Source organism: Microbulbifer sp. ABF4_143, assembly GCF_056160225.1.
Map to the genome: position 1 here is coordinate 1 of NZ_JBSWWT010000001.1, position 56,563 is coordinate 56,563.

At 61.2% G+C, this 56,563-nt stretch carries 54 protein-coding genes, 1 tRNA gene and 1 other RNA gene (1 of these 56 cut by a window edge); 19 read left to right on the forward strand and 37 right to left on the reverse strand.

Annotated features, from left to right (window positions below; translation table 11 throughout):
• Positions 1 to 259 precede the first annotated feature (259 nt).
• The 16 genes from ACXAF3_RS00005 to ACXAF3_RS00080 all read right to left on the reverse strand — a co-directional run bounded on the left by ACXAF3_RS00005 (position 260) and on the right by ACXAF3_RS00080 (position 16,611).
• Positions 260 to 736, reverse strand: coding sequence for a hypothetical protein (locus ACXAF3_RS00005; protein ID WP_475110248.1), 477 nt, complete (start codon positions 734 to 736; stop codon positions 260 to 262).
• Positions 737 to 980: 244 nt separating this feature from the next.
• Entirely contained in the window at positions 981 to 2,537 is a 1,557-nt protein-coding gene (locus ACXAF3_RS00010; RefSeq protein WP_475110249.1) for a transposase, read from the reverse strand.
• A 180-nt stretch (positions 2,538 to 2,717) separates the two neighbouring features.
• The gene (locus ACXAF3_RS00015; RefSeq protein ID WP_475110250.1) at positions 2,718 to 3,488 is read right to left on the reverse strand and encodes a hypothetical protein; all 771 of its coding nucleotides are present in this window, start codon (positions 3,486 to 3,488) and stop codon (positions 2,718 to 2,720) included.
• 115 nt (positions 3,489 to 3,603) lie between these two features.
• Positions 3,604 to 4,041, reverse strand: coding sequence for a hypothetical protein (locus tag ACXAF3_RS00020; protein WP_475110251.1), 438 nt, complete (start codon positions 4,039 to 4,041; stop codon positions 3,604 to 3,606).
• Positions 4,042 to 4,111: 70 nt separating this feature from the next.
• Positions 4,112 to 5,314 carry an IS91 family transposase gene (locus ACXAF3_RS00025; RefSeq protein ID WP_475110252.1) on the reverse strand — a complete coding sequence of 401 codons (1,203 nt, stop codon included), beginning with the start codon at positions 5,312 to 5,314 and terminating at the stop codon, positions 4,112 to 4,114.
• A gap of 160 nt (positions 5,315 to 5,474) precedes the next feature.
• On the reverse strand, positions 5,475 to 5,876 hold the full coding sequence (locus ACXAF3_RS00030; RefSeq protein ID WP_475110253.1) for a hypothetical protein: 402 nt from the start codon (positions 5,874 to 5,876) through the stop codon (positions 5,475 to 5,477).
• Between the two features lie 43 nt (positions 5,877 to 5,919).
• Positions 5,920 to 7,383: a 4-hydroxy-3-polyprenylbenzoate decarboxylase gene (gene ubiD / locus ACXAF3_RS00035; RefSeq protein WP_475110254.1), complete on the reverse strand. Its 1,464-nt coding sequence runs from the start codon at positions 7,381 to 7,383 to the stop codon at positions 5,920 to 5,922.
• 155 nt (positions 7,384 to 7,538) lie between these two features.
• A complete protein-coding gene (locus tag ACXAF3_RS00040; RefSeq protein ID WP_475110255.1) occupies positions 7,539 to 7,808 on the reverse strand; it encodes an RNA recognition motif domain-containing protein in 270 nt (89 codons plus the stop codon).
• 271 nt (positions 7,809 to 8,079) lie between these two features.
• Entirely contained in the window at positions 8,080 to 9,339 is a 1,260-nt protein-coding gene (gene rho, locus ACXAF3_RS00045; RefSeq protein WP_475110256.1) for a transcription termination factor Rho, read from the reverse strand.
• 375 nt (positions 9,340 to 9,714) lie between these two features.
• Positions 9,715 to 10,038 carry a thioredoxin TrxA gene (gene trxA, locus ACXAF3_RS00050; protein ID WP_475110257.1) on the reverse strand — a complete coding sequence of 108 codons (324 nt, stop codon included), beginning with the start codon at positions 10,036 to 10,038 and terminating at the stop codon, positions 9,715 to 9,717.
• A gap of 159 nt (positions 10,039 to 10,197) precedes the next feature.
• Positions 10,198 to 11,454: a radical SAM family heme chaperone HemW gene (gene hemW / locus ACXAF3_RS00055; protein ID WP_475110258.1), complete on the reverse strand. Its 1,257-nt coding sequence runs from the start codon at positions 11,452 to 11,454 to the stop codon at positions 10,198 to 10,200.
• Entirely contained in the window at positions 11,447 to 12,067 is a 621-nt protein-coding gene (gene rdgB / locus ACXAF3_RS00060) for an RdgB/HAM1 family non-canonical purine NTP pyrophosphatase (RefSeq protein WP_475110259.1), read from the reverse strand. Before rdgB ends, hemW begins: the two co-directional genes overlap by 8 nt.
• Positions 12,068 to 12,195: 128 nt before the next feature.
• Positions 12,196 to 12,648, reverse strand: a complete 453-nt coding sequence (locus ACXAF3_RS00065; protein ID WP_475110260.1) for a DUF4426 domain-containing protein — start codon at positions 12,646 to 12,648, stop codon at positions 12,196 to 12,198.
• An 84-nt stretch (positions 12,649 to 12,732) separates the two neighbouring features.
• Positions 12,733 to 13,323: a methionine biosynthesis protein MetW gene (gene metW, locus ACXAF3_RS00070; protein ID WP_475110261.1), complete on the reverse strand. Its 591-nt coding sequence runs from the start codon at positions 13,321 to 13,323 to the stop codon at positions 12,733 to 12,735.
• Complete coding sequence (metX, locus tag ACXAF3_RS00075) at positions 13,324 to 14,472, reverse strand: homoserine O-succinyltransferase MetX (protein ID WP_475110569.1); 1,149 nt, start codon at positions 14,470 to 14,472, stop codon at positions 13,324 to 13,326.
• Positions 14,473 to 14,646: 174 nt separating this feature from the next.
• A complete protein-coding gene (locus ACXAF3_RS00080) occupies positions 14,647 to 16,611 on the reverse strand; it encodes a dynamin family protein (RefSeq protein ID WP_475110262.1) in 1,965 nt (654 codons plus the stop codon).
• 174 nt (positions 16,612 to 16,785) lie between these two features.
• Between ACXAF3_RS00080 and ACXAF3_RS00085 the strand changes: the two genes are divergently transcribed.
• Positions 16,786 to 16,863: non-coding RNA, sX9 sRNA (locus tag ACXAF3_RS00085), on the forward strand.
• Positions 16,864 to 16,877: 14 nt separating this feature from the next.
• Here ACXAF3_RS00085 and ACXAF3_RS00090 read toward each other — a convergent pair.
• The 3 genes from ACXAF3_RS00090 to ACXAF3_RS00100 form a co-directional block, all read right to left on the reverse strand.
• Positions 16,878 to 17,486, reverse strand: coding sequence for a YggT family protein (locus tag ACXAF3_RS00090; protein WP_475110263.1), 609 nt, complete (start codon positions 17,484 to 17,486; stop codon positions 16,878 to 16,880).
• Positions 17,487 to 17,548: 62 nt separating this feature from the next.
• Positions 17,549 to 18,376: a pyrroline-5-carboxylate reductase gene (gene proC, locus ACXAF3_RS00095; protein WP_475110264.1), complete on the reverse strand. Its 828-nt coding sequence runs from the start codon at positions 18,374 to 18,376 to the stop codon at positions 17,549 to 17,551.
• Positions 18,373 to 19,071 carry a YggS family pyridoxal phosphate-dependent enzyme gene (locus ACXAF3_RS00100; protein ID WP_475110265.1) on the reverse strand — a complete coding sequence of 233 codons (699 nt, stop codon included), beginning with the start codon at positions 19,069 to 19,071 and terminating at the stop codon, positions 18,373 to 18,375. The genes proC and ACXAF3_RS00100 overlap by 4 nt, the downstream gene beginning before the upstream one ends.
• Positions 19,072 to 19,137: 66 nt before the next feature.
• Between ACXAF3_RS00100 and ACXAF3_RS00105 the strand changes: the two genes are divergently transcribed.
• Positions 19,138 to 20,172: a type IV pilus twitching motility protein PilT gene (locus ACXAF3_RS00105; protein ID WP_475110266.1), complete on the forward strand. Its 1,035-nt coding sequence runs from the start codon at positions 19,138 to 19,140 to the stop codon at positions 20,170 to 20,172.
• A 448-nt stretch (positions 20,173 to 20,620) separates the two neighbouring features.
• The gene (locus tag ACXAF3_RS00110; protein WP_475110267.1) at positions 20,621 to 21,772 is read left to right on the forward strand and encodes a PilT/PilU family type 4a pilus ATPase; all 1,152 of its coding nucleotides are present in this window, start codon (positions 20,621 to 20,623) and stop codon (positions 21,770 to 21,772) included.
• A gap of 124 nt (positions 21,773 to 21,896) precedes the next feature.
• On the opposite strand, the gene ACXAF3_RS00115 is transcribed toward ACXAF3_RS00110, so the two are convergent.
• Both ACXAF3_RS00115 and ACXAF3_RS00120 read right to left on the reverse strand, forming a co-directional pair.
• Positions 21,897 to 22,637 carry a LytR/AlgR family response regulator transcription factor gene (locus ACXAF3_RS00115; RefSeq protein ID WP_475110268.1) on the reverse strand — a complete coding sequence of 247 codons (741 nt, stop codon included), beginning with the start codon at positions 22,635 to 22,637 and terminating at the stop codon, positions 21,897 to 21,899.
• Positions 22,634 to 23,644 (reverse strand): sensor histidine kinase, encoded by a 1,011-nt coding sequence (locus ACXAF3_RS00120; protein ID WP_475110269.1) that lies wholly within the window; start codon positions 23,642 to 23,644, stop codon positions 22,634 to 22,636. Before ACXAF3_RS00120 ends, ACXAF3_RS00115 begins: the two co-directional genes overlap by 4 nt.
• Before the next feature lie 204 nt (positions 23,645 to 23,848).
• Here ACXAF3_RS00120 and argH point away from each other — a divergent pair, with 204 nt between their 5' ends.
• Positions 23,849 to 25,258: an argininosuccinate lyase gene (argH, locus tag ACXAF3_RS00125; protein ID WP_475110270.1), complete on the forward strand. Its 1,410-nt coding sequence runs from the start codon at positions 23,849 to 23,851 to the stop codon at positions 25,256 to 25,258.
• 130 nt (positions 25,259 to 25,388) lie between these two features.
• Here the strand turns inward: argH and cyaY are convergent, their stop codons facing one another.
• Positions 25,389 to 25,715, reverse strand: coding sequence for an iron donor protein CyaY (cyaY, locus tag ACXAF3_RS00130; RefSeq protein WP_475110271.1), 327 nt, complete (start codon positions 25,713 to 25,715; stop codon positions 25,389 to 25,391).
• 103 nt (positions 25,716 to 25,818) lie between these two features.
• On the opposite strand from cyaY, the gene lptM reads away from it, so the two are divergent.
• The 4 genes from lptM to ACXAF3_RS00150 all read left to right on the forward strand — a co-directional run bounded on the left by lptM (position 25,819) and on the right by ACXAF3_RS00150 (position 29,058).
• On the forward strand, positions 25,819 to 26,037 hold the full coding sequence (gene lptM / locus ACXAF3_RS00135; RefSeq protein WP_475110272.1) for an LPS translocon maturation chaperone LptM: 219 nt from the start codon (positions 25,819 to 25,821) through the stop codon (positions 26,035 to 26,037).
• Positions 26,034 to 27,311, forward strand: coding sequence for a diaminopimelate decarboxylase (gene lysA, locus ACXAF3_RS00140; RefSeq protein ID WP_475110273.1), 1,278 nt, complete (start codon positions 26,034 to 26,036; stop codon positions 27,309 to 27,311). Before lptM ends, lysA begins: the two co-directional genes overlap by 4 nt.
• Before the next feature lie 70 nt (positions 27,312 to 27,381).
• A complete protein-coding gene (gene dapF, locus ACXAF3_RS00145) occupies positions 27,382 to 28,212 on the forward strand; it encodes a diaminopimelate epimerase (RefSeq protein ID WP_475110274.1) in 831 nt (276 codons plus the stop codon).
• 93 nt (positions 28,213 to 28,305) lie between these two features.
• Positions 28,306 to 29,058 carry a DUF484 family protein gene (locus tag ACXAF3_RS00150; protein WP_475110275.1) on the forward strand — a complete coding sequence of 251 codons (753 nt, stop codon included), beginning with the start codon at positions 28,306 to 28,308 and terminating at the stop codon, positions 29,056 to 29,058.
• Positions 29,059 to 29,149: 91 nt separating this feature from the next.
• Here ACXAF3_RS00150 and ACXAF3_RS00155 read toward each other — a convergent pair whose 3' ends face one another.
• From ACXAF3_RS00155 to ACXAF3_RS00175, 5 genes are all read right to left on the reverse strand, one after another.
• Entirely contained in the window at positions 29,150 to 29,374 is a 225-nt protein-coding gene (locus ACXAF3_RS00155; protein WP_475110276.1) for a hypothetical protein, read from the reverse strand.
• Between the two features lie 405 nt (positions 29,375 to 29,779).
• Entirely contained in the window at positions 29,780 to 30,118 is a 339-nt protein-coding gene (locus tag ACXAF3_RS00160) for a P-II family nitrogen regulator (RefSeq protein WP_043319767.1), read from the reverse strand.
• Between the two features lie 87 nt (positions 30,119 to 30,205).
• Positions 30,206 to 31,465 (reverse strand): ammonium transporter, encoded by a 1,260-nt coding sequence (locus tag ACXAF3_RS00165; protein ID WP_475110277.1) that lies wholly within the window; start codon positions 31,463 to 31,465, stop codon positions 30,206 to 30,208.
• Between the two features lie 48 nt (positions 31,466 to 31,513).
• Positions 31,514 to 31,852, reverse strand: coding sequence for a P-II family nitrogen regulator (locus ACXAF3_RS00170; RefSeq protein WP_475110278.1), 339 nt, complete (start codon positions 31,850 to 31,852; stop codon positions 31,514 to 31,516).
• A gap of 49 nt (positions 31,853 to 31,901) precedes the next feature.
• Complete coding sequence (locus ACXAF3_RS00175) at positions 31,902 to 32,624, reverse strand: TorF family putative porin (RefSeq protein WP_475110279.1); 723 nt, start codon at positions 32,622 to 32,624, stop codon at positions 31,902 to 31,904.
• A 451-nt stretch (positions 32,625 to 33,075) separates the two neighbouring features.
• On the opposite strand from ACXAF3_RS00175, the gene ACXAF3_RS00180 reads away from it, so the two are divergent.
• Together ACXAF3_RS00180 and ACXAF3_RS00185 are read left to right on the forward strand one after the other, a co-directional pair.
• Positions 33,076 to 33,324: an accessory factor UbiK family protein gene (locus ACXAF3_RS00180; RefSeq protein WP_475110280.1), complete on the forward strand. Its 249-nt coding sequence runs from the start codon at positions 33,076 to 33,078 to the stop codon at positions 33,322 to 33,324.
• Positions 33,325 to 33,353: 29 nt separating this feature from the next.
• Positions 33,354 to 34,850, forward strand: a complete 1,497-nt coding sequence (locus tag ACXAF3_RS00185; protein WP_475110281.1) for a YifB family Mg chelatase-like AAA ATPase — start codon at positions 33,354 to 33,356, stop codon at positions 34,848 to 34,850.
• Between the two features lie 26 nt (positions 34,851 to 34,876).
• Here ACXAF3_RS00185 and ACXAF3_RS00190 read toward each other — a convergent pair whose 3' ends face one another.
• The 4 genes from ACXAF3_RS00190 to ACXAF3_RS00205 form a co-directional block, all read right to left on the reverse strand.
• Positions 34,877 to 36,112 carry an amidohydrolase family protein gene (locus ACXAF3_RS00190; protein ID WP_475110282.1) on the reverse strand — a complete coding sequence of 412 codons (1,236 nt, stop codon included), beginning with the start codon at positions 36,110 to 36,112 and terminating at the stop codon, positions 34,877 to 34,879.
• A gap of 219 nt (positions 36,113 to 36,331) precedes the next feature.
• Complete coding sequence (bla, locus tag ACXAF3_RS00195) at positions 36,332 to 37,207, reverse strand: subclass B3 metallo-beta-lactamase (RefSeq protein WP_475110283.1); 876 nt, start codon at positions 37,205 to 37,207, stop codon at positions 36,332 to 36,334.
• Between the two features lie 286 nt (positions 37,208 to 37,493).
• A complete protein-coding gene (locus tag ACXAF3_RS00200) occupies positions 37,494 to 37,952 on the reverse strand; it encodes a YaiI/YqxD family protein (protein ID WP_475110284.1) in 459 nt (152 codons plus the stop codon).
• Positions 37,949 to 38,188, reverse strand: a complete 240-nt coding sequence (locus ACXAF3_RS00205) for a DUF3565 domain-containing protein (protein WP_475110285.1) — start codon at positions 38,186 to 38,188, stop codon at positions 37,949 to 37,951. The genes ACXAF3_RS00200 and ACXAF3_RS00205 overlap by 4 nt, the downstream gene beginning before the upstream one ends.
• A gap of 117 nt (positions 38,189 to 38,305) precedes the next feature.
• Here ACXAF3_RS00205 and rep point away from each other — a divergent pair, with 117 nt between their 5' ends.
• Positions 38,306 to 40,339: a DNA helicase Rep gene (gene rep / locus ACXAF3_RS00210; RefSeq protein WP_475110286.1), complete on the forward strand. Its 2,034-nt coding sequence runs from the start codon at positions 38,306 to 38,308 to the stop codon at positions 40,337 to 40,339.
• A gap of 179 nt (positions 40,340 to 40,518) precedes the next feature.
• Here the strand turns inward: rep and ACXAF3_RS00215 are convergent, their stop codons facing one another.
• Positions 40,519 to 40,938, reverse strand: a complete 420-nt coding sequence (locus ACXAF3_RS00215; protein WP_475110287.1) for a c-type cytochrome — start codon at positions 40,936 to 40,938, stop codon at positions 40,519 to 40,521.
• A gap of 370 nt (positions 40,939 to 41,308) precedes the next feature.
• Here ACXAF3_RS00215 and ACXAF3_RS00220 point away from each other — a divergent pair.
• The 3 genes from ACXAF3_RS00220 (at position 41,309) to ACXAF3_RS00230 (ending at position 44,085) form a co-directional block, all read left to right on the forward strand.
• A tRNA-Arg gene (locus tag ACXAF3_RS00220) sits at positions 41,309 to 41,385 on the forward strand.
• Positions 41,386 to 41,903: 518 nt separating this feature from the next.
• Entirely contained in the window at positions 41,904 to 42,533 is a 630-nt protein-coding gene (locus ACXAF3_RS00225; protein WP_475110288.1) for a CAP domain-containing protein, read from the forward strand.
• 70 nt (positions 42,534 to 42,603) lie between these two features.
• Entirely contained in the window at positions 42,604 to 44,085 is a 1,482-nt protein-coding gene (locus tag ACXAF3_RS00230) for a C13 family peptidase (protein WP_475110289.1), read from the forward strand.
• A 53-nt stretch (positions 44,086 to 44,138) separates the two neighbouring features.
• Here the strand turns inward: ACXAF3_RS00230 and ACXAF3_RS00235 are convergent, their stop codons facing one another.
• Positions 44,139 to 46,631, reverse strand: coding sequence for a hypothetical protein (locus tag ACXAF3_RS00235; protein WP_475110290.1), 2,493 nt, complete (start codon positions 46,629 to 46,631; stop codon positions 44,139 to 44,141).
• A 533-nt stretch (positions 46,632 to 47,164) separates the two neighbouring features.
• Between ACXAF3_RS00235 and ACXAF3_RS00240 the strand changes: the two genes are divergently transcribed.
• Together ACXAF3_RS00240 and mtgA are read left to right on the forward strand one after the other, a co-directional pair.
• Complete coding sequence (locus tag ACXAF3_RS00240) at positions 47,165 to 49,618, forward strand: FG-GAP repeat domain-containing protein (protein ID WP_475110291.1); 2,454 nt, start codon at positions 47,165 to 47,167, stop codon at positions 49,616 to 49,618.
• 450 nt (positions 49,619 to 50,068) lie between these two features.
• Positions 50,069 to 50,752, forward strand: coding sequence for a monofunctional biosynthetic peptidoglycan transglycosylase (mtgA, locus tag ACXAF3_RS00245; protein WP_475110292.1), 684 nt, complete (start codon positions 50,069 to 50,071; stop codon positions 50,750 to 50,752).
• A 118-nt stretch (positions 50,753 to 50,870) separates the two neighbouring features.
• Here the strand turns inward: mtgA and ACXAF3_RS00250 are convergent, their stop codons facing one another.
• On the reverse strand, positions 50,871 to 53,120 hold the full coding sequence (locus ACXAF3_RS00250; RefSeq protein WP_475110293.1) for an OsmC domain/YcaO domain-containing protein: 2,250 nt from the start codon (positions 53,118 to 53,120) through the stop codon (positions 50,871 to 50,873).
• A gap of 173 nt (positions 53,121 to 53,293) precedes the next feature.
• Entirely contained in the window at positions 53,294 to 54,163 is an 870-nt protein-coding gene (locus ACXAF3_RS00255; RefSeq protein WP_475110294.1) for a LysR family transcriptional regulator, read from the reverse strand.
• Positions 54,164 to 54,257: 94 nt separating this feature from the next.
• Here ACXAF3_RS00255 and ACXAF3_RS00260 point away from each other — a divergent pair, with 94 nt between their 5' ends.
• Positions 54,258 to 54,758: a lactoylglutathione lyase family protein gene (locus ACXAF3_RS00260; RefSeq protein ID WP_475110295.1), complete on the forward strand. Its 501-nt coding sequence runs from the start codon at positions 54,258 to 54,260 to the stop codon at positions 54,756 to 54,758.
• Positions 54,759 to 54,870: 112 nt separating this feature from the next.
• Here the strand turns inward: ACXAF3_RS00260 and ACXAF3_RS00265 are convergent, their stop codons facing one another.
• Positions 54,871 to 55,449, reverse strand: coding sequence for a tRNA-uridine aminocarboxypropyltransferase (locus ACXAF3_RS00265; protein ID WP_475110296.1), 579 nt, complete (start codon positions 55,447 to 55,449; stop codon positions 54,871 to 54,873).
• 2 nt (positions 55,450 to 55,451) lie between these two features.
• On the opposite strand from ACXAF3_RS00265, the gene ACXAF3_RS00270 reads away from it, so the two are divergent.
• Positions 55,452 to 55,895 (forward strand): GNAT family N-acetyltransferase, encoded by a 444-nt coding sequence (locus tag ACXAF3_RS00270; RefSeq protein WP_475110297.1) that lies wholly within the window; start codon positions 55,452 to 55,454, stop codon positions 55,893 to 55,895.
• 4 nt (positions 55,896 to 55,899) lie between these two features.
• On the opposite strand, the gene ACXAF3_RS00275 is transcribed toward ACXAF3_RS00270, so the two are convergent.
• Positions 55,900 to 56,124: a restriction endonuclease gene (locus ACXAF3_RS00275; RefSeq protein ID WP_475110298.1), complete on the reverse strand. Its 225-nt coding sequence runs from the start codon at positions 56,122 to 56,124 to the stop codon at positions 55,900 to 55,902.
• 353 nt (positions 56,125 to 56,477) lie between these two features.
• On the opposite strand from ACXAF3_RS00275, the gene ACXAF3_RS00280 reads away from it, so the two are divergent.
• A protein-coding gene (locus tag ACXAF3_RS00280; protein ID WP_475110299.1) for a hypothetical protein crosses the window boundary here: on the forward strand, positions 56,478 to 56,563 show its 5' portion. 79 nt of this gene lie beyond the right edge of the window; the window shows 86 of its 165 coding nt (coding positions 1–86); its start codon is at positions 56,478 to 56,480; its stop codon lies off the right edge, out of view.

The window sequence follows — 56,563 nt, forward strand, 5'->3', positions numbered from 1 at the left end:
AACAGGCAGATCCCGATCAAATATCGCCATCCATTAGAAGGGAGGGAGTACAGCTTCAGCGACAAGTAGGGCCGCGCTTATTGGCTCGAAGAAAGCCAAGGCCGGCGCTCGCCCTTAAAAAAATGACCGCCACTCAGATACCAACACTTCCTTATTTTTGAAAAATATATTTTCTTATAAAGAGCAGGCCGGAAATACGGGCTTGTTCAACAACTGGATCAGATCACGGCTGCGCGCGATCTATCCTTATTCGTTATATTCAGCAGTTTAGCGGATGAATATCTATTGACTCAAACACCTCGAATGCAATGTATATGTTCTTGATTTCTTTGGATGATATTTTCAAATCTTCTAAAGCCAGATCGAATTTTTCATAATGGGGAAGATAAAAAACAAAGTTAAGCTCTTTAATTTCTCCAGTACTTCCTTTAATTTCATTTAGATATTCCAGATCGCTTGACTCCCAATATCCATCGACATGTTTTTTACTCAAGGAAATATCCATTTTTGTTAATTCAATTCCATTTGTAAAAAACTTAACCGATCTTTCTCCGAACTCTATTTCAAAGGAAATACTGGACTTCATTGTAACCCACACCCATGTCTTTAATCCGTTAAATTTAACGGGTGCTGAGAACACGGAAATATCAACTCCCTCGATATTATCGTTGAATGAAATCAATCTTGTACTGCAAGCATTTCTTTCACTTATCTTTCCCGTGTTAGAAGCCGGCATGTAGTGCTTTCCTTTAAGAGGAACGCAGGAAATTAAGAAAATCGCACTTAACAACAGAATATATTTTTGCATACTCTTCGAATATAACGAGCCTGTAGAAAAACGAATTTCGAAATAATCGTTTTATGGCTCTCATTTTTCTTCGGTTGAGTGAGCGCTATTTAACCATGATTGTTTTACATAATCACCCATTTTGCGTAGACCACAGCCATTTCACGTTGGCGAGTGTGGATAACCCCGTGAATTAGTGAATCGCCCCATATCGCATCAATTTCTCGATGTTATGCACTAAACAGAACATCCGCCATTGCCCCTGGACCTTCTCACGGCCACGGAGCGAGAAGCGATTTAACCGTTTATTGGTGCCGATATTGCCAAACACCGGCTCTACCACCGACATCCGGTGACTGTAGATGGTCTTGCCCGCAATACTGTCCACACGCTTTTTCATCCAGTCGGTCGCCGTGCGGCCGTTGGTCCAGGTGGTGGACACCTGCCGCCCGTGACCGTCTCGGGTGTCGGCGGAGCTGGGATTGCGCATGCACTGGTGTTTCAGGTGGCAGTGGCGACAGTCCGTCAGACGCCCCTCGAAGAACAGCTTGCGCTTGCCCTCGCTTACGCCTTCTTCTCTATAGAGGAGTAGCTCTTTGCCCGCTGGGCAGACACAGGTCTTGCGACGCTTGTCGAACTGGAACTCGCTAGCGGGGATCACCTGCTTCACGCCAATCATCGTATCGCGGTGCCGCTTGCCGTACTTCTCTTTTTGTCTGGCGAAGACTTTGTCGCGGGAGCGGAACTGATTGTCGGGGATAAAGGCATTGATGCCTTCGTCTCTTAGATACTCGTTATTGGCTTCATTGGAGAAGCCGGTATCGGCAGTGACGATCACCTGCTCAGCGAGGATGTTGTTGTGAATACCGGCTCTGCGGTAGCGAGCGGTGAGCCCGTCAAGTACAGGCTTTAAAGTGTGGTGTTCCTGACCCTCGCCGAACGCCTGGGCCTCGACAATAATCTGGTGTTTCTTGTCCACCGCTGCAACGCCGTTGTAGCCCTGGATGGTGCCCTTGCTAGTGGTCATCTTGGCCGACTCATTGTCGGTGATATTACTTTTGACTTCTTTTGGTTGTTTGCCTTGCCCCATCCTTGGGGATGCCGTCTTTAGGAACTGATCAATCTTGTCGAAGTGTTTCTGCAGTGTCTCGGTGGCCTGCGCTAGGCGCTGCTTGCGCTCTCGTTCGGCTGGCTTGCGTCCGTCGAGCTTCTTGTGCTCCTTCAGGCAGTGTCGGATCTTCTTGCGAATCTTGCTCCGCTTCTGTTCCAGCTCCTTGAATGTACCCGAGTGCGCCTTGCTAGCATTGGAGGACATTTTGCAGCCATCGATGGCAAATAGCTCATTGCCTAACAGCCCCTGCTGATCACAGACCATCAGCACCTGCTCAAAGATAGCCTCTATCGCATCGGGGTAGCTACTGACGAAGCTGGCAATACTGGTGAAATGCGGCACTGAGTCACAGGACAGCGCCTTGAAGATGATGTTGTGTTCACACTGCCACTGGATTTCACGGCTGGACGTTATGCCCTTGGAATAAGCAAACAGGATAATTTTCAGGAGAATGGCCGGGTCGTAGGCTGAGCGGCCACCGGCGTCATTCTGGTATTTGTTGTAGAACGCGGATAGATCGATATGATTGTCGATGAGATGGTGGAGGGTAAATTCGAAGGTTCCAGGCTGCAGCTGCTCCTCAAAATTGATTACAACCATCGCGTCCTGGTTGTAGTTATACCGCTTGAAATTTGGCATGGCGGGCATTCCTTTTATGATCCGCCAATTCTATCAAAAAACACTACTTCTACAGAGTTTTTCTACAACCAGAACGCCGCGCACAGGGGCGGCTTACTTTATGCGCGTTTTGCGCGAAAATAGGAGCGCAGCGACTGCGCAAGACGCGCATAAAGTAAGCCGTCCCTTTGCTGCGCATTGTTAGTCTTGATCCATGAGTAGCGCCGGCTTTGTTTCGTATATCGCGGCGCCTGTTTTTGTATCAATGAAAAGTCCAGGTGTGGTGGTGTAATCACCAGTTGTACCCGTAAACAGGGACCCTCTACCAAGTGAGGATGGGAGAACCTTCAGAGCCTCCAGCTCTTTCTCTCGAAGCTGTTTCTCTAAATTGGATTTTTGCGAACGGAGCCTGTCAAGCTCATCAGATTTTAAACCCGAATCGTTTTGAGCCTCATCCAGTTGTTCTTGAACATTGTCTAGAGCTTCTCTCAGTTCATCCTGCTCATTGCTTTTTGTTTTTAGTTCTTCGATTAACTCGAGAATATCCGCCTCAGGTAAAATATCTTTCCACTCTTCGATAGAGTTGACAGCTTGACGCTGTATCACAATGCTAAGTGTTTTTATGTATGAAAAATCTTTACCAAGATCATCATCAGCGTAAGCTCTAGCTCGCTCTAACTGTGCTTCTAGTGTACCCAGATTTGCCAAGATCAAGTTCAAACCACGCACGGCAGATTGTCCGCGTGTAAATATCTGCCCTTTCCTGGAGTTCTCCAACATGTTTTTGCTCAACATGGCACCAGCCAAACCTGCAAATAATGCCATTACTGTTGCCCCAACAGTTTTGGTTAGAGCATCCCCTGATACGATTGACCAATACCCGAAGGTGACTGCAACAAATATGGGAACAATTACATCTGGGCTGAAAATTTGCCCGAGATAAACACCCCATTTCGATAAAAATTTTTTCATACTACTTTTTCCGTAATAAGACTAACGCCCACAGCACGGGCGGCCGGAGCGCAGCGTAGGCCGTCCCGCGGAGGCCCGCAGGGCCGTAGCAAAGTGCCTGTGATTGTTAGCTGCATTATTGGCACCCCATATAGCAGTAACGCTCTTCTAATGCGTACACGCGAAATAGAATATGCTTAGTTTTACAGATATTGGTTTCGCTACCTACATAGTGAGTTTCTTTTGAGCAGTAAGAACTAGTATATTTCTCCCAATCATTTTGCAACTCAGCTTGATATTCTTCCTTTTGAGATAATAGTTTATGCAATTCATCAGATCTTTTTTGAGCCCACTCATAATATGATTGCCAGCACATACTCATATCTCTGTTACCAGATTTTCCAGCACAAAATCTTGAGATTTCTTCAAAGCACTCGATAGCCATATTTGTAGAATCATTGAAGCCACATTCTTTGAAGTTGTTGCCGTCTGAAATTGCACTGTTGTAGGCGCTGCTATCCGCAAATGCTCCGATTGAAAATGTGAATAGAATCATAAAAATTGATATTTTCATTATTTCTCCGTAGGCAGCTAACGCTGAGATAACAGTCCTCGCCGCACAAAAAAATAAACTCGCTCTGAGTTTAGGACGTATTGTATGAACTCTCCGCGAGGAACTGTTCATCGTCTTGTTGTACATGGGCGCCGGCACGATATTGCCGGCCCGCCTCTTTATTAATGGAATTTCCTTTCTGCCGCGAGGGCCACCATCGGTAAGATAGATGGGATGGGCCTCCGCAGGTCTTGCAGTAAAGTACCATAGATGGCCAGTCTGCACTATTGGGAACCGATGCTAATGTGCCGCATACCCTACGGCAACGTTGATAGTCTTCCTTTGCGGCCGCCGCATACAAGCCATAGTACCGAATGGTGTGGAGCCCCTGAGGGGGGACATGTTGAAGTACCCGGCGGATAAACTCCCGGGGCCTCAATTGCTGGAACTTTGTCCGCTTGTCTCGGTGGTCAAGGTAGCTCATCTCAACCACATCAGATTCAACGCGTTTTAGCTGTCGGGGGTCTACCGGCCCTCCTTTGCAGTAGCGTGCCAAATACAGCAACACTCCCTTACCGTGCTCATATCGTTCTTCGATCCGGACACTCCAGGATTTTTTGTACAGGCTGCGATACATCCGCCAAAAGACTTCACGCGTCATATCGGGTGGTAAACGCAGGTCGCCAGACTCAAATGCAGCTTTTACCAGCCCCTGGAGTATGCCTCGATATACCTGGCGAATCACTTTGCTCGGTAGAAGGAAATCGCCTAAATCCTTCCAGCTCCCCTGCTGATCAAGGCCGCCTGCCGTCACTAGGCAGTGCGTATGAGGATGTAAATTAAGTTGCCGGCCCCAGGTATGAAGCGCCATAAGGATGCCTGGCTTCACCCCTCCATGACGCTCTTCAGACAACAGCTGCAGCAGCGTTTTCTGGCTGGCCTGAAAAATGATCTTGGAAAACAGCGCTTCGTTGTAACGCCACAACGAAAGGTATTCATGCGGCAAGGTAAAGATCACATGAAAGTGGGGTATATCAAGTAGTCTTAGCTTTTGCTTTTCAATCCATTCCAGACGCTTTTTCTGCGCACATAAAAAGCAGCTGCGATGGCGGCAAGAGTGATTTATTTCTATCGCGGGATGATTCTTCTTGCACGTATAGTAACTGACGCCCATCTCGCTGGTCCGGCAACGAGTTAACGCATCGATGGCCTTCAGATTCTTTAAAGGCTGTTTTTCCGTTGCTAATTTATCGTGGTACGCAACAAACAAATTTTGTATGGTGCGATCGGACATATCCTTTTGTCCTTTGCTAATATATCTCTGACGCTACCTCTTTGCCGCGCAGCGGCTATGTACAACAGTTTTATTCAGAAGCATGTCTACATCTACACACAGTGTACAGATATAGGCATTTTTTCCTATATCTAGCCATAAATACCCATATATAGCCACCTTAAACTTCGATACTGGTGTCTATATCTACACATTTATCCACCAGCCCTTCTACAATACGGTGCCCCAGACCCAGACTGATGGCGGTGTCGCGGCGGATTACCCAGGCCTTGGCTCTGGCACTCCAACGGCCACCCGCCTGCTTGATCAGCCGGCGCAGTTCTGTTTCTTCGTATGTGATTCTGAGAGCGACCGGCTGGGCCCGCCGGTGCGCGTGCAGGGCATTGTAGGATGTGCGCGCCGGGGCTCGTTCGCGCTCGTCGACGACGATTTCAATTGTGGTCAGAACCTTGGTGCCGCAGTCGGACCGGCGGTAGCGCACGGCGCAGAGACGTTCGCCATAGCGCCGCTGGAATCGCTGAGCGCCCCGCTCGCCTGGGCGCATGGTTTTGATGACTCGCATCTTCCCCCTCCCTGGGATCATGGATTACGGATTTTTTGCTGTCTTACAGCCCGAGCTGGGGCCATATCTCGTCGATCTTTTTTACCACTTCTTCATCGCGCTCGATCGGCCGACCCCACTCCCGGCTGGTTTCACCCTGCCATTTATTCGTGGCATCGAAGCCGATCTTGGAGCCGAGACCGGAGACCGGCGAGGCGAAGTCCAGGTAGTCGATGGGTGTGTTTTCCACCATCACCGTATCGCGCGCCGGGTCCATGCGGGTGGTCATGGCCCAGATAACGTCCTTCCAGTCGCGGGCGTTGACGTCTTCGTCGGTGACTATAACGAATTTTGTGTACATAAACTGGCGCAGGAAAGACCAGACGCCCATCATCACGCGCTTGGCGTGGCCCGGGTACTGTTTTTTCATCGTGACCACGGCGAGGCGGTAGGAGCAGCCCTCCGGCGGCAGGTAGAAGTCGACGATTTCCGGGAACTGTTTCTGCAGTATCGGCACGAAGACCTCGTTCAGGGCTTCTCCCAAGACCGCGGGCTCGTCCGGCGGGCGGCCGGTGTAGGTGCTGTGGTAGATGGGATCCCTGCGGTGCGTGATCTTCTCGACGGTGAAGACCGGGAAGCGGTCCACCTCGTTGTAGTAGCCGGTGTGGTCGCCGTAGGGGCCCTCGTCGGCCATATCGTCCGGGTGGATAAAGCCCTCCAGCACGTATTCGGCGCTGGCGGGCACCTGCAGGTCGCTCAGCGTCGCCTGGACCACTTCGGTCTTGTCGCCCCTGAGCAGGCCGGCGAAGGCGTATTCGGACAAAGTGTCCGGCACCGGCGTCACGGCGCCGAGTATCGTGGCCGGATCGGCGCCGAGGGCGACGGCCACCGGGTAGGGCTGGCCCGGGTGCTTCCGGCACCAGTCGCGGAAATCCAGCGCGCCGCCGCGGTGGGACAGCCAGCGCATGATCAGGCGGTTTTTACCCAGCAATTGCATGCGGTAGATGCCCAGGTTCTGGCGCCTTTTCTCCGGGCCGCGGGTGATCACCAGCGGCCAGGTGACCAGCGGCGCCGCGTCGCCGGGCCAGCAGGTCTGGATCGGCAGCCTGGTCAGGTCCACCTGCTCGCCGCTCAGCTGCACCTGCTGGCACGGGGCCTTGCTCACCACCTTGGGGCCCATGTTCAGCACCTGCTTGAACACCGGCAGCTTCTCCCAGGCGTCACGCAGGTTTTCCGGCGGTTGGGGCTCCTTCAGGAAGGCGAGCAACTCGCCGACTTCGCGCAGCTCGCCGACACTTTCGCGGCCCATGCCGAGCGCCACCCGTTCGGGGGTGCCGAACAGGTTGGCCAGCACCGGGGTGTCGAAGCCGACCGGGTTCTCGAACAGCAGTGCCGGACCGCCGGCGCGCAGCACGCGGTCAGCGATCTCTGTCATTTCGAGTTTTGGATCTACGGGGTGTTGGATACGTTTGAGCAGGCCGCGCTTTTCCAGCAGCTTGATAAAGTCGCGCAGGTCTTTGTATTTCATGCGTTACCGGGCACAGAGAGTGAGTCAGTGCGCAGTGTAAAGCAGCGGAGACAAAATAGGGAATGGCACCCTGTTGTTCAGGGGGCGCTCGGCGGGGGTTGAAAACGGCCCGCAGCGGTTGCGGCGGGCCTTGGAATTTTTAAGCTGCGATGCGCTTAGAAGCGGGGGCGACGCGGACGATCTTCGCGCGGCTTGGCTTCGTTAACACGGATGTTACGGCCAGACAGCGGCTTGTCGTTCATCTCATCGATCGCTTTGCGCGCTTCGTCGTCGTTCGGCATTTCCACGAAACCGAAGCCTTTGGAGCGGCCAGTATCACGGTCGGTGATTACAGTAGCCCGAGAGATTTCTCCGAAAGCACCGAAAGCTTCGTGCAGTTCGTCGGAGGTAACGCCGTAGGCCAGATTTCCAATATAGATATTCACAAAAAAGTCTCACTAGATATGTGGGCTGTCGTGCAGTCACAAATGGATAACCAGCTCCACCAGATCATCCATCTGAGATTGGCCCCTCGATGTGGTGATTCGCATCACCCCGGGCCAATTCGGTCGGGCGTCGTACACTTCCAGCGCCACAATGTGGAACTTTATATGCCTAACGGCGCACCTTTTCAACTGAATTCGGCGCAAAAAAACGTCTTATTCAGAAATCTATACAAAACCGGCGCCCTTATTCGACACCGGTTATAAATGGTAATTATTTCCGTTTCATGGACAGGAAGAACTCGTCGTTGGTCTTGAAGTCCTTCAGCTTGTCGATCAGGAATTCAGTGGCCGCCAGGTCTTCCATATCGTGCAGCAGTTTGCGCAGTATCCAGACCCGCTGCAGCTCGCCTTCCGGCATCAGCAGCTCCTCGCGGCGGGTGCCGGAGCGGCGCACGTTGATGGCCGGGTAGACGCGCTTCTCGGCGATCTTGCGGTCCAGCTGCAGCTCCATATTGCCGGTGCCCTTGAACTCCTCGAAGATGACCTCGTCCATCTTGGAGCCGGTGTCGACCAGCGCGGTGGCGATGATGGACAGGCTGCCGCCCTCCTCGATGTTGCGCGCGGCGCCGAAGAAGCGCTTGGGGCGCTCCAGCGCGTGGGCGTCCACACCGCCGGTCAGCACCTTGCCGGAGCTGGGCACGGTGGTGTTGTAGGCGCGCGCCAAGCGGGTGATGGAGTCCAGCAGTATCACCACGTCCTTCTTGTGTTCCACCAGGCGCTTGGCCTTCTCGATCACCATCTCGGCCACCTGTACGTGGCGCGCCGGCGGCTCGTCGAAGGTGGACGCGACCACTTCACCGCGCACGGAGCGCTGCATCTCGGTCACCTCTTCCGGGCGCTCGTCGATCAGCAGCACGATCAGGTGGCACTCGGGGTTGTTGCGGGTGATGGCCTGGGCCATGTTCTGCAACATGATGGTCTTACCGGCCTTCGGCGGCGCGACGATCAGGCCGCGCTGGCCCTTGCCGATCGGCGCCACCAGGTCGATGATGCGGCCGATCAGGTCCTCGGAGGAACCGTTGCCACATTCGAGCGTCAGGCGGTCGTTGGGGAAGAGCGGGGTCAGGTTTTCGAACAGAATCTTGTTGCGGGCGTTTTCCGGCTTGTCGAAATTGATTTCGCTAACCTTCAGCAGCGCGAAGTAGCGCTCGCCCTCTTTCGGCGGGCGGATCTTGCCGGAGATGGAGTCACCGGTGCGCAGGTTGAAGCGGCGGATCTGACTCGGGGAAACGTAGATATCGTCCGGGCCCGCCAGGTAGGAGGAGTCGGCGGAGCGCAAAAAACCAAAACCGTCTTGAAGGATCTCCAGCACGCCGTCGCCGTATATGTCTTCACCGCTTTTGGCGTGGCGCTTGAGGATGTTGAAGATAATGTCCTGCTTGCGCGAGCGGGCGAGGTTCTCTAGGCCCATGCCCTTGGCGATTTCAATCAGCTCTTCAATGGGTTTGGTTTTTAATTCGGAAAGATTCATACCAATTGCTTTATTAAGGTTTCTGTTGCTACTGGCGCGGACGCGCCGGGAACTATAAGGAGGGGTTTGGAATTTAGGAGTTTGCTCGTGTTCGCCCACATTGCTGTGTCATTGCCTGCCGGCCGCGCAAAAGCCCAGAGGAACTCACTATCTGCTCTGTAAACAACAGGCGGAGCAGCGTTCTTGACGGATAAGTTCTACTCGAGGAGTTTTCGCGCCGAGGAAGGTCAGAGACCGTGCGGAAGGGCGTCTTTGTCAGCTCGTCGTCAGCTCTCTGTTACGACGCGTCTGCGTACTTTCAAGATTACACAGCAGTATAACGGCAGATTGCAAGACTGCAAAGGGAATTTGTTCCCCCTGCAGCCCTCCGCCGTGTTACAGCAGGCCGTCGATGAACTCGGTCAACTGGGCCCGGGACAGGGCGCCGACCTTGGTACCCTCCACATTGCCGCCCTTGAACAGCAGCAGGGTCGGGATGCCGCGCACATTGTACTTGGCCGGAGTCTCCTTGTTCGCGTCCACGTCCACCTTGACGATCTTCAGCTTGTCGCCGTACTGGCCCGCCAGGTCGTCCAGCACCGGAGCGATCATCTTGCAGGGGCCGCACCACTGCGCCCAGAAGTCCACCAGCACCGGGCCCTCGGCCTTGAGGACTTCGGCTTCGAATTCGGCGTCAGTTACGTTGACGATCTCGCTCATATTGCTTTCCTGTTCTCTAGTGTCTCTAAATTAACCGGTACGGTCTCGACCGCAGGCACGGCGCGCCATAATAAGGACTGCCGGTCTCCGCCCGCAAGGCGTTTTGCGCTAGATGGGGCCTGCGCCAGCGGCTTTCAAGGTCCGCGCCGGCCGCCGTCCCTATGGCTGCTCCAGAAATCGCTGCAGGATCTCATCAAGATAGTCGAACCCGAAGGCGCTGGCGGCGATGCGCCGCCGCAGCGGCTGCACCAGCGCCATCGCCTCGAGCGCCGGCCAGTGGCGCTCCAACGCCGCCAGCGGCAGGCCGGTGTAGCGGCCGAAGGTATCGATCGGCACCCCGTCCACCAGGCGCAGCGCATTCATCAGGAACTCCAGCGGCAGGTCGCCGCGCTCGATATCGTCGCAGCGGGGCGGCGCCAGCTCGCCGTGGATCAGTTCGGCACCGTCCGCGGCACCGGACAAATAGTGCCGCGGCGCGCGGGTGCGGCGGCTGCGCAGTATCCGCCCCTCTCCCTGCGCCGAGGACTCCTCGGGCAGCGTCACCTTGCCGTGGGCGCCGGCGCCTATGCCCAGATAGTCGCCGAAGGACCAGTAGTTCAGGTTGTGGCGCGACGCCAGCCCGGCGCGGCTGTAGGCGGACACCTCGTAGCGGGCGTAGCCCTCGGCGGCCAGATACTCGCGCCCGCTGGCCTGCATGCTCGCGATCAGCTTGGATCCGGGCGTGACCGGCGGCGCGCTGTAGAAGGCGGTGTTGGGCTCTATCGTGAGCTGGTACCAGGAGATGTGCTCCGGCGCCAGCGCCACCGCGCGCCGCAGGTCATTCAGCGCCTCGTCTTCCGTCTGCTGCGGCAGACCGTGCATCAGGTCCAGGTTGATATTGTCGAAGCCGGCGCGGCGCGCCATGCCCAGCGCCGCGGCGGCCTCCTCGCCGGAGTGGATGCGGCCCAGGTTCTCGAGCTGGCGCGGGTCGAAGCTCTGCACGCCGATGGACAGGCGGTTGACGCCGGCGGCGCGGTAGCCGGAAAACTTGGCCTGCTCGAAGGTGCCGGGATTGGCCTCCAGGGTGATCTCGATATCCGTCTCGAAGCCGATCAGCCGCTCCGCCGCCTCGAGAATCGCGCCTATGGCCGCCGGCGAGAAGAGGCTCGGCGTGCCGCCGCCGAAAAAGATGGAGCCCAGCCTGCGCCCCTGCACCCAGGGCAACTGGCTGCGCAGGTCGCGCCGCAGCTGCGCCACATACTCCACTTCCGGCAGGCCGTAGCCGGACGAGTGGGGGCCGGCGGCCCCGTGCGCACTCACCGCGCCAGCGGCCGCGTGGGAATTGAAGTCGCAGTAGGGGCACTTGCGCACACACCAGGGGATATGCACATAGAGGCTGAGCGGGGGCAGCTGCAACCGCGGGGCCGCGTCAGACAAGGGCGGCACCACCCTGCATCTGCTCGCGCCACAGGGCGGCGAACTGCCGCACCGCCTGGGCGCGGTGGCTGAGGCGGTTTTTTACTTCCCGCGGCAGCTGCGCGGAGGTCATGGCTTCCGCCTCGACGAAGAACAGCGGGTCGTAGCCGAAACCCTGCTCGCCGGCGGGCTGGCGCAGTATACGCCCGCGCCACTGCGCGCTGCACACCAGCGGCACCGGGTCGTCGCCGCGGCGCACGAACGCCAGCGCGCAGTGAAAGCTGGCCCCGCGCCGCTCGTCCGGCACCGCCTCCAGGGCCTCGAGCAGCTTGCGGTTGTTGTCGGCATCGGTGGCCGCCACTCCTGCGTAGCGCGCCGAGTAGATACCCGGCGCGCCGCCGAGGGCGTCCACCGCCAGGCCGGAGTCGTCCGCCAGCGCCGGCAGACCGCTGATGCGGCTGGCGTGGCGCGCCTTGAGCAGCGCGTTCTCGATAAAGCTGAGCCCCGTCTCCTCGGCCTCAGGCACATCGAACGCCGACTGGGGCACCACTTCGATATCCCAGCCCGCAAACAGCTGGGCAAATTCCCTGAGCTTGCCGGCGTTGCCGCTGGCCAGTACGATTTTTTTTGACATAGTCGACTACGAAAAAACGGGCCTTCCGGCCCGCGCTGGGTTGTTACATTGCCGGCAGGTGGCGCGAGCCCGCCACCCCCTGCGGGTCGCCGGGCCGCACACGGCGCCACGCGCTATAGGCGCGCGGCTCAGTCTTTCTCCAGCTTGCGCCGGAAGCTGATGGTCTCGCTCCTGCCGTTGGGCAGTTTCACATCGACCCTGAAGGTCAGGGTTTCCTCGTCCTCGAAGCGCAGCGGCGCCAGGTAGTAGACGGCGTCGCCCTCGCGGATCTCGAGAAATTTCAGCGGCCGCGACTGCTGGATCAGGTTGGTGGCGGTGCCGGATATCTCGGAACTGAGACCGTGCTTGCCGCCCGCCTTCTCCACCACCGATACGTTGACGAAGACCCGGTCCTTGGCGCGCACCAGCTGGTACTGCTGCGCAATTTCCGGCTTGATAAATTCGCTGTTGAACACCGAATAGATCACCCGGTAGTCGCCGAAGTCCTGGTGACTCTTGATCACCTTGGCCTCCTGCGCGGCGGCGCTGGCCGCCCAGAAGAGCAGTGCGATGGTGGTCACAGCGGTCAGAATGCGTTTCACGGTTCGCCTCCTTCGTTGCCGGTATGCGCCCGCGGCAAATATCCACAGTTCCAGCTGGCGCGTTTTTACTCTGCTCAATTAAGTCTAGCGAGTGAGATGGTAGATTGCCGTCTCTCCGAACAGATTGGGTAGAAGATCCTTGAAAATCCGGCCCACTTTGGTCTCGGATACTACCTGGCGGTGCAGAATAGTCCAATTGTTGTCGCGGCAGAGCACTTCGAAATCGCGGAAAGTACAAAAGTGAATATTGGGCGTGTCGTACCATTCGTACGGCAATAAGTCCGATACCGGCATGCGCCCGGAAAACGCCAGGTGCCAGCGCGCCTTCCACTGGCCGAAGTTGGGGAAGGTGATGATGCACTCGCGCCCGACACGCAGCATCTCCCGCACCACCAGGTGCGGCTGGCGCAGCGTCTGCAGCGCCTGGGTCATGACCACGGTATCGAAGCTGTCGTCGGCGAAGTTGCCCAGCCCCTTGTCCAGGTTCTGCTCCACCACGCTGACGCCGCGCGCGATGCAGCGCTCTATCTGCTCGGGATCTATCTCCAGACCGTAGCCGCTGACCCGCTTGTTCCTGCCCAGCTGCTCGAGCAGTTCACCGTCACCGCAGCCCAGGTCGAGCACGCGGGTCTGCGGGGCTATCCAGTCCTGGATCACATCCAGATCGATACGCATTCAGCGGCCCTCCACTTCTCTGGCCACACCATTCATATAGGCGCCGAAGACCCGCTGGTAGCGCTCGTTCGGCAGCAGGAAGGCATCGTGGCCCATGGCGGACTCTATCTCGGCGTAGCTGACCGGCACATTGGCGTGCATCAGCGCATCGGCGATCTCCCGCGAGCGCGCCGGGGCGAAACGCCAGTCGGAGGTGAAGGAGATCAGCAGGAATTTGCATCTGGCGTGAGAGAAGGCCGCCACCGGGTCGTCGTTGTACTCGCGCGCCAGGTCGAAATAGTCCAGCGCGCGGGTCATCAGGATGTAGGTGTTGGGGTCGAAGCTGTTGGAGAAGGTGTCGCCCTGGTAGCGCAGGTAGCTCTGCACCTGAAACTCCACCTGCTCCTCGACGCCCCGTTCGAAGGTGCCGGAGCGCAGCTCGCGGCCGAATTTTTTGCCCAGACCGTCGTCGGAAAGATAGGTGATGTGACCGATCATACGCGCCACCGCCAGGCCGCGGCGCGGCAGCACACCCTGCTCCAGGTAGCGGCCGCCGCGGAAATCCGGGTCCGAGGTGATCGCCTGGCGCGCCGTCTCGTTGAAGGCGATATTCTGCGCCGACAGTTTCATCGCCGAGGCGATGACCACGCAGTGGCGCAGCCGCTGCGGGTACTCCAGCGACCAGCGCATCGCCTGCATGCCGCCGAGGCTGCCACCGATCACCGCGGCCCACTGCTCTATGCCGAGCAGGTCCGCGAGCCGCGCCTGGCTGTGCACCCAATCCCGCACGCGCAGCGGCGGGAAGTCCGGCCCCCAGGGCTTGCCGGTTTCCGGGTTGATCGACGCGGGGCCGGTGGAGCCGTGGCAGCCGCCCAGGTTGTTCAGCGACACGACGAAAAACTTGTTTGTGTCGATCGGCTTGCCGGGGCCGATATAGTGGTCCCACCAGCCGGGGCGCCTGTCCCCGGGCCTGTGGCGCCCGGCGGCGTGGTGGTGGCCGGACAGCGCGTGGCAGATCAGCACCGCGTTGCTCCGCGCCGAATTCAGTTCGCCGTAGGTCTCGTAGACCAGCGTGTAGTCCTTCAGCCTGCGCCCGCAGGCGAGTTCCAGCTGCTCGCTAAAGGTGTGACTCTGCGGCGTGACGATACCGACGGAACCTGGCTCGGCGATATCGCGCGCGGGTGGCGGTGAAACTTTTTCCGTGGACAAGGCAGTCAAGGCTTCCGGATCGATCGGCAGTAAACGGATGGGAGACCGGCAAGTTTACGGGAGCGGCGCGGCGGAATACAAATCAGGTCCCGCCTGGCCGCCCCCAAGGGCCACATCCGCCACCGCGCGCCGATCTTAAGCCGGGGCCTTTTTCAGCGGGGTGACATTGTCGGGTTTTGGCGCCGGTGCCAGCGGCTGCGGGGCGCTGCTGCTCTGGCGCAGCAGCTCCTCGAGCGATGCCAGGGCGCTGTCGTTGCGCAGAATCTCCTCTTCCAGCGCGCGCAGGTCGGTGCGCTTGCTCTGCGTCTTCTGCTTCAGCTCCGTGAGCTTGATCAGGTGCCGGTTCAACAGGTGCTTCTGGTACTGCGCATGCTGCTTGAGCGGCTCCAGCGCCTGTTCCAGCCAGGCGTCGATGGCGGAGATCATCTGGCTGTAGAGGCGCCCCACCTCGCTGGCGAGTGTCCCCATAAAGCGTTCGGTGAGGCGGTTGCGGCGCGCCAGCAGCAGTTGCGGCGAGCGGCGCAGCTGCGCCGCCTGGCGGTGCAGGCCGCGCAGCGCGACGCGGAAGCTGTGGATACTGAAGTGCTGCTCGCTGGCATCCAGGTTGTTTAGGGAGGAGCGCTCGAAAATCGCGTCCACCAGGCGGTTGGCCTGATCCACTTCGCGCTTCAGGTTGGCCAGCTGGTGGTCCACCCCCTCCATAAAGTTGTCGATGGCCCTGGCCATGCCCAGCGGTGTCCAGCGCTCGTGCAGGGCGCGGCTGGTATCGTCGATCAGCAGCTGCAGCTGCTGGCTTGAAACCGGCGCCAGCAGCGAGGCGCGCTGGCGCGCGAGCATGCGCTGGCTGGACTTCAGAGTCAGCAGCTCCTGGTGACAGAGTTTGTGCTGCTCGCGCACCGTCTGCTGCAGCTGCGCCAGCTCCGCCAGTTGGTCGCCATTGGCAACGCTGTTGCGCTGCAGGTGCGCCAGTGCCGCGCGGCCGCTGTTCAGGCGGCGCTTGAGCAGGTCGCGGGTGTCCGCCATCAGGGTCAGGGCCTGGTGCAGCGAGCGGTGCTCGGCCACCTTCTGGCGGTGTTCCAACAGGCGCTGTACCAGCAGATTCTCGAATTCGGCGAAGCGGCTCATCTGCAGCAGCTCCGGATCCCGCTGCGCGCGCGCCAGCAGCGCCTTCTTCGCCGACACGCCGATAACACTCTCCTGCGGCAGCGCCAGCAGTTTGGCCACCTGGGCGCGCATGCGCCGCAGCAGCAGGCCGGCGTCCTCTTCCGGGTCGTCCCAGAGGGCGTCGACCTTGTTCAGCAGCGCCATCACCGCGGTGCCGCGGTGTTCGCGCAGCGGTACCAGGTGCGTCTCCCACATGTTCAGGTCGGTGCCGCTGACGCCGGCGTCGGCGGCCAGCAGGAAGGCCACCGCCTGGGCGCTGGGCAGGGTCGACAGCGTCAGTTCCGGCTCGTTGCCGAGCGCGTTCAATCCCGGCGTGTCGATAATGCGCAGCCCCTGGGCCAGCAGCGGGTGCGGCAGGCAGAGAAGCGCGTAGCGCCAGGCCGGTATCTCCACCAGCTTGCCCTTGCCGTCCAGGTGGCGGCGGTCGAAACCGTAGCGGGCCGCCTCTTCCGGCGTCACCGATTTGCTCGCGGCGACCCGCATCAGCGCCTCGCGGGTGGCCTCGGCGTCCTCGGCGTTGAACTCGTGGGTGACCCACTTCTGCGGTATGCGGCGGAAGCTCTCCAGGCTGGTGTTGGTGGCCAGGGTCTCGATCGGCAGCAGGCGCAGGCAGGCCTGTTCGCCGCCGTCGCTGAAGATCTCCGTCGGGCACATGGTGGTGCGCCCGGGCCTGGACGGCAGCAGCCGCTTGCCGTAGGTGTCCGACAGCAGCGCGTTGATCAGCTCCGTCTTGCCGCGCGAGAACTCGCCCACGAGCGCCAGCGTAAACTGGTCTTCCGCGAGCAGTGCCCGCGCCTGCTGCACCACCTGGCGGGCGCCGGCGGAATTGGGGAAATGCTCCTGAAGCCAGGTGTTGAAGGCGGCGAACTGGCGGTCCAGTGCCTTTTTCCAGCGGTCGTAGTCGGCGATATGCTGGCGCAAGATGGCGTCTTCCATGTCTGATGTTCTTGTTTTACTGCACAGCGAAATTTGAGCCGGGCATTGTCGGCCAAGTGCGGGGATTATAGAAGCGCCGGGCCGCAATTATTGCGACCCAGTGCTCGGGAATAGAAGCTGTTTCATAACTACTGCGCGGGCGCCTGGCGGCGTCCGGCGGTGCTCGGCATCCTCATGTACTACTTGTACACTGCGGTGCCTCCGCTCCGGCGGCCACCACCAGCCACCCGCTCGCTACGTTATGAAACAGCTAGGAAGGCGCTGCATCAGAAGCCCGGGATATGCCAGAAGAGGCTGTAGACGAAGGCGGGCATATTGGCCATCTGCGCGAAGCCGAACAGCAGCTTGTCCGCCACCGCCAGCAGGATAAACACGAAGATCGGGCTGATATCGATCACCCCCAGCGGCGGGATCAGGCGGCGTACCGGCGCGCAGAAGGGCTCCAGCAGTTGGCGCAGCAGCATCAGCGCCGGGTGGCCGCTGTGCGGCGCTATCCAGCTGAACACGATGGAGATCAGCATGCCGACGAAGACGATCGCGATCACCGTCATGGCGCAGCCGATCAGCGACCACAGCAGCGCGCTGAGCGGGTTGAACAGGCCGGCGCCGGCGAGCAGGCCGCAGCCGATGATCATCACCAGCCCCACCAGCAGCGCCAGCACCAGCGACGCCATATCGATGCCGAACAGCCCCGGGATCACCTTGCGCAGCGGCAGCAGCAGCGGATTGGTTATTTTCACGATGCCCTGGGAGATGGGGTTGTAGAAGTCCGCCCGCGCCAGCTGCAACAGGAAGCGCATCAGCACCGCGAACAGGAACAGAATGCCCAGGGTGGCCAACAGGAAAACGCCGATATTGCTGAAAGTGCCCGCCATTATTTATCCCTAATCAGTGTTTCACGGGGCGGATGTGCATGCCGCGGCCACCCCGGGGTTCGTCAGTTGTCCAGTTCCTTCGCCATCTCCGCCGCGCGCGCGGCGCAGTCGCCCATGGCCTGCTCCACCAGCTGCGGCAGGCCGCCGCGCTGGAAGCGCTGTATCGCGCGCTCGGTGGTGCCGTTCGGGGACATCACATTGCGCTTCAGCTGCGCCACGTCGACATCGCTGGCTGCGGCCAGTTTCGCCGCCCCCAGGGCGGTTTGCAAGGTGAGGCGCTCGGCGTCGGCGCGCGCCATGCCGGCCTTCTCGGCGGCGTCGATCATCGACTCCATAAACTGGAAAAAATAGGCCGGCCCGGAGCCGGACACGGCGATCACCCGGTCGATCCCGGACTCCTCTTCGACCCAGAAGGCGATGCCCACCGCCTCCGCCATCTGCTCGGCGATCTTCCGCTGCGCCTCGCCGACATCCCCGCCGGCGTAGAGACCGGTCACGCCGGTGCCCACCAGCGCCGGGGTGTTCGGCATGGCGCGCACTATCGGCACGCCGGCGCCCAGCCAGCGCCGGTAGGCGGCCAGCGGTATGCCCGCGGCCAGAGTGATCACCAGGGGTTTGCGATCGCTCACTATCGGTGCCAGCGACTCGCACAGCGCCTTCATCCCCTGCGGCTTGACCGACAGCACCAGTACATCGGCCTCCGCCACCGCGGCGGCGTTGTCCGTGCTCACGCGCACACCGGTGCGCGCGGCGAAATCCCGCAACTTCTGCGCGTTGCGTCCGGTGGCGACGATCCGCTCCGCCGGATAGCCGCTCGCCACCAGGCCGCCGATCACCGCACCGGCCATATTGCCGGCGCCGCCGATAAATACCATCTTGGGTTCAGTCACTGCTTCTTCTCCCTCTCGCCGAAAATATCGGTGCCGATTCGCACGATGGTCGCACCGCAGGCTATGGCCGCCTCCATATCGCCGGACATGCCCATGGACAGGGTGTCCAGCGGCTGCCCCGGCAGCTGTTCGCGCAGCTGTTGCAGCAACTGCGCCAGCCGCTCGAAGGGGCGGTGCTGCTCCACCTCCCGCGGCGCCGGTATGGCCATCAGACCGCGCAGATGGAGATTCGGCAGTTCCGCCACCGCCGCCGCCAGTGCCAGCAGCTCGTCCGGGCTTGCGCCGGACTTGCTCTCCTCCGCATCTATGTTGACCTGCAGGCAGATATTCAGCGGCGCCCTGCCCGCGGGGCGCTGTGCCGACAGGCGCTGGGCGATTTTCAACCGATCGACACTGTGCACCCAGTCGAAGGCCTCGGCCGCAGCGCGGGTCTTGTTCGACTGCAGTGGACCTATGAAGTGCCAGCAGATATCCAGGTCCGCCAGCGCCTCGCGCTTCTGCAGCGCCTCCTGCAGGTAGTTCTCGCCGAAGTGGCGCTGGCCCGCGCCGTAGGCCGCGCGCAGATCCTCCGGCGGGCGTGTCTTGGAGACCGCGAGCAGGGTCACGGCCGCCGGATCGCGACCGCAGGCGGCGCAGCTTGTGACGATCCGCTCACGCACGAGATTCAGGTTTTCGACGATGGTCCCTTTGCGCATATACTAGCCCGATACCAGAAAGGGGCCGATTCTACGCAAATCCCCCGAGAACAATAAGGTAGCAGTATGGATATCACAGAACTCCTCGCCTTCAGCGCCAAACAGAACGCCTCCGACCTGCACCTCTCCGCCGGCCTGCCGCCGATGATCCGCGTGGACGGCGATGTGCGCCGCATCAACCTGCCGCCGATGGAGCACAAGCAGGTACACGGCCTGATCTACGAGATCATGAACGACAAGCAGCGCAAGGACTACGAGGAGTTCCTGGAGACCGACTTCTCCTTCGAGGTGCCCGGCGTGGCGCGCTTCCGTGTCAACGCGTTCAACCACAACCGCGGCGCCGGCGCCGTCTTCCGGACCATTCCCTCCAAGGTGCTGACCATGGAGGACCTGGGCATGGGCCAGGTGTTCAAGCAGATCGCAGACACACCGCGCGGCCTGGTGCTGGTGACCGGTCCCACCGGCTCCGGTAAGTCCACCACCCTGGCGGCGATGATGGACTACATCAACGACAACAAGTACGAGCACATCCTCACCATCGAGGACCCGATCGAATTCGTACACGAATCCAAGAAGTGCCTGGTCAACCAGCGCGAGGTGCACCGCGACACCCACGGTTTCGCCGAGGCGCTGCGCTCGGCGCTGCGTGAAGACCCGGATATCATCCTGGTGGGCGAATTGCGCGACCTGGAGACCATCCGCCTGGCGCTGACCGCGGCCGAGACCGGCCACCTGGTGTTCGGCACCCTGCACACCACCTCCGCCGCCAAGACCATCGACCGTGTCGTGGACGTATTCCCGGCCCAGGAGAAGGCCATGGTGCGCTCGATGCTGTCGGAATCCCTGCAGGCGGTGATCTCGCAGACGCTGCTGAAGAAAAACGGCGGCGGCCGCGTGGCGGCGCACGAGATCATGCGCGGCACCCCGGCGATCAGGAACCTGATCCGCGAGGACAAGGTCGCGCAGATGTACTCCGCCATCCAGACCGGCGCCAGCGTCGGCATGCAGACCATGGACCAGTGCCTGCAGGACCTGGTGGAGCGCAGAATCATCAGCCGCGAAGTCGCGCGCGAGAAGGCCAAGATGCCGGAGAACTTTTAACCTGGCGTTGAAATTATTCATCCATGAATGATTTCAACGTCGCCCGTAAAACATTGGCGCAGTTGCGCGGAACTGCTGATGTTTTACGGGCTCGCGCCGGCTTTGCCGGCGGCGGCACCTCCTTGTGCCGCACATCCGTGCCCGTCGCCACCCGGTGCCTGGCGAGCCATTTAACGAAGAATAAAGTGCGGTAACAACACAATTGGATGACGCGAGTCCTGTGGCGAGATAACCAGCCCCTTACGAAGCACAGAAATACAAATAGAAGGCCGGGCACCGGGTGCGGGTTTTCAGGATCGTCGGCAACAGGGACGTTGCCGACGAAGCGTACAGGGATGTATTCACAGCGGTCCTGAAAACCCGCACCCGGTGCCCGACCGCCAGCGGACCCGTAAAAAACAAGCCCCTGAACCAGAAAAGAGCGAACACCCAAAGCGGTAAATAAAAAATGGAAATCGAAAGACTCCTGCAACTCGTCGTCGAGAAAGGCGCGTCCGACCTCTTCATCACCGCCGGCGTACCGCCGTCGATCAAGGTGCACGGCAAGGTGGTGCCCGCCAGCAGCACGGCGCTGACGCCGGAGAAGGCGCGCGAGCTGGTGGTCGGCATCATGAACGAGAAACAGCGGCGCGAATTCGCCGAGAAAAAGGAGCTGAACTTCGCCATCGCGGTGCGCAACACCGGCCGCTTCCGCGTGTCCGCCTTCTTCCAACGCAACCTGGTGGGCATGGTGCTGCGCCGCATCGAAACCAAGATTCCCACCATCGACGGCCTGGGCCTGCCAGACGTGCTCAAGGATCTGGCGATGACCAAGCGCGGCCTGATCATCTTCGTCGGCGCCACCGGCACCGGTAAGTCCACCTCGCTGGCGTCGATGATCGGCCACCGCAACGAGAACTCCAAGGGCCATATCATCACCATCGAGGATCCGATCGAGTTCGTGCACCAGCACCGCGGCTGTATCGTCACCCAGCGCGAAGTGGGGCTGGATACCGAATCCTTCGAGGTGGCCCTGAAGAACACCCTGCGCCAGGCCCCGGACGTGATACTGATCGGCGAGGTGCGCTCGCGCGAAACCATGGACCACGCCATCGCCTTCGCCGAGACCGGCCACCTGTGCCTGTGCACCCTGCACGCCAACAACGCCAACCAAGCCCTGGACCGCATCATCCACTTCTTCCCGGCGGACCGCCACGAACAGCTGTGGATGGACCTGTCCCTGAACCTGAAGGCGATGGTGGCCCAGCAGCTGGTGCCGACCCCGGACGGCGACGGCCGCCGCGCCTGCCTCGAGATCATGATCAACACCCCGCTGATGTCGGACCTGATCCGCAAGGGCGAGGTGCACAAGATGAAGGAACTGATGAGCCGCTCCACCGAACAGGGTATGCAGACCTTCGACCAGGCCCTGTACGAACTCTACGACCGCGGCGAGATCACCTACGAGGACGCCCTCGCCCACGCCGACTCCGCCAACGACCTGCGCCTGATGATCAAGCTCAAGTCCGAGTCGGACGCCGAGTACCTGAACAGCGCGGCCGGTGAGCTGAGCCTGCAGAACGACTCCGAATACGGCGACGGCGGGCCGCAGCTTTACTGAGTGAATCGCCAAGCAAGCGCTCCACAGAGCAACCTGCAGGAGCCTGCTTGCAGGCGAACGGAGCAGCGCTCTGCAACCATTCGCCTGCAAGCGGGCCCCGGCGTGGCTTTTTTCACGTCCGGCCTCAGCAGATCTCGGCGATCAGATCCCTGATACCGGGCAGCATGCGCCGGCTGACCAGCGGCTGTTCATCGACGCCGCTGAGTTCCACCCGGTAGTTGCTGCCCTCCCTGCGCAGACCGCTGATAAACGCCACCGCCACCAGCGCATTGCGGTGCACACGCACGAAACGCTCGCCGAACTCGCTCTCCAGCTCCTTCAGCGATTCGTCCAGGATCGTCTCGCCGCGATCGTGATGGGCGACCACATATTTGCTGTCGGCGACAAAGCAGCGGATCGAATCCACCTCCACCAGCTCGACGCCGCGGCGGCTGATCGCCTTGATGCGGCGGCGGCCGGGCTCTTCGGTTTGCTGCTGCAGCAGCTGCCGCTGCGGTTTGCTGAGCCTCTGCACCTTTCCGATCGCCTCGCCCAACTGTGCGGCACTGACCGGCTTCAGCAGATAGCCCGCGGCGGCGGTGGCGAAGGCGGGCAGCGCGAACTGGTCGTGGGCGGTGCAGAAGATCAAAGCCGGCGGCGTCTCCCGCTCGGACAGGCGGCGCGCCAGCTCCAGGCCGCTGTCGCCGGGCATTTCGATATCCAGCAGCACCAGATCCGGATCCAGCCTTTCCACCTGCGCCAGCGCCTCGTCGGCGTCGGCCGCCTCGCCGAGCAGCGCGCAGTCGGGCAGCCGCTCCAGCTGCCGCGCCAAACGCGCGCGCGCCAGGGGTTCGTCGTCGACGATCAGGACTTTCAGTGGATTCACGCCAGCGCCTCCTCTGCCTGCTGTTTCCGCTCCTCTGACTGCCCGAGCGGCAGTTGCAGTTGTACCCGGTAGCGGTCGCCGTCGCGGCCGGCGGAGAAGGTGAAGCGGTTGCCGTAGTGGGCCGCCAGGCGCTGGCGGATATTCTCCATCGCCATGCCGTTGCCCTCCCGCGGCGCCTCCGCATCGGGCACCGGGTTATCGATACAGAGCCGCAGGCGACCGCCGTCGGATTCGAGGCGCAGCGCAATTTCGCCGCCGGCGCGCAGCCGCGCGACGCCGTGCAGCACCGCGTTTTCCAGCAGCGGCTGCAGCAGCATGCTCGGCACCTGCAGCTGCTCCAGCCCATCGGCGATTTGCCAGCGGGTTTGCAGCCGCTCGCCGAGGCGCAGGCGCTCGATTTCCAGATAGCGCCTGGCCAGCGCCAGCTCCTGCCCCAGCGGCACCAGCCGCGAATCGGCCAGGCTGGCGCGGAAGAGCGCCGACAGGTCCTCGACCAGCCGCTCGGCCCGCTCCGGGTCCACCGCGATCAGGCTGGCGAGGCTGTTCATGCTGTTGAACAGGAAATGCGGGCGTATGCGCGACTGCAGCGCATCTATGCGCGCCCCCAGCTCCGCCCGCTGCTGATTGCGCAGCTGCTGCTGCACATAGGCGTAGCGCAGCACCACACCGGCGCATATCGCACCGAGCAGACAGTCGCCGAAAAAGCGCCAGTAGTCGAAGGGGGATTGGGACAGCAGCGCCCGCCACCAGTGCTGGGCGCCCATCACGACCAGCAGCACCGCCAGCACCGCGGCGAAGCTGAGGCCGCCGGCCAGCTTGTGGGGCAGCCGCGCCAGCTGCGGGCGCAGCCGGCACAGCAGCGCCGCCGAGGGCAGTATCACCCACTGCACCGTCATCGACACCAACCCCAGCCGCTCCCAGCTGAACTCGCGCAGTCCGTCCACCGCCAGCACCAGCACCAGCGCCAGCAGCTCGCCCATCAACACCAGCGCGGCCAGCGCCGACACACCACAGAGGTCCGGCAGAAAGGGGGTTTGCGCGGGGCGCGCAGAATCTTTGCCATTTGCGGCAATTTCGCGAATTTGCTGCGCTATAATGCCGGCCGGCCTGGGGGAAGACATACCACTTGTTATTCTTGATGTTCCCGGAATCAGACCGGGAAGATACCACCAGCGCTGCCGCCTTTCACCCATTCAGCTGTCAGGGACACCATGAGCAAAGACAACACCTCCTCCAACCCCGCCGCCAAGCTCTGGGGCGGCCGCTTCTCGGAAGCCACCGACGCCTTCGTGGAAAGGTTCACCGCCTCGGTGACCTTCGACCAGCGCATGGCGCTGGAGGATGTCCAGGGCTCCCTGGCCCACGCGCAGATGCTGTCGGAGGTGGGGGTACTGACCGAGGACGAGTACCGGCAGATACAGGGCGGCCTGCAGGATATCGCCGCGGAGATAGAGGCCGGCGAATTCCCCTGGTCCGTGCAGCTCGAAGACGTGCATATGAATATCGAGGCGCGCCTGACCCAGCGCATTGGTGCCACCGGTAAGAAGCTGCACACAGGCCGCTCGCGCAACGACCAGGTCGCCACCGATATTCGCCTGTGGCTGCGCAACCGCATCGACCAGATAGGCGCCGAACTGACCCGCCTGCAGACCGGCCTGGTGGATCTTGCGGAGCGCGAGGCGGACACCATCATGCCCGGCTTCACCCATTTGCAGAGCGCACAGCCGGTAACCTTCGGCCACCACCTGCTGGCCTGGAACGAAATGCTCGCCCGCGACTACGAGCGGCTGATGGACTGCCGCAAGCGGGTCAACCGCTCGCCGCTCGGCGCCGCGGCCCTGGCCGGCACCAGCTACCCGATCGACCGGGCGCGCACCGCCGAGCTGCTCGGCTTCGACGCCCCCACCGAGAATTCCCTCGACTCGGTCAGCGACCGCGACTTCGCCATCGAGTTCTGCGCCTTCGCCGCGCTGCTGCTGACACACCTGAGCCGCGCCAGCGAAGAGCTGGTGCTGTGGACCTCGAGCCAGTTCGACTTTATCGACCTGCCGGACCGCTTCTGTACCGGCTCCTCGATCATGCCGCAGAAGAAGAACCCGGACGTGCCGGAACTGGTGCGCGGCAAGACCGGCCGCGTCAACGGCCACCTGATCGCACTGCTGACGCTGATGAAGAGCCAGCCGCTGGCCTACAACAAGGACAACCAGGAGGACAAGGAGCCGCTGTTCGACGCCGCCGACACGGCGCTGGACTGCCTGCGCGCCTTCGCCGATATGGTGCCGGCGCTGAAGGCGAAGAAAGAAAACATGCTCGCCGCCGCGGCGAAAGGCTTCTCCACCGCCACCGACCTGGCGGACTATCTGGTGCGCAAGGGCGTGGCCTTCCGCGATGCGCACGAGATCGTCGGCCAGTCGGTGTCCTTCGCGATCGAACAGGGAAAAGATCTGGCCGAGCTGAGCCTGGCGCAGCTGCAGCAGTTCTCCGAGCAGATAGGCGAGGATGTGTTCGAGGTGCTGACCCTGGAGGGATCAGTGGCGGCGCGGGACCATATCGGCGGCACCGCGCCGAGGCAGGTGCGCGCGGCCTGCGCGCGGGCGAGGGAGCTGATTGCCGCGCGCTGAGCCGGCGGATGCGCTGCGCTTATCCGCCCTACACAATTGAACGAATTTGTAGGAGCGGCCCATGGCCGCGATCAGTGGACCAGGACTCTCTGGAACCCGATCGCGGCCATGGGCCGCGCCTACAAGGGGACTATTGATCCAACCCCAGGGAAACCGGCTCCCCCTGCTGCTCGCTCAGTACGCGGTCCAGCAGCGCCGGCAGATCCTCGCCGGTGGTGGTGCACTTCCAACCCGGGTTTTCAAATTTCAGATGGTAACCGCCGGACCTGGCCGCCACCCAGAGTTCGCGGTTGGCGGACTGCCGGGAGAGGATCACCTGGCTGCCGTTGTCTTCCAGTGTCAGGGTCAGTACCGCATCGGTGCGCTCGTAATCGATATCCCAGTCGCATTCGTCGAGGGCGTCTTCGATCGCGATCAGGGTGCGCTCGACAGCCGCATCGTATTCCGCTTGGCTCATAATTTGTTACTTCTGTTACGGGTGTGCTGAACTGAACAGCTGGCTATACTAGCAGGCTTTTCCCGATTATCGCCCCAAGAAACTGAGCCGCAGGAAGCCCGCGATGTTCAAAAAACTTTTTACCACCCTCGCCCTGTTGATCGCCGGCGGAATGCTGGGTGCCTGCGGCCAGAAAGGCCCCCTGTATCTGCCCCAGGCCCCCGCCGCGCCGGCGCAGCCCGGCGCCGCAGCGGCGGTGCCGGCTTCCGCCGAAACCGCGCCAGAAGAAGCGCAATCGACGCAGCCGCGCGATGCAAACGGGGAGCCGGCAGCGGAAAAATGAGTGAATTCAACTATCGCGACGGCAGCCTCTGGGCGGAAGGGGTTGCGCTGCAACAGATCGCCGAGCAGTTCGGCACCCCCACCTATGTCTACAGCCGCGCGCACTTCGAAAACCAGTACCTGGCCTACGCCGATGCGCTCGGCGATCACCCGGGGCTGATCTGCTACGCGGTCAAGGCCAACAGCAACCTGGGCATACTTTCGCTGCTGGCGCAGCTGGGGGCCGGGTTCGATATCGTCTCCGGCGGCGAACTGGAACGGGTGCTACTGGCCGGCGGCGACCCGTCGCGCATCGTGTTTTCCGGCGTCGGCAAGACCGCGGAAGAGATGCGCCGCGCCCTGGACGTCGGCGTGCACTGCTTCAATATCGAATCGGAGGCGGAACTCGAGCGGCTGCAACTGGTGGCCGCCGAGTGCGGGCGCGTGGCCCCGGTATCCCTGCGCGTCAACCCGGACGTGGACGCCAAGACGCACCCCTATATTTCCACCGGCCTGAAGGAAAACAAGTTCGGCATCGCCATAGAGGCCGCGCCCGGCGTCTACCGCCGCGCGGCGCAATCGCCGCACCTGAAGGTCATCGGCGTCGACTGCCATATCGGCTCCCAGCTGACCGAGATTGCCCCCTTCCTCGATGCGCTGGAGCGGCTGCTGGTGCTGGTAGACCAGCTGGCCGCCGACGGCATTCAGCTGGAACACCTGGATCTGGGCGGCGGCCTCGGCGTGCGCTACCGCGGCGAGGAGCCGCCGCCGGTGGCCGACTACCTCGGCGCGGTGAAGGCGCGCCTCGGCGGGCGCCAGCTGGGCCTGGTGCTGGAACCGGGGCGCTCCATCGCCGCCAACGGCGGCCTGCTGCTGACCCGGGTCGAATACCTGAAGCGCACCGAGGAGCACAACTTCGCCATCGTCGACGCGGCCATGAACGACAACCTGCGCCCGGCCCTGTACCAGGCCTGGCAGGACATAGTGCCGGTCACGCCCGGCGGCGGCGACAACGAGATCTGGGATATAGTGGGCCCCGTGTGCGAAACCGGCGACTTCCTCGGCAAGAACCGCTCCCTGGCCCTGCAGCAGGGGCAGCTGCTGGCCATGCTGTCCGCCGGCGCCTACGGATTCACGATGAGTTCAAACTACAATAGCCGCCCGCGCGCCGCGGAAGTGCTGGTGGACGGCGACAGGAGCTACCTGGTGCGCGCCCGCGAGACCCTGGCGGATTTAGTGCGCGGCGAGAGCCCGGTACCCGAAAGACGGGGACTGGAGAAGAACACCGTAGCTTGATGCGAAGGCACTGATGCCGGTAGCAGGGCCACCACGGCACTGGCTTACAGGGAATGGATTGAGAAACAGCATGCGCGTTAAATTCACCAAAATGCACGGCCTCGGCAACGACTTCGTCATGCTCGACGGCATCAGCCAGCGAATCAAGCTGTCGCCGGAGAAGATCCGCCACCTGGCGGACCGCCACCTGGGCGTCGGCTGCGACCAGGTGCTGCTGGTGGAATCCCCGCGCACACCTGACGCGGATTTCCGCTACCGCATCTTCAACGCCGACGGCGGCGAGGTGGAGAACTGCGGCAATGGCGCGCGCTGTTTCGCCCGCTTCGTGCGCGAACGCCGCCTGACCGGCAAAAAGCGGCTGCTGGTGGAGACGGCCGCCGGCATGCTGCAGCTGAACCTGCTCGACGGCGACCAGGTCGGCGTCGATATGGGCGCGCCGATACTGGAACCGGCGCAGATCCCCTTCGCCGCCGATATCCGCGCCGAGACCTATCCGCTGGAAGTGGACGGCGAGGTCTACACCATCGGCGCCGTATCCATGGGCAATCCCCACGCGGTGCTGCTGGTGGACGACGTCGACAGTGCGCCGGTGGACAGCCTCGGCGCGAAGATCGAGCGCCACGAGCGCTTCCCGCAGCGGGTCAACGTCGGCTTCCTGCAGATCGAGTCCCGCGCGCGCGCGCGCCTGCGCGTGTTCGAGCGCGGCGTCGGCGAGACCCGCGCCTGCGGCACCGGCGCCTGCGCGGCCATGGTGTCCGCGCGGCTGCGCGACCTGGTCGACGACACGGTGGAGATACGGCTGCCCGGCGGCAAGCTGACAATCCACTGGAGCGGCCCCGGGCAGCCGGTTACCATGACCGGACCCGCGACCACCGTATTCCACGGGCAGATAGTGCTTTAATCCAGGATGGGCGGCGCGAAGCGCGCCCATCAAAACCGCAGACGATGGGCAGGTCGCTTCGCCCCTTTGCCCATCCCACAAGTCAAGCGAGCAATGACAGAACAAAGCGACGCCACCCGAACCCCAGAAGACGCCGCCACCGGCAGCCAGGAAACGCAGCGCGACAAGAAGCTGCTGGCGCGACAGGTAGCCCGCTACCTGATCCAGAATCCGGACTTCTTCGCCGAGCACATGGACCTGCTCGAGACCATCAAGCTGCCGCGGGAAAACGGCAGGACGGTGTCGCTGATGACGCACCAGACCAACCTGTTGCGCGAGCGCAATATCGAGATGCGCCAGCGCCTCGACCAGCTGCTGCACAACGCCCGCGACAACGACCAGCTGTTTCTGCACAGCCGCCGTCTGATACTGGCACTGCTCGAGGCCGACAACGTCGGCGAGGCCACGCAAGCCCTGTACAGGAGCTTCGCCGACGACTTCGGGGTGGAATTCACCGGCCTGACCCTGTTCGGCCCCCTCCCCCCCGGGCGGGGATCTCAGGGTCGCGCCGCGCTGGGCCAGGTGCGCACCAGCTCGCGCGCCGCGGCCGAGAGCGCCATCGGCTCGATACTGCGCAACGGCCGCACCGTCTGCGGCGTGCTGCGCCCGGCGGAGAAGGAATACCTGTTCGGCGACGACGCGGACAGAGTCGCGTCGGCCGCGGTGGTGCCGCTGGCCAATCAACTGGGCGTGCTCGCGGTCGGCTCCGCCGATCCGCAGCACTACCGCTCCAGCCTCGGTACCCTGTTCCTGTCCTATATCGGCGAGGTGCTCGAACGCCTGCTGCCGCGCCTGCTCGAACCCTGAGTCCGCGCGAAGCGCCTGGTTGTGGCTTTTGCTGGCGGGATCTGTCGGAGCCTGCCCTGCGCGGACCGGCTCCCACAGGCCCTAGTCGACACTAAATGGGGCGGCTGCCGTACTTGGGTTGCGGCTTGCGCGGGGGGTCGGCGGTGACATCGGGATCTATCTCGCTGATGGCGCCGCCGCTGGAGAGAAACGCCTCGATATCCGCACTCAACTGGCTCCTGGCCCGCTGGCGGGAGGTGATACTGCGCTCCTCGGGGAAGTCCTCGCCGTCTTTGCTGCGAGAGTTGTTGCCCTGACCTTCGTATACATCGCTCATAACAGAAACCCTGTAACTGCTACTCCTGTTACAGAGGCGTACCCCTGTGCCGCCTTTTCCTGCGGCGTTAACAAGATTGAAAACAATTCGCCATAGGCGATGGTTTACCGGGTGCTTGTCAGCAAGCCGCGGCGAATAATATATAGGCACTGCGCACAGCCGCCGCCAGCCGCTGGCGGGCCTGCGCGTAGAGTTTTTTGTTGCGGACGGCGGCGGGGATATTGCGGATCGTTATAGGAATTCCGGCGCCAATTCGGCGCGGAGAAAAAATACCAAAGCTGCGGCGGGACAGGGGCGTCGTCGACTACTCTGCATAGGTTAAAAATAAAAAAAGCCCCCAAAAGGGGCTTTTCAAACATTGGCGGGCTTTTCAGCCGCCGCCTGTGAGGCTGCAAGCGGTTGCGCTTACACCGCCTCGCTGCCGGTCTCCCCGGTGCGGATGCGGATCACTTCCTCCAGCGCGGTGATAAAGATTTTGCCGTCACCGATCTTGCCGGTCTGCGCGGCCTTGGTGATGGCCTCCACCGCGCTGTCCACCATGCTGTCGTCCACCGCCAGCTCCAGTTTGACCTTGGGCAGGAAGTCCACGACGTATTCGGCGCCGCGATAGAGTTCTGTGTGGCCCTTCTGGCGCCCGAAGCCTTTCACCTCGGTTACCGTCATACCCTGCACACCCACTTCCGACAGCGCGGTGCGCACGTCGTCCAGTTTGAAGGGCTTAACCACGGCCGTTATCAATTTCATCTTCTGTATATCCCCTGATTTGTTGTTTCTGCGGGAGTCTCGCCCGGAGCGCCGGCCGATACCGTGGCCGGCGGCGATTCAGGGCAGTTATTTGCCCATAAATTCCGGGTAAGCTTCCATTCCGCATTCCACCAAGTCAACACCCTGTTGCTCCTCGTCGTCGCTGACGCGGATACCGGTGATCTTCTTCAGCAGGAACCAGACCGCGAAGGAGGCGGCGAAGACCCAGGCGAAGATGGTGGCGGCGCCGATCAGCTGGCCGCTGAAGCTGGAGCCGTCGTTGGTGACCGGCACCAGCAGCAGACCCAGCAGGCCGACCACGCCGTGCACCGAAATCGCGCCCACCGGATCGTCGATCTTCAGCTTGTCCAGGGTCACGATGGAGAAGACCACCAGCACACCGCCGAGGGCGCCGAACAGGGTCGCCTGCAGAGCGGTCGGAGTGGAGGGCTCGGCGGTGATGGCCACCAGGCCGGCCAGGGCGCCGTTCAGCAGCATGGTCAGGTCGGCCTTGCCGAACAGGACGCGCGCGGTGATCAGCGCGGCCACGGCGCCGCCGGCGGCGGCGGTGTTGGTGTTCAGGAACACCATGGCCACAGAGTGCGCATTGGCGGCATCACCCAGCTTCAGCACGGAGCCGCCGTTGAAACCGAACCAGCCCATCCACAGGATAAAGGTACCCAGCGTCGCCAGCGGCAGGTTGGCGCCGGGAATCGCGTAGACCTCGCCGTTGGGGCCGTACTTGCCCTTGCGCGCGCCGAGCAGCAGCACGCCGGCCAGGGCCGCGGCCGCGCCGGCCATATGCACTATGCCGGAGCCGGCGAAGTCGGAGAAGCCCAGATCACCCAGGTTGTACAGGCCGAATACCTCCTTGCCGCCCCAGGTCCAGGAACCCTCCAGCGGGTAGATGAAACCGGTCAGCAGCACCGCAAAGGCGAGGAAGCTCCACAGCTTCATGCGCTCGGCCACGGCACCGGAGACGATAGACATGGCGGTGGCCACGAACACCACCTGGAAGAAGAAGTCGGAGGCGCCGGAGTAGACGGAGTCGCCGTCAAAACCGTTTTCCGCCGAGCTGGCCAGCACACCGTCCAGATCAAATGCCTCTATGCCGTCGAGCAGGAAGCCTCCGCCGTACATGATCGCGTAGCCAGTCAGCAGATACATGATGCAGGCGATCGCAAACAGCGCCACGTTCTTGGTGAGAATTTCCGTGGTGTTTTTGGAACGCACCAGGCCGGCTTCCAGCATCGCAAAGCCGGCCGCCATCCACATCACCAGTGCGCCACACACGAGGAAATAAAACGTATCAATTGCGTACTGCAACTGAAAAATTTGATTTTCCATCTTTCGCTCCGTTAATCCCGAGTATCTCTGTGAAAAAATAGTTATTGTTTAAATCGCCTCTGCACCCGTCTCGCCGGTGCGTATACGGATCACCTGCTCCAGGTTGCAGACAAAAATCTTGCCGTCGCCGATCTTGCCGCTGTGTGCGCCCGAGCCGACTGCCTCGAGTACCGCGTCCAATTGCCCGTCCTCCACCGCGATCTGCAACATGGTCTTGGGCAGAAAATCCACCACATACTCGGCACCGCGATAGAGTTCGGTGTGCCCTTTCTGTCGGCCGAAGCCCTTGACCTCGCTGACGGTAATGCCGCTGACGCCGGCCTCCGCCAATGCGTCGCGCACCGCGTCCAGCTTGAAGGGTTTGATGATTGCTGTGACCAGTTTCATCGGTATTTCCCCTTAAAAGATGGCCCCGCCGCAAAAGCGGGGCTGACGATTACCAGGTGTAGGTGGCTCCGGCGATGACGGAGGGCTCACACCAGTCCAGTCCGTAGCACTCGCTGTCGCTGATATCCGTGCCGACCAGTGCAGCACTCAGACTCAGACCGCCGAACTCCTTGCCGACGGTGAGCGAGTAATCGATGTAGGAATCCGACTCGAACAGGAAGCCCTCGTCGTCGAACAGGTTTGCGCCCACGTGCAGATCCAGGCTCACGTCCGCCGGCAGCGCGAAGCTGTACTCCGCATAGGGGTAGTAGAAGACGCCGGTCTCGGCCCAGTAGTCGGTGCTGTAGGCGAAGCCCAGAGTCAGGTCGGAAATGCTGAGGCTGCCGTAGATTTCCTGGTAGTCCTCGTCGCGGTCGCTGCCGTGATAGGCGTAGTAGATGTAGCCGATGTCGTAGCTGAGCGTCTCGCTGATCTCGCCGCTGTAACCGCCGTAGAAATCCTGTTCATAGTCGGTTTCATCGGCGCCGTAGGCGAAATCCACCTGCGAGCCCCAGGTGCCCAGATAGAAGCCGCCGCCGAATTCCAGGTCCACACCGCCCTGCAGCGCGGGGCCGCCGTCGGTCTGGGAAATGCCGCGGAACTTGTAGTCGCTGACAAGGCCCAGATTGACGCTGAAGCTGGGGCCGGCCTCCTGTGCCTGGGCAGCGGCAACGCCCAGTGCCAGGCTTGCAGTGGTCAGAACAGCGGCGATTTTATTGTTGGTGATTCCCACTTTGATTCTCCTAAGTCTCTGTGAATTTCTCGTCGTCGATTTTTCTAATATGTGCAGCCTGCATCTGCCGCCGGGTCGGCCGCTGCTGGTTTGATCGCGGCTGTTCTTGTTCGGCCTCTTGAGCTGGAGCCCCGGCGGCGCTGTGTGATCCGCAGTGGAACATCTGCAATCCATTCAGTGCAGGCTTGATGCCAACTCGGCATTTCGGCGCAAAATCAATGGCTTAGGACAAATTTTCGACGCGCGCCGAGATGGCGGCGGAGGAGGTACGCGCGGGCCGGCGCACCAAAATGGCACCGCCCGCGCCCGCGCGCACAGTTGTGGGGATCCATTCGGTGCCGGTGAACCAGGGTGGCGCAGCGCGGGCCCGCTTTTGCGCACTATGGCGCTGGGTTACAATCCGCTGCCGTGCCGAATGGCATTTTTGTGATCTGACGATGGGAGAGCGCCGGTGGCCGCGGATAAATTGCAACAGCTGCTGCACGAGCTGCAACAACAGGGTGCGGTGATCACCGGCGACCTTCGCGATGCTTTAGCGGTGGCGCTCGGCAAGCTGCCGCTGGTATCCCAGCACGAGTTCGACACCCAGGTGGAGATACTGCAGCGCACGCGGGAAAAACTCGCGCGACTCGAGGCGCAGGTGGAAACGCTGGAGCGTGCACTGGCTGACAGGGAAAAAGATATTCCACCCTCCGACTAAATCGAAACACAAATTTCAAGGATGAAATTTTGAGTCTCTCCGTCACCTACAGCCGCGCCCAGTTGGGCGTCTCCGCGCCGCTGGTCACCGTCGAGACCCACCTGGCCAACGGCCTGCCCGCCTTCCATATCGTCGGCCTGCCCGAGGCCGCGGTGCGCGAAAGCCGCGACCGGGTGCGCAGCGCGCTGGTCAACAGTCACTTCGAATTCCCGCAGCGGCGCATCACCGTGAACCTGGCGCCGGCGGACCTGCCCAAGGAGGGCGGCCGCTACGACCTGGCCATCGCCATCGGCATACTCGCCGCCTCCGGGCAGATTCCCTGCGGGCCGCTGCAAGACTACGAATTTATCGGCGAGCTGGCGCTGACCGGCGGCCTGCGCGACGTGGCCGGCAGCCTGCCGGCGGCCATCGCCGCTGCCGCCGCCGGGCGCAGACTGGTCGTACCGCGGGGCAGCGGCAGCGAGGCCGCGCTGGCCGGCGGGGACCTGAAGGTGGCCGAGTCCCTGCTACAGGTGTGCGCCGAGCTGCACGGGCGCGAGCCGCTGCCCAGCGCGCAGCGCGAGGAAGAGGAGACAGCAGCGGCCTGCGCCGACCTGGCCGATGTGCGCGGCCAGCTGAAGGCCAGGCGCGCGCTGGAAGTGGCCGCGGCCGGCGGCCACAACCTTTTATTCTACGGTCCACCGGGTACCGGCAAGACGATGCTCGCCAGCCGCCTGCCCGGCATACTGCCGCCGCTGGGTAGCGAAGAGCTGATCGAAGTGGCCGCCGTCTACTCCAGTGCCGGCCTGGCGCAGCCGCGGCAGCGCCCTTTCCGGGCGCCACACCACTCCGCCTCCGCCACCGCGCTGGTCGGCGGCGGCAGCAACCCGAAACCCGGCGAGATCTCCCTCGCCCACCGCGGCGTGCTGTTCCTGGACGAGATGCCCGAGTTTCCGCGCCACGCGCTGGAGATACTGCGCGAGCCACTGGAAAACGGCGAGGTGCGCATCTCCCGCGCCCGCGCCCAGGTCACCTACCCGGCCGACTTCCAGCTGGTCGGCGCGATGAACCCCTGCCCCTGCGGCTACCTGGGCGAGCCCCGCTGCCGCTGCACCCCGGATCAGATAGACAGATACCGCAACAAACTTTCGGGCCCGCTGCTGGACCGCATCGATATGCAGGTGGAGGTTGCGAGCATGTCCGCGGGCCAGTTGCAGGAGACGCCGGCCGGCGAACCCTCGGCTGCGGTGCGCGCGCGCGTGACCGCTGCGCGGGCGCGGCAGATCGACCGGCAGGGAAAAATCAACGCGCAGTTGAGCGGCGCCGAGCTCGATCGCCACTGCGCACTGGGAAAAAGCGAGCGAGCACTGCTGCGCCAATCTGTGGAGCGGCTGGGTCTGTCCGCACGCAGCTATCACCGCGTCTTGAAGGTCGCGCGCACGCTGGCGGATCTGGCCGGCGAGGAAACGATTGGCGCGGGGCAGATTGCCGAGGCGCTGGCCTACCGCAATCTGGACCGGCGCCAGCCTGTGTTGGAAAACGGATAGGCCGCGGCGGCGGTTAAGGCACCCGGTTACTCCGGCGCGCCCGTTATGATATGCCCCTGCTTGACCCCCAGGGTGATCTTCTCGAGAAAATCCAGATTCTGCAGTGGGTTTCCGTCCAGCACCAGAAAACTGCCCTCGGCCCCTTCGGAAAAACGGCCCAGCTGCCGCTCCGGAAACAGCCAGCGGGGAGTGTCCATCGTCAGAGAGCGCAGCAGCGCGTCGCGGCTGCCAACGCAGAGCTCGTCGAGGTACTTGATTTCCGAAATCACCGTGCCGAAGACATTGTCACTGCCCATCAACAGCGGAACACCGGCCGCGTCCAGGCGGGAGAGGTTCAGTTTCTGGATCTCGCGGATCTCCGTCAGCGCCTCTGCGGAATATCCTTTGTGCATAGCGGGCACGCTTGCCGTGGCGATCAGTTTCGTGCCCCGCCGCGCGGCTTCGGCAATCACCCGCTCGTCGAGCAGATAATCCTCTTTGTCAAAGCCCTCATCTTTTGCGATACGGTAGCCGGGCAGGTGTGCCAGCGCGTCCACACCGGCCTCGATCGCAACGGCGGCGTCGTGGGCCGTATCCACATGGGCCAGCACCGGCGTGTCGATCCGGTGCGCGCGGGCGACTATTTCCGGCACCAGTGCCGGGTCTATGCCATTGATGCCCAGATAATCGGGCGCCCCGTGCCGCTCGCGGTATTTCTCGCTGGCGATCAGGACCACCTTGATAAAATCGGGCCTGTGCTCCAGCACCTTCCGCCAGGCGACGTCCAGCTGTTGCGGGTCGTCCACCGCCAGGTAGGCCTTGTGCGCCTCTGCAATGGCGGACTCGTCCGGTTCCCCCTGCTGTCCCGCCAGCAGCAGCCCCAGGGGATGGCCGTCGGAGGCGGAAATGCAGTCGGATGCATAGCGCACGTCCAGTGTATCCGGGCCGGCAAACTGCGCCCGCAGTTTCTCGCCGAAGTCACACAACTGAGCCAGGTAGAAGACACCGGAGCGCCGCTGCTGGGGAGCGAAGTTCTTCAGCCCCCAGTCATTTTGCAGGTTGTGATTGTGCGCGTCGGCATAGGGCGGAACCAGGTACTTGCCGCGGGCATCGATTCTGTGGTCTATCTCCCGCGGTCTTTCCCTGGTGAAGCTGCCGGATTCATCGACATACCAGCTATCGGCCCTGAAAGCCTTTCCGTCAAACCACTTGCCTCCAGTGATCTCGAAAGTGTCGGCCACGGCAGGCAGCTGCCAGAGCGCCAGGAGTAAAGCATAAAACATGGACCTGAAGGTCCGGGCGACGGCAGCGCCCCCGATTGAGCCGGGGACGGCTCGGAAAGACTTGGACTTGTTCACGGATCACCCTGCAAAAACATTGAATGTCACGCCGGATCATTCGGCGGGCGATCACAATGCCAGACCGGCAGAGACAAAGAAAAGCGGGGCGGGATAGGAGCCCTTCTTTATGCGATAGAAAGTGCGTTACAAAGGGGCTGGCGCTCAGCCGGACGCCCGCCGGTGCTCCGCGGCCAGCTGCTCGTCGAGTTTTTTCTCGGCCGCATCCGCGTAGGCGCGGCAGTCGGTCGATATTTCCTGTACCGCCTGTTCTTCATAACCCCAGCCGCTGCCGGCCGGGTGCGGTGTCAACAGCAGGTCGCAGGGCAGTGCGCGCACTGCTTCAAAGGTGCTGCGATAGTCTTCGACGATACGCGGGTAGCGGGGATTGTCTTCCAATTGGTAACCGGGCGCGCTGAGGCTGTCCACATAGGCGATATTCACCGGCTCGCCGTCGCGGCGATCGCGCCAGATCCAGGCCATGCTGCCGGGCGTGTGGCCGGGAACGAAATGTACCCGCAGATCCAGCTCACCCAATGACACCACTTCGCCATCCTGCAGGATGCGATCGGCAGTCACCGGCGGAAACAAAATCCCGTCCCCGAAGTGAATATCGTCGGCACCGCCGCGCGCGAGCAGTGCGGCGGACTCGGCATTGCTGACCAGCTGTGCACCGGTGGCGCGCTTGACGGCCGCCAGCGGCCCGGCGTGATCGGCGTGGGCGTGGCTGTGCAGGATCAGTTTCAGGTCCGCCGGTTCGACGCCGAGCCTGCGCATATTGGCGAGCAGGTGATCCGCCGTTTGCGGCATGCCGCCGTCGATCAGAATGGCCCCATCGCCGGTTTTTATCAGCAGTGCGCTGAGACCCGCGGTGCCTATCTGCCAGGTGTGCTCGGCAATCTGCAGCGGCTCGACCGGTGTAATCCAGGAATCCGGTACCCGATAGGCCTTCAGTTGCGGCAGCGGCTTGTGTTCTTTCGCCTGCGCCGTGCAGGCCATGGCCGCGATGATCGCAGCTGCAACGCCGGCTTTTGCTTGCATTGCTTCACTCCATTTTTGCTGTTTTTATTAACCCGATAACCGAAAAGGTTAACGGGTTAATGCGGCACAGGGATGTGCCGCCGCCGGCCATCGACCCGGGGTGAGCCCGCGAAATACCAGCAGGTTCGCGTATCTGCGCCAGTATTTCGCGGGCGACAATAAAATATATGAGGATTCATATATTTTATTGCCAGGTTAATAAATCAGGGGCAGCCGGGCCATCACGGTTTGCAGCCGGCCTTTCCGTGCCTTTTTCAATCGCATGCATCCCTTCCCCAGAATTTCCTCAAATTTTTTTGCGGGCCGCCGCCAGCCAGCGGTCCAGTTGGTCGGCGAAGGCCTTGCGCTCCTGCGGGCCGAGCGGCGGCGGACCGCCGGTGTGCAGGCCGCTGGCGCGCATGGTGTCCATAAAGTCGCGCATGTTCAGGCGCGCGCGGATATTCGCCTTGGTGTAGCGCTCGCCGCGGGGATTCAGCGCATCGGCGCCCTTGTCGATCACCTCGGCGGCCAGCGGTATATCGCTGGTGATGACCAGGTCGCCGGCGGCGCAGCGTCTGACGATTTCGTTGTCGGCCACATCGAAGCCCGAGGTCACCTGCACCGACCGGATAAAGCGCGACGGCGGCACCCGCAGCGGCTGGTTGGCCACCAGCGTCATCTCGGTACGGGTGCGCTCGGCGGCGCGGAACAGGATTTCCTTGATGGCCACCGGGCAGGCGTCGGCGTCGACCCAGATTTTCTTCATTGATTCTTTTCCTCGTCGCTGCGGCGCCCGTCGAGCCAGTCCCGGGGGGCGCCCTGGTCGCACTTCACACAGTTCAGCAGATGGCCGAGCATGGATTCGCGCCCGGCCTCGCTCGTGACCCAGGGGCGGTTTTGCCAGGGCGGGTCGTGGCGCACATGCTGGTTGTGACCGCAGGCCAGTTCAGCGACCCAGTGGTCTTCTTCGTCGCGGTGGTAGCCGGCGATAGGCTGTTGCATGGGGTACTTCCCGGGGGGTGACCGCGCAGTTATAGCCAATCGCGCCGGCGATGTACACGAGTGCCGGACGCGGCTGGTAGAATCCCGCCTCGCCCAAACCGAAGATGTAAGCCCAGAATGACCCAGCTGAACCCCCGCCAGGCGGAGGCGGTGAAATATGTCGACGGCCCCTGCCTGGTCCTGGCCGGCGCCGGCTCCGGCAAGACCAGCGTGATCACGCGCAAGATCGCCTACCTGATCGAGGAGTGCGGCTACGCGGCGCGCAATATCGCCGCGCTGACCTTCACCAACAAGGCCGCCCGCGAGATGAAGGAGCGGGTCGGCAAGCTGCTGGCAGGTGCGGACGGCAAGCGCTCCAAGGCCAGCCACGGTCTGACCGTGTCCACCTTTCACAACCTGGGCCTGAACATACTGCGCAAGGAGTACCGCGCGGCCGGCTTCAAGCCCGGCTTCTCGATCTTCGACGCCGAGGACGCCCGCGCGCTGATCAAGGAGCTGATGCTGCGCGACGGCGACCTGGACACCGACCTGCTCGACCGGGTGCAGAACCAGATCTCCAACTGGAAGAACGACATGCTGACCCCCAAGCGCGCCCTGGAGCAGGCCCAGAGCCCCGGCGAGCAGGCCATCGCTGTGGCCTACGGGCGCTACTGCGATGCGCTGAAGGCCTACAACGCGGTGGACTTCGACGATCTGATCCTGCTGCCGGTGCAGCTGTTCGATTCCGACCCGGAGCTGTTACAGCGCTGGCGCAAAAAGATCCGCTACCTGCTGGTGGACGAGTACCAGGACACCAACAACTCCCAGTACCTGCTGGTGAAACTGCTGGTCGGCGGCCGCGGCGGCCTGACGGTGGTGGGCGACGACGACCAGTCGATCTACGCCTGGCGCGGCGCGCGCCCGGAGAACATGAGCCAGCTGAAGGTGGACTTCCCCAACCTGCGCCTGATCAAGCTGGAGCAGAACTACCGCTCCACCAGCCGTATCCTGAAGGTGGCCAACCACCTGATCGCCCACAACCCGCACGAGTTCGACAAGGCGCTGTGGTCCGACCGCGGCCTCGGCGAGGAGATACGCGTACTCAAGGTGGCCAACGAGACCGAGGAAGCCGAGCGGGTCGCCAACGAGATATTCCTGCAGAAGGCGCGCCGCGGCTGCAAGTTTATGGACTTCGCGGTGCTCTACCGCGGCAACCACCAGGCGCGCCTGATCGAGATGAAGCTGCAGGAGCACCAGATCCCCTACCAGATGTCCGGCGGTACCAGCTTCTTCGCCCGCGCCGAGATCAAGGACGTGATGGCCTATCTGCGCCTGCTGGTGAACCCGGACGACGACAACGCCTTCCTGCGCATCATCAACACGCCGCGCCGGCAGATAGGCACCAGCACCCTCGAGGCCCTGGGCAACTACGCCAAGGGCCGCGAGATCTCGATGTTCAGCGCCTGCTCCGAGATCGGCTTCCGCGAGCATATCAACGAGCAGGGCTACGAGCGGCTGAACCGCTTCGCGCTGTGGCTCGAGGGGGTGCGGCGCAACTGCCGCGAAAACAGCCCCGACGCGGCGCTGCGGGAGATGCTCGACGATATCGACTACGCCGGCTGGCTCAGCCAGAACGCCAGCAGCGAGAAGGTGGCCGAGAAGCGTATGGAGAACGTCTACTGGCTGCTGGAGAGCCTGAACAAGATTATGGAGGGCACCGACGACGAGCTGGAACAGGATATCCGCCTGGAACAGGCCATCTCCAAACTGATCCTCAGGGACATGCTCGAGCGCCAGGAGGAGGAAGAGGCCACCGACAAGGTCAGCCTGATGACCCTGCACGCGGCCAAGGGCCTGGAGTTCCCCCATGTGTTTATGATCGGCATGGAGGAAAACCTGCTGCCGCACCGCAACAGCATCGAGGACGACAATATCGAGGAGGAGCGCCGCCTGGCCTACGTCGGCATCACCCGCGCGCAGAAGACGCTGACGATGACCCTGGCCGGCAAGCGCAAACAGTTCGGCGAAACCCAGGACACCACCCCCAGCCGCTTCCTCGACGAACTGCCGCCGGAAGACTGTGTCTTCGAGGGCTTCGGCCAGGCCACGCCGGAGCAGAACCAGGCCAAGGGCGAGGAGACGCTGGGCTCCCTGCTCAGTATGTTCGACTGACGCAGCCCGGGTAAAACCTCCCCCCTGTAGGAGCGGCCCATGGCCGCGATCAGCGCCGAGGAAGATTCCACCTCCAATCGCGGCCATGGGCCGCTCCTACAAGGGATCTAGAGCCCCTCCACAGAAACAAGAAAGGCCGCTCAAAGAGCGGCCTTTTCGCAACCTGAGTAAGCAGTCGCTTACTGGCTGCCCTCCACCATATAGTCCACGGCGGCCTTGACCTCGTCGTCACTGCAGTCCATGCACAGCCCCTTGGCCGGCATCGCGTTGAAGCCATTGAGCGCGTTGGTGTAGAGCGTATCCATACCCTTGGCGATCCGCGGCCCCCAGGCGCCGGCGTCGCCGAACTTGGGCGCGCCCGCGATTCCCGCACCGTGACAGGTGGCGCAGCTGCCGTTGTAGACCGCCTCGCCGCTGCGGGCACCGCCACCGGCTGCCGGCGCCGCCGCAACCGCCGCCGCACACTCGTCGCCCTGCATACAGGTCTCGCCCACCGGCGCGATGCGCTCGGCGATCTCCTGGTCCACCGACTGCGCCACTGCAGCGGCCGCACCAGTCACCACGGCCAGCGCCGCCACAATATTCAAAATGCTCTTCATCTTATCCCCCCTGAGGGCCGACTTTCCCCGAATGGCCGAACTGGGCGGCCCCTAGATCAGCGGCACGGTGCCGCACACTTCTACCAGCGGCGCATTATAAGCATTGAGCCGCCCGCTGCGAAGGGCGCCAGCCGCTATCGCTCCCCGCCCACCCAATTCCCTTTGCCGAGCAACCGCCCTTCTGTATAATCCGCGTCCTCCCCGCCCCTAGCTCAGCTGGGCGAGGCAAGCGTTTGCAACGCACCGCGTTGCGCGCAGGCGAGCGCCGCCAACCTGTGGTTGGCGGCCGGACCCGAAGGGGAGCGTCGCCGGAAGCCGCAGGCTTCCCGCCCCGAAGCAGGCACTACACCTGCTGGCAACAAAAAGTCACCCGCCCCTAGCTCAGCTGGATAGAGCGTCGCCCTCCGGAGGCGAAGGTCAGAGGTTCGAATCCTCTGGGGCGGGCCATATACGAAAAGACCACCCTCGCGGTGGTCTTTTCGTATATGGACTGCCCCAGGGCCCAGATTCGAACCTCCGTTCGACTCGGAGGTGGCAAAGCCACCGGAGAGCAGCGAGCCCGAAGGGCGAAGCTAATCCTCCTACCACCGGACTCCGCCTACCTCTCAAGTGGTCTTTTCGTACATGGACTGCCCCAGGGTCCAGATTCGAACCTCCGTTCGACTCGGAGGTGGCGAAGCCACCGGAGAGCAGCGAGCCCGAAGGGCGAAGCTAATCCTCCTACCACCGGACTCCGCCTACCTCTCAAGTGGTCTTTTCGTATATGGCCCGCCCCAGGGTCCAGATTCGAACCTCCGTTCGAGCCGGAGGCGCGCAGCGCCGGAGACCAGCGAGCGAAGGGAGCCCATCCCCCAATCACCAGACTCCCCCCAGCCTCCAACAAGCCCCCGCGCACACCCATCTGTGCTTAACTGATTCCAGTAACCCGATATCAGAAAACCAACCCGCCCCCGACAAGGTAAAACGTGAACAAAATCGCCATCACGTTGCTACTCCTAACCGCGCTCGCCCCGACCACACAGGCCACCGCTGCCGAACCCGGCTGCGCCGGCCCCGACGGCTGCAAAGCGCTGGAACTGCACAACCAGCTGCGCAAAGACCTGAACGCCGGCCGCCTGCCCAACAGCCCCAAACCCAACCCGCCGGTAACCATGCTGGTGTACGACAAGGCCCTGGCCCGCACCGCCTACAACTGGTCGGCCGCCCAGTGCAATTCCCGCCCCGGCCACAACGCCAGGCGCAGGGCGCATTACCTCGCCAACGGTGGCAACCCCGCCTATCCGTCGGTGGGTGAAAATATCTTTTATTCCACCGCACGCCTTTCCGAAGCGGATGCGTTGTCGCAGGCGGTGGCCGGCTGGGCCGGAGAGGCGGCGCAGTATCGCTACCGCCCGTTCGGGGATCTCAAAACCGGTCACTACAGCCAGCTGATCTGGAACACGCTGGATGCCTTCGACGCGAACGGCAGACGGCTGCCGCGCGCGGTCGGCTGCGGGGTCTACCGCTGCCCGAAGGGCAATATCGGCACCATAGTGACCTGTAACTACGCCCCGGCGGGCAATATCTACAAGCAGCTGCCCTACCGGGTCGACTGAGCGCGGAATGAAGCGGGGCGGTCCCCAATTTGTTAGTCTGACGCCGACACTCAGAAGTATGGATCCGGGAATGAAACGCGCCGCCCTGTTGCTGCCCGCCCTGCTATCAGTCCTCACCGGCTGCGAGCCGGCACGGTTCGCCGGCGGCACCTCTCTGCCGGACGGTTCCATCTATTCCGGCGATCTCGAAAACGGCCTGTTTCACGGCCGGGGCAGACTGACCTGGCCCGATGGCCGCAGCTACGAGGGGGAATTCCGGCAGGGGCGGATGACCGGTCAGGGGCGCTTCGACTACGCCGATGGCTGCATCTACGAGGGCGCATTTGTCGACGGCGATCTCAGTGGCAGTGGCCGCTACGACTGCGGGAATACCGTCTGGGAGGGCGAGTTCCAGCGGGGAGAACTGCTAAGGGGCTCTGTCTCCTGGGAAAACGGGGAGGTCTACGAGGGGGAATTCCTGGACTGGCAGCCCCACGGCCAGGGGCACAGGAGAACGGCGGAGGGCGCCCACTACGAGGGCACCTTCGAAAACGGCTACCTGGTCCACGGCAGCTACCGGGATCCGCAGGGCTATAGCTACCGCGGCGGCTTCGAATACTCCTACTACGCCGGCGAGGGGGAGCTGACCCGGCCGGACGGCACCATCATCCGCGCCACCTTCGAGTACGGCGAGGCCAGTGGCGAGGGGGTGCGCATCCGCAGGGACGGCAGCGGCGAACCGCTGCAGGAGGCGGGCTACTTCGTGTCCGGCCGCTACTACCCCAGCGAGCAAGCCTGGCGCGGCAGCGACAGGCAGCAGAGGTCGGCCGTGGAGGCGCGCCTCTACTCCGAGGCGGAGCGATTGCAGTCTGCGTTCGCGTCACTGGCCCCGCAGCGGCCCGGCGTGCGCGATGTGTACCTGCTGGTGGTGGGCGGTGACGGCACCTCGCCGGTGTTCGCCAAGGAGGTGGACTGGGTGGCGGAGAGGTTGGGCACCCAGTTCGATATCAAACAGCGACAGCTGCGCCTCTCCAACGGCGGCGGAGACAAGCTCCCCCTCGCCACCCGCACCAGTGTGCGAGAGAGCCTGAAGGCGCTGGACGCGCTGATGGACCCGGAAGAAGACCTGCTGCTCGTGCACCTGGTCAGCCACGGCGGCGACAACGGCGACCTGAAGCTGGCGGAGCAGAAGCTGCCTCTCAATGACATTTCGGTAAACGACGGCAAGCAGTGGCTGGACGGCCTCAAGGCTCGCCACCAGTGGATAGTGATCTCCGCCTGCTATTCCGGCCAGTGGAAAGAGGCGCTGGCCGCACCCAACCGCATCGTATTCACCTCCGCCGCCCCGGACCGCACCTCCTTCGGTTGTAGCGACGACTCGGAGCGCACCTGGTTCAGTGCGGCCCTTTACGGCGATGCACTGAAAGCCGGTGTCGATGATCCGCAAGCCTGGTTCGCCGCCGCCAATCGGCGGATTACCGAAATGGAAAAAGAGCAGGCGATCGACGGAGAATCACATTCACTGCCACAAAAGGCGGTCGGCCAGATGTTTCTTCAGTGGTGGAGCCAGTGACAGCAATTTGAGCTCCACCCCTGCACGACTATAGACCTTGTCTTAATGGCGAATCATTCACTTAAATCGACTTCCATAAAACGATGGTCGAATTCGCGATCCGGAAAGCCCGTTTCCGTAATACGCCTATAAGACAAAAAGTAATACTTGTCTCCGTCAAACATTATCTGCTCACGATCGTTGTACGAGATGATCGTTTCCGGGTAATCCAGTTGTTTTTTTAACGCAAACGTTGAATCGTCGAACAGGCTGACACGGCTGTCGCTCTGCCGGGTTTCAGTATTAAAGAAGCTGCCTGCATCGACGATTCCGTCTTTTGTCCAGGACATATACCTGCGCCAGCCGGTACTCCCAAGGCCGGCAATATCTCCGACAACCTCCAAGCTGTCGAGTTGATATACCTTGCCTGTGTTGGTGTCCAAGGCGCGGGTATTGTCTGGCGAGAAAATAAGCGAATATGTATTCTGAATAAAGACGTCGCGGTCGAATTTTTCCAGAGTGACCGTTTCCCTATTAAGCGTGTATCCCTTCGCGGCATAAGGTGCAATCTTGTTAGGGATATAGCTGTAATTAGTCTCGATGACCGCTCCGGCCTCCTCGATTTCTGCATATGCCAGATCGAACACCTCTGCATAATTGTAGTTGTCCGCAGAATTTCGCGTTACACGAACGAGATAATCACCTTCTGCATAATAACCCAGTAACCAGTCGTATGGCTTAGGCGGCAAGTTGGACAGCTTAGCTACAGGTTCGACCGCGCCCAACTCAAAATAAACCACCTCTGTATCGGAAAAAATGACAACGGCTCTATCCTGCTCTGTGAAATGGCGCACCTTTATGGTATCTCCAGCCTCACCAAGCGTACGGTTGATTTCAAGCGGCGGCAGAAAATGCCCACTGCTCATATCCCAGCGAATAATCTTTCCAACCGCAGGACTGCAATTGGCCGAAAAACAGGAATTCCAGTAATAGACGATATTGCGACTGTCGATAAAGCTGTTGGTATGGAAAATCATGTCGAGGTAGCAAGACTCTCCATCGCCATCAGAAGCTAGCGCACATCTTGGGTTGAGTGGATACGCATCTTCACCGTCGACGACACTATCATTGTCATCGTCGGTATCCGCGTTATTGCCAATTCCGTCACCATCCGTATCGCTGTCCTCGTTGGCATCCAAAGGAAAGGCGTCATCGGAATCCGGCACCCCATCGTTGTCATCGTCGAGATCGTTTTCGTTAATGATACCGTCGCCGTCAGTATCGCGGGCATCAGTGATCGTTACCGTGGTGTAATACAGGCTGAATGTTTCGCCCTTCGGGTCTGTGGCTGTGACCGAGACCTGCCACTCGCCTGGCACCTCAAAGGCAATCTTTTGAATGTCGTAGCCGGCCTGGTTAACCTGGAGATAGTTGCGAATTTCTTCACCCTCGGCCCCGTATCCTTTGCCCAGATTCCAGATCTCCAGCCCGGTTGTCAGCAGATCGCCGTTGTAGTCTGTCATATAGCGGCTGTAACTGCTGATGGTGATTTCTTCACCCAGTTCCGCACTTCGGTAATTTCCGGAATACCAGCGGGGACTATTCTTCGGCGGTGTATTTTCGCTACCAAAGAAATCAAATTTTCCTTCCCTGAGCTCGGACAAGGGCAGACGCACGCCAGCGCTCGAAAAATTCTGCGTGGGACTGGCGAAGTAGAGCAGTTCCAGATCGCTGTCAGAGATAATACCAACCCGCTGCATAACCCCGAAGCTGTCGTCGACACCGGTGATATTGGAGCCGCCCGCAAAGCGGTCACCGATATCGGCGCTCTGCACCTTCAGCACCGCCATGCCCAAGGCATCGGTTCCCAATCCGCCGCTGAAATTCATTGTGTCTATAAACGACGCCGGATAGCCCATACTGAGCTCGTACTGAAAGTTTTCCGTGAGATAACGCTCGCTATTCTCACTGTCCGTTGCCTGCAGATTGGAAATTACTTTGATCCTGCGGGGGGCCTCGTTATGGCCCGGCACCATCACCGAGACCTTACCGCTGATATCCAGGCTGTAGGTGGCCTTCTGGGCCGAGAGGCTTGAGAGGTCAAATTCTATTTCGTACGCATCGTTACTATCAGCACTGGAGGTGCCAATCTCCAGCTCACCATCTAGAACCAGTCCACTTTGTAGTTGGCAGTCCTGAAATGCAAGCGACTCGACGGCACCGTCTTCCGAAACCGTCTTGGTCAGGGTGCCACCGGCAAAACATTCTTCACTGGTATTGCCATTTCTGCTGGAGGAAAAACTCGGCGGTTCCAACGGATAGGTGAAATTGTTGATGAGCGCGTTTTGGATATCCACGAAGGTGTAGGCGCCACCGGCAAAAGTGCGAGTATTTTCCAGCGTGATTTTCGCCGTGGGTGCAAGCGGCTGCGCACTACCGCCACCCGCCTGCCCGGAACCGTTGCTATTTCCTTCTCCCGCATCGCCGCCGCCCCCACCACCGCCGCCACAGGCAACAAGAGCAAATGTGCTGGTCAGAAGTAAGGCTCGGGCGAAAGGAGTTTTCATAGGTATTTTTCTTGTTGGGTAGATAAATGGAGAACCAATAGGCTTGCTATCCCGCACAGAAAACGGTGGCGCAAATGTTAGTCGATATCTGCCACTGAATAAACATGAACGGGATTCCGAAGACGTTGGTCAGTCAGTAAGGACAAGTCAGACGGATGCGCTGCATAGCAATATCGCGGGCGAGAACTCTCATCGAACTACCTGCTCAGGAGCGAGGTCCTTGCCGTCACGAGATAGGTGGTGCTCTCCAGTCAGACACCCGCGCCCAGGTTTCTGGTATCCTTGCCGGTTAAATCATAACCACACTTCTTGGGGGAGACAGACTCGTGGGGCCATTCAAACATTCGGCGGTAAATCCAGCAATTCTCACAGCAAGCCTGCTCACCGCCGTCGCGCTGACCGGCTGTGGCGGAGGCGGCGGTGGTAGCGATGACTCCAGCCAGGACTTATCCAGCGGCGGAGGAGGCTCCGGCTCCGCCCCTCCCAGCTATAGCGGCCCCACCTCAGCGGCGCCGGTAAACCGGGATACGGTGTTGGAGCTGTCCCGATCCCTGATCGTTGCTGCCAGTACTTCGGAAATTGCCGACAGTTTCTGGATCGATGTCGAGCCCGGTAGCAGTAGCAGCAAGCAGAGCAAGGATGGCTCCGGCGGCGGCAAGATTACCGTTGAGGTCACGTCCACCGGTGTCAACAGCTCGCAAGTAGTCGTCGAGTTCAATGACTTTAGCGAGGATGGTGTTACGGCCAGCGGCCGCATTGTCCAGAATGTGCAGCGCTATGAAGAGGGTGACGGCAACTCCTACTACAGCTATACGTCCGGCGATCAATCCTTTGAAAACTTTACTCTGAGTACCGGCAGCGACACTTACATAATGCACGGTACCGTAGAAGGTGCCGGCCCTGAGTCCCGCCACCATCGTTTAAACCTCATCCTCGTCGACCAAGTTGAAAGCCGGCAGCTGAAACTGCAGGAATTCTCTACCGACAAAACACTTGTTAGCGGCTACCCCTACAGTTATTTCAACTCTGAAGTCAGCGGCACCCTGTACGACTCCGCCCAAGGCAAGATCACCATCCGTACTGAACGTCCGATGGCCGAATTCGGCATGGAGGAGAGCCGCAACTACTGGCGTGGAGGCCGCAATGGATTGATCCGCTTCCAGGGCGACGGTGAGGGCGGGCTGTTCGGACTCAACGCCACCTTTGCTGCGCTGCTACTCGATGAAGACGGCGATGGCCAGCTCGAGACCGGTAACCGCGTTACCTGGGAACTGCTCAATAACAGCGACGCCCAGGCAACGTTTCATAACAGCTATGCACCTGTTTCCAATCCGGGGGAACCCCTCAGCAGCCGGGAACGCCTGGATACCTTCGTGCACGGCCTCTACAGTCACGATGCCGACGGCAATTTCCTTTCCTATCGCTGGGAACTGGTGGCCAAGCCCGCTGACAGCGCCTTTAAACTACAACATCCCAACACGCCCTACTTCACCTTCCAGCCGGATCTGGCCGGTGACTACGTTTTCAATCTCTACGTCTCTGATGGTGAAAATGAGTCCCGCTCCACGTCCAGTATTACTGTGTGGGAAAACCTTACCAACGAAACCTATTCGGTAGAGCAGCTGAACGCGGGCCTGGAGGTAAAACCGCTCGATACCGCGCAGCCCGCCTACGCTCTGGATGCCACCAGCGGTCTCAATGGCCCCTGGGATGAAGATGACGTCATCTGGAGCTCCGCTACCAGCGGTTTCGATGGGGAGACCGCGCTGGAGGAGAACAACCACACACCACACAATACGGTCACGTCACTATCTCCCTACGGCCACAGTTTCACCGTCAGTGCACGCGGTCAGGACTTTTACAGCTCTACCACCATCAACAGCGGCGATGTACCCATCGTGGTCAGCGCCCGAGTTGCGGGGCAATACGGTCCCTCATCCATGTCGGCAGCTGCCGCGGATCTGAACGGCGACAAGGCCGCCGATATCGTCTCGCTATACCGAGTGGATAACACACAAATAGAGAGCGAAATTTTTCTGAATAATGGCGATGGCACCTTCGCCCGCGCGGAATCCGTACCGGCGGGCAACAAGTACCTGATTACCGGGGACCTCGACGGTGACGGGCGAGCGGAAATCGTCAGCTCGGATAACCAGGCCATGGTTGTAGCTTCACAGGATGGCAATGGCAACTACAACACTGTGACCAAACTGGCGTTTCCGGAATCCCCCTGCAACCGCGAGGACTACAACTATATCCGCGAGATTACCATCGAAGACGTCAACGGGGACGACAAAAACGACCTGATTGCCCTGCGCGCCTGTTCCGAACTGGAATACGTCTACTGGGCGCAGGGAGATAGCGGCCTGGGAGAGGCCGTGCGAATACCACTACTGACGAGCTGGACCGACGATGCCAGTCTGGCGGATATAGACAATGACGGCCGCGAGGATGCCATCGCTATCTACACCGATGTCTACACCGACGCGGAGCAGGTGCGGATCTTCTACAACCGGGAAGAGGGCTTCACGGAAACCATTGTGGATACATCGTTCAATACCAACGTTCCCGGGCTCGCCGCCGCGGATCTGACCGGTAACGGTTTCGCCGAGATAGTGATCCTCAACGGCCAGTTCCTCAATATTCTGTACCGGAGCGATGATGGCAGTTTTGTCGAACACACAGAAATTGCTCAGTTCGACTTCTCCGGCGATAACCGCCAGGGCGTGCAGTTTGCCGATCTGGACGGCAACGGGCGCACCGACTTACTGCTTACGGGTACATACGAAGCACAGGCCATCATGAACCAGGGGGATCACAACTTCACCCTGAACTTTCTACACAAAGATTTCTCCCCCTGGGACGACGCCAGCGCCGGCATCGCCGATGTCAATTTAGATGGCCACCCCGATATCGTAGTGCCCGGTAGTGCCGGCGTGGTGGTTGGGTACGGGGATCTAACCTATTACGGGACAATCCAGGACTGAACACATTAAGCAGGACACACCTACTGCAACAGACAGAAGTGCACGTTGTGCGCCTGCTTCTCGTGGGCTCTGACGAAACCAAACCGCGTGGTATTCGCCTTCGGGGTACCGGACCGCACTTCCTTCGGCTGCAGTGATGACCCCGAGTGCATCTGGTTCAGCGCGGCGCTGTATGGCGATGCACTCAATAAAGGGCTCAATGATCCCGCCGCCCGGTTCGCCGCCGCCAATCGGCGCGTGACCGCAATGGAAAAAGAACAGGGAATCGAGGAAGAGTCACACTCGCTGCCACAGCACGCCGTCGGGCGGGAATTTATCGCTTGTTGGACCAGGTAGCGCCGACTGCGCGGCCTTGAGCGCAGCTCAGCCCCACCGTCCAGACTGCGCCTGGAACCTTCGGCAGCGGCCGGCGTCTCACTGGAGAAACCGCGATTAGCAACGATGAAACCTATGTTGTCCCGCCCTCTGAAACGCGCCGCCAGACTCGGCTTCTGGTTCGGGGTCACCTTCTTCGCCGGCACGGCGCTGCTGGTACTGGCCCTGCGCTGGATAGATCCGCCCTCTTCGGCGGTGATCTTCGCCTGGGAGCTGCACAGCGGCCGGCAGGCACAGAACCAGTGGCGCCCGCTGGAGCAGATTTCGCCGAACCTGCAGATGGCCGTCATCGCCGCGGAAGACCAGAAATTCCCCCGGCACTTCGGCTTCGACTTCGCGTCGCTGCAGAAGGCCCTCAGCGAGGACCGCAGGCGCGTGCGCGGCGCCAGCACCATCACCCAGCAGACCGCCAAGAACCTGTTCCTTTGGCACGGCCGCAGCTACCTGCGCAAGGGGCTGGAGGCTTGGTTCACGTTGCTGATGGAGGTGCTCTGGCCCAAGAGGCGGATTCTGGAGGTATACCTGAATATCGCCGAATTCGGAGACGGGATTTACGGCGCCCAAGCGGCGGCGAAGAACTTCTTCGGCACCTCGGCACAGCATCTCAATTCGTGGCAGGCCGGGCGCATGGCGGCGGTCCTGCCGAACCCGAAAAGGATGTCGGCCAAATATCCGTCGAGCTATGTGCGCAGCCGCGCCGCCGCGATCAACCGGCAGGTGCGGCAACTCGGCGGTTACCGCTATTTGCACTGGCTCTGAACGGCGAGGCGCGGCGTGATTCCGCGCGCGGACATATAACCGCGATAGGCTTCAGTCCACGCCCGCATTCGCGAGTTGCCGCCAGCAGCAACGCCCTGTACGCGGGGCTGCCATAGCGTCATGCCCCGCGGCGGGAAACCGGGCCGCTATTGACTCGACGCTCCTCTCGCCTCTCTCTCGCTTTCGCCGCCCGCGCCGCGTGCAGTTTTTTGTAACTCTCGATCAGGCGCAGGTGTTTATCCAGCCCCTCCAGCTGCATATTGGTCGGCGTCAGTCCGTAAAAGCGCACACTGCCATTCACCGAGCCGACCACCGCATCCATCGTCTCGTCGCCGAACATGCGCCGCAAATTGGCGATGTAGTCGTCCAGCTCAAGCTCGTCATCGAGCGTAATTTCCAGCACCGCGTTCATCGCCTGATAGAAAAGCCCGCGTTCGACGGTATTGTCGTTGTACTGCAGGAAGGTCTCCACCAGTTCCAGCGCCTCCTCGTGCCGCTGCAGCGCCAAGTAGATCAGCAGCTTCAGTTCCAGAATCGTCAGCTGCCCCCAGACGGTATTCTCGTCGAACTCGACACCGATCAGGTTGATGATGGTTTCGTAGTTGTCGAGCTGGCTTTCCTCCAGGCGCTCCACCAGATCTTCCAGTTGTTCGTCGCCGAGCGCGTGCAGGTTCAGGATATCCTCGCGGTAGTCGAGGGCCTTGTTGGTGTTGTCCCAGATAAGGTCCTCGACCGGGTACACCTCGGAATAGCCCGGCACCAGGATGCGGCAGGCCGGCGCGCCCAGCTCCTCGTAGGTGGCCACGTACACCTCCTTGCCCATCTCGGCGAGTATCCTGAACAGGCGGCTGGCCTCGGTCTCGTTGGTATCCGAGTGATTGCCGGAGAAGTCCCACTCGACGAATTCGTAATCGGACCTGGCACTGAAGAAGCGCCAGGAGACCACCCCGGTGGAATCGATAAAGTGCTCGACAAAGTTATTCGGCTCTGTCACCGCCTGGCTGTTGAAGGTGGGTGGCGGCACGTCGTTGAGGCCCTCGAAGCTGCGGCCCTGCATCAGTTCGGTCAGGCTGCGCTCCAGCGCCACAGGGAAACTCGGATGCGCGCCAAAGGACGCGAAGACACCGCCGGTGCGCGGGTTCATCAGCGTCACGCACATCACCGGGAAGCGACCGCCCAGGGAGGCATCCTTGACCAGAATCGGGAAGCCCTGCTTTTCCAGCGCGGCTATGCCCTCGAGGATCTCGGGATATTTTTCCAGCACCGCACGGGGCACATCCGGCAGCGCAATTTCCCGTTCGATGATCTCCTTTTTCACCGCTCGCTCGAAGATCTCCGACAGGCACTGCACCTGCGCCTCGGCCAGCGTATTGCCGGCACTCATGCCGTTGCTGAGAAACAGGTTCTCGATCAGGTTCGACGGGAAGTACACCAGCTCGCCATCGGACTGGCGCACAAACGGCAGCGAGCAGATGCCGCGGTCGGCGCGGCCGGAGTTGGTGTCAATCAGATTCGAGGCCCTGAGCTCGCCGTCCGGGTTGTAGATGGGCAGCGTGTGCTCATCCAGGATGCCTTCCGGCAGCGCGTCGTCCGGCCCCGGTGCAAACCACTTTTCGTTCGGGTAATGCACGAAGTCGGCGTGGGCAATTTCCTCGCCGAAGTACTGGTCGTTGTAGAAGAAGTTGCAGTTCAGGCGCTCGATAAACTCCCCCAGTGCCGAACACAGGGCGGCCTCCTTGGTGGCGCCCTTGCCGTTGGTAAAGCACATCGGCGAGGCCGCATCGCGGATATGCAGCGACCACACATGCGGCACTATATTGCGCCAGGAGGCGATCTCTATCTTCATGCCGAGATCCTCGAGGATCTTGGTCATGTTCGCGATGGTCTGCTCCAGTGGCAGGTCTTTGCCCTCGATAAAAGTGCGGTGCTCGGCGTCCGGCTGCACCATCAGCAGCGCCTGGGCGTCCTCGGCCAGGTTCTCCACCGGCTCTATCTGGAACTCGGGGCCCGTCTGAATCACCTTCTTGACCGTGCAGCGGTCGATCGAGCGCAGTATGCCCTGGCGGTCCTTCTCGGAGAGTTCCTCCGGCAGCTCCACCTGGATCTTGAAGATCTGGTTGTAGCGGTTTTCCGGGTCGACAATATTGTTCTGCGACAGGCGGATATTGTGGGTTGGAATATTGCGCGACAGGCAGTAAACGCGAACAAAATAGGCCGCGCAGAGCGCGGAGGACGCCAGGAAGTAGTCGAACGGGCTCGGCGCCGAGCCATCGCCCTTGTAGCGGATCGGCTGATCGGTGATGACCGTGAAGTCGTCGAACTTGGCTTCGAGCCGGAGGTTATCGAGAAAATTGACGTTGATTTCCATTGCGGGACTACCAGGTGTGCGGTTCAGGGGTAACTGGGGCGCGCCATTATGCAGATTTCGGAGCTTTGCGTCTTCGCTAACCGCTGCCTGATCCGCACCTGAGGCGACAGGGCGCGGCAACAAAGATCCGACCTTCTCACCGGCGCCAGACGGTGGCGTGTCAGCATCACGGTTTACAGCTTCTTCATTACTTCGTTGATAACAGTAGTCACCCTGTTCGGCATCACCCGCTGCCGGCGGCTGACCAGATATAAAGTTTCACTGACCGGCTTCGGCAGACGGTGTACACGGACCAGCTTTGGCCTCAGAAAGGCCTCCACTGCGTAGGCGGGCAATACGGTGAACCCCAGCCCCCTGCTCACCGGTTCCAGGATCAGCCCGATCTGGTTGGAGAAGCCCTGCTTCCTGAACATGCTGGCACCCTCGAACTCCGGATAATTCGCCCCGAGCAACAGGCCGGCGTGGTGGGAGCCATCCGGGTGATCGATAAACCCCAGCGCCAGCAACTGCTGCCAGCCGGGCCTGGCCACCTTGGCGGGCGTGACCAGCAATAACTCTTCCTCAGCGACCCGTTGACAGCTGACCTCCTCGCGCGTCGACGCCCTCGACATCAAGCCGATATCGATTTCGTCACTGGCGATCGCGTTTCCCACGTCCTGGTTGGGGGCAAAGCGATAGTCGATGACAAGGGCCGGATACCGCTGTTGCAGCGCCAGCAACTGGGGATACAAGCGCAGCCCGACACTGCCCGGCGACATGACCCGCACCCGCCCCTCGTAGGCCGGATCCTCCCCCACACTCTGCTCGAGATTCTGCAGCGCCAGCAGGATCTTGCGCCCTTCTGAATACAGGCGCTCCCCGGCATCCGTGAGCGTAAACTGCCTGCCTTCCCGGTCGAGCAAGGCGTGGCCAAGCTGGCTCTCCAGCTTCTGCAGATGCTGGCTCACACCGGACTGGGTCATATGCAGGCGCTCGGCGGTCCGCGTGAAATGACCCACCTCGGCGAGGGTGCAGAAAGTGCGGAGCCAGGTCGTATTAATCATCACTTTTTGTGCTCATTTGCATTTCAAATGATTATTTCACGTTATTAACTATAGCTTGTAATCTGCGTGCAACTTCAACGCAGGAGCACCTCAAATGAGCAACGTCTATCCGAGAACTTTTTCCCACATCGGTATTTCCGTCCCCGATCTGGACAAGGCGGTTGAATTCTATACCCAGGTATTGGGCTGGTACCTGATTATGGAACCCACGCTGATCGAGGAGGACGACAGCGCCATTGGACAGATGTGTACCGACGTGTTCGGCGCGGGCTGGGGCAGCTTCCGTATCGCCCACCTGTCCACCGGTGACCGCATCGGTGTCGAGATATTTCAGTTCAACAACCAGGAAAACCCGGAAGACAACTTCGAATACTGGAAAACCGGAATTTTCCATTTCTGCGTGCAGGATCCCAATCTAGAGGAACTGGCCGAGCGTATCGTTGCCGCCGGCGGCAAAAAGCGCATGGAAAAACCCCGTTACTACTACCCGGGTGAGAAGCCGTACCGGATGATCTATATGGAAGATCCGTTTGGCAATATCCTGGAGCTGTATAGCCACAGCTATGAATTGATCTACAGTGCCGGCGCTTACTAACAGCCGGCCCAAAATCGGAAGCGGGCCGGTCCACCGCTCCCCACCGGCTCGCGCACTCGCCGCTTCCGTTTTGTCACAGGCGCCAGATGAACGTCAACTCGCTATCGAGCGGTTACGCACCGGAACTCTGTCGCTGCAGCGCAATCATCCGCTCAAACGGCTGTAACAGGCGCTCGCAGTTCGACTCCGGCTCCAATTGCTGCATCGCAACCACAATACTCTCCAGCGTCGACAGGCTGTTGGCGAGAGAGGAATGGCGGATCTGATAGTTGGACTGCAACTCCCCCTCAAAGCTGACCCGCGGCAACCGCTGCAACGTCGGGTGCAGATGCAGCATCTTCTTGGACTTGCGCCAGCTAGCATCGATCACGACCAGCTGCTGCAGCGCCCGAGCCTGCACAGTTCCAGCCTCTACCTGCTCCACCACCGGCAGCCACTCCAGCGACGGATAGAGCAGCGCCGACCGCGGTGCCAGCAGCCGTGCCAGCGCCTCCTCGGACAGGCGCTCCGCCACCACCAGCCCGCTGTTGTCCAGACACAGATGCGCCATACGCCCGGTATTGAACGGGTGCTTCTGCTCCAGCGGGTGCTGTATGATCAGCACCTTGATCCGATTGGCGATGTGGACCAGTGCGCTGCAGTAACAGACCTTCGGCGGGCGCTGGCAGGTTGGGCAGATTTGGCGCGGCATAGATGAGTCTAGATAAGGAATTTTCGGCCCAGTGGCTCTCTGAAGCGGAGATACCACTGGCGAATAAATTTTACCGCACGTATAAATTCCGCGGCAAAGCGCGGCGGCATGATTCCTGTATGGTGATCAGGGATGCACAGCAGCAGATTATTGCCTGTGGTTGTCTGAGGCAGCTGACGGGCGCTCAATTGCTGGCGGGAGTGGCCGTGGCACCTGATTCTCAGGGTCAGGGTGTCGCCCGTCTGCTGCTGAACAGTATGGCGGAAAAGTTCGACGATCAGACTTTTACCTTTCCCTACCGGCACCTGGTGCCGTTTTATCGCTCCCTCGGATTTGTAGAGGAAGACGAAGGCGGGCAGCCATCGGCGATACTGGATCGATTCCACACCTATCTGCGCCAGGGACGCGATATTGCATTAATGCGCTTTCAGAGCACCGACAGTTGAGCTGCTACTCCGCCGGCCAGTAGACCCGTATCAATGGAAGCAGAGCGCGCCCTTCGAGATCGAAAGCTTCATAGTGTGAAACCACTAAATCGGCCAAATCATCGATATCAACCAGGGTAACCGGAACCGTAGCCCGCTCGGCCTCGTAACGTGCATCTTTGCTGAATCCACCGGTGCTGACATAAAGGCCGGTGTCCCCATCGCGCAGGGCGCCGAGAAAGCTGCGCAACTGCTGTGTGTAGTGGTCAAGTTATTTTGGCCACTACACTACGAACATGTTAGGGAGATGGTACTAACCGCCACCGAGAAGCACCTAAAAAGCGACCACCCGAATTTGACTTTAACGACTATAAATCAATCCGTTTTAAGGGCCGCCGACTCTTGGTCTGCGCATCCGGAGCGGCGGGTTAATTGGGACTGGGCAGGCAGCTACCCGGATCTTAAATTCCGATATCCAAAGCGCTTTGAGTGTGCTGTGTGGAACAAGGGACAACTCAATGCCTTGTCATTTGGCCGCCCCACTTACAACTGTGGAAGTCTGCGGCTGGACTTCATTGAGGCAAGCCCAGAGAAGACGGAAAAATGGTTGTAGACGAGGATGACAAAGATGAAAAACACCTGAACTCATCCGAAAAGCAGAAAACTCCGCTTTCGAATGAAGTTGATCC

Coding starts and splice junctions, on each gene's coding strand:
- ACXAF3_RS00005 (WP_475110248.1), bottom strand. CDS start 736: ATGCCGGCTTCTAACACGGGAAAGATAAGTGAAAGAAATGCTTGCAGT.
- ACXAF3_RS00010 (WP_475110249.1), bottom strand. CDS start 2,537: ATGCCAAATTTCAAGCGGTATAACTACAACCAGGACGCGATGGTTGTA.
- ACXAF3_RS00015 (WP_475110250.1), bottom strand. CDS start 3,488: ATGAAAAAATTTTTATCGAAATGGGGTGTTTATCTCGGGCAAATTTTC.
- ACXAF3_RS00020 (WP_475110251.1), bottom strand. CDS start 4,041: ATGAAAATATCAATTTTTATGATTCTATTCACATTTTCAATCGGAGCA.
- ACXAF3_RS00025 (WP_475110252.1), bottom strand. CDS start 5,314: ATGTCCGATCGCACCATACAAAATTTGTTTGTTGCGTACCACGATAAA.
- ACXAF3_RS00030 (WP_475110253.1), bottom strand. CDS start 5,876: ATGCGAGTCATCAAAACCATGCGCCCAGGCGAGCGGGGCGCTCAGCGA.
- ubiD (WP_475110254.1), bottom strand. CDS start 7,383: ATGAAATACAAAGACCTGCGCGACTTTATCAAGCTGCTGGAAAAGCGC.
- rho (WP_475110256.1), bottom strand. CDS start 9,339: ATGAATCTTTCCGAATTAAAAACCAAACCCATTGAAGAGCTGATTGAA.
- trxA (WP_475110257.1), bottom strand. CDS start 10,038: ATGAGCGAGATCGTCAACGTAACTGACGCCGAATTCGAAGCCGAAGTC.
- rdgB (WP_475110259.1), bottom strand. CDS start 12,067: ATGTCAAAAAAAATCGTACTGGCCAGCGGCAACGCCGGCAAGCTCAGG.
- metW (WP_475110261.1), bottom strand. CDS start 13,323: ATGCGTATCGATCTGGATGTGATCCAGGACTGGATAGCCCCGCAGACC.
- ACXAF3_RS00080 (WP_475110262.1), bottom strand. CDS start 16,611: ATGGAAGACGCCATCTTGCGCCAGCATATCGCCGACTACGACCGCTGG.
- ACXAF3_RS00090 (WP_475110263.1), bottom strand. CDS start 17,486: ATGGCGGGCACTTTCAGCAATATCGGCGTTTTCCTGTTGGCCACCCTG.
- ACXAF3_RS00100 (WP_475110265.1), bottom strand. CDS start 19,071: ATGCGCAAAGGGACCATCGTCGAAAACCTGAATCTCGTGCGTGAGCGG.
- ACXAF3_RS00105 (WP_475110266.1), top strand. CDS start 19,138: ATGGATATCACAGAACTCCTCGCCTTCAGCGCCAAACAGAACGCCTCC.
- ACXAF3_RS00110 (WP_475110267.1), top strand. CDS start 20,621: ATGGAAATCGAAAGACTCCTGCAACTCGTCGTCGAGAAAGGCGCGTCC.
- argH (WP_475110270.1), top strand. CDS start 23,849: ATGAGCAAAGACAACACCTCCTCCAACCCCGCCGCCAAGCTCTGGGGC.
- cyaY (WP_475110271.1), bottom strand. CDS start 25,715: ATGAGCCAAGCGGAATACGATGCGGCTGTCGAGCGCACCCTGATCGCG.
- lptM (WP_475110272.1), top strand. CDS start 25,819: ATGTTCAAAAAACTTTTTACCACCCTCGCCCTGTTGATCGCCGGCGGA.
- lysA (WP_475110273.1), top strand. CDS start 26,034: ATGAGTGAATTCAACTATCGCGACGGCAGCCTCTGGGCGGAAGGGGTT.
- dapF (WP_475110274.1), top strand. CDS start 27,382: ATGCGCGTTAAATTCACCAAAATGCACGGCCTCGGCAACGACTTCGTC.
- ACXAF3_RS00150 (WP_475110275.1), top strand. CDS start 28,306: ATGACAGAACAAAGCGACGCCACCCGAACCCCAGAAGACGCCGCCACC.
- ACXAF3_RS00155 (WP_475110276.1), bottom strand. CDS start 29,374: ATGAGCGATGTATACGAAGGTCAGGGCAACAACTCTCGCAGCAAAGAC.
- ACXAF3_RS00160 (WP_043319767.1), bottom strand. CDS start 30,118: ATGAAATTGATAACGGCCGTGGTTAAGCCCTTCAAACTGGACGACGTG.
- ACXAF3_RS00165 (WP_475110277.1), bottom strand. CDS start 31,465: ATGGAAAATCAAATTTTTCAGTTGCAGTACGCAATTGATACGTTTTAT.
- ACXAF3_RS00170 (WP_475110278.1), bottom strand. CDS start 31,852: ATGAAACTGGTCACAGCAATCATCAAACCCTTCAAGCTGGACGCGGTG.
- ACXAF3_RS00190 (WP_475110282.1), bottom strand. CDS start 36,112: ATGTTTTATGCTTTACTCCTGGCGCTCTGGCAGCTGCCTGCCGTGGCC.
- bla (WP_475110283.1), bottom strand. CDS start 37,207: ATGCAAGCAAAAGCCGGCGTTGCAGCTGCGATCATCGCGGCCATGGCC.
- ACXAF3_RS00200 (WP_475110284.1), bottom strand. CDS start 37,952: ATGAAGAAAATCTGGGTCGACGCCGACGCCTGCCCGGTGGCCATCAAG.
- ACXAF3_RS00205 (WP_475110285.1), bottom strand. CDS start 38,188: ATGCAACAGCCTATCGCCGGCTACCACCGCGACGAAGAAGACCACTGG.
- rep (WP_475110286.1), top strand. CDS start 38,306: ATGACCCAGCTGAACCCCCGCCAGGCGGAGGCGGTGAAATATGTCGAC.
- ACXAF3_RS00215 (WP_475110287.1), bottom strand. CDS start 40,938: ATGAAGAGCATTTTGAATATTGTGGCGGCGCTGGCCGTGGTGACTGGT.
- ACXAF3_RS00230 (WP_475110289.1), top strand. CDS start 42,604: ATGAAACGCGCCGCCCTGTTGCTGCCCGCCCTGCTATCAGTCCTCACC.
- ACXAF3_RS00235 (WP_475110290.1), bottom strand. CDS start 46,631: ATGAAAACTCCTTTCGCCCGAGCCTTACTTCTGACCAGCACATTTGCT.
- mtgA (WP_475110292.1), top strand. CDS start 50,069: ATGTTGTCCCGCCCTCTGAAACGCGCCGCCAGACTCGGCTTCTGGTTC.
- ACXAF3_RS00250 (WP_475110293.1), bottom strand. CDS start 53,120: ATGGAAATCAACGTCAATTTTCTCGATAACCTCCGGCTCGAAGCCAAG.
- ACXAF3_RS00255 (WP_475110294.1), bottom strand. CDS start 54,163: ATGATTAATACGACCTGGCTCCGCACTTTCTGCACCCTCGCCGAGGTG.
- ACXAF3_RS00260 (WP_475110295.1), top strand. CDS start 54,258: ATGAGCAACGTCTATCCGAGAACTTTTTCCCACATCGGTATTTCCGTC.
- ACXAF3_RS00265 (WP_475110296.1), bottom strand. CDS start 55,449: ATGCCGCGCCAAATCTGCCCAACCTGCCAGCGCCCGCCGAAGGTCTGT.
- ACXAF3_RS00270 (WP_475110297.1), top strand. CDS start 55,452: ATGAGTCTAGATAAGGAATTTTCGGCCCAGTGGCTCTCTGAAGCGGAG.